Raw genomic sequence first — 49,061 nt, forward strand, 5'->3', positions numbered from 1 at the left:
ACCCCGGTCAGCTACCTCGCCGGACTTCACTTACGCGGCGCGGTCATCTGGCTCCGCAGCCTCACATGAAGATCTCAACTCGGCACAGACCCTAGTGCTGTGACCGCATAGGTTCGCCGGGCTGGTGGTCGTGGCGGCTGGACGGGGATTGAGGTCCGACCCGACCGCTGGAGATGTGGTGGCCGAGCCTGTCCGCGTGCGCGGACTGACCGACCAGGAGGGGCAGAAGCTGCAGCAGATCGTGCGCCGGGGCAGTACGAGTTCGGTGCGCTACCGGCGCGCGATGAGGCTGCCGGCCTCGGCGGGTGGGAATCCGATGCGAAAGCCGCCGCCGGCCGGACCACCAAGGGAGACGGCTCCCCACCTCGCCCTCTTGGAGGATGCTCAGTCGAGACAGAACTCGTTGCCCTCGATGTCCTGCATCACGATGCACGACTCATTGTCGTCATCGGCAGGCAGCAGTCGCACGCGTACCGCGCCGAGCGCGACCAGCCGTGCGCACTCGGCCTCGAGCGTGGCGAGGCGCTCTTCACCCACGAGCCCGGTGCCGACCCGCACGTCAAGATGCAGCCGATTCTTGACGACCTTGCCTTCGGGAACGCGCTGGAAGTACAGCCGCGGGCCCACGCCTGAGGGATCACTGCAGGCGAACGCAGAACCCTGCCGCTCAGGCGGCAGAGAGCGATCGAAATCTTCCCACGTGGCAAACCCCTCCGGTGGCGGCGGTACGACGTACCCCAACACCTCGCACCAAAAGCGAGCGACGCGCTCAGGTTCCGCGCAGTCGAAGGTGACTTGGAACTTCTTGATCGGTGACATCGGCGCACCATAGCAGGGGGACTCTGTTGGCTTATTTCCCGGTGTGGATCCGCATGTTGCCCGCCCTCCCGGACCAGACCGCGGCCCTCGCCGCGTTTCCCGATGGCAGCCTGAACAGCCGATATCACGAGTTCGAATTCAGCAGCGTGGACGTAGTTTCCACGCGCACGGGCAGAGGAGAGCAGGTGCAACCAAATTGAACCGGCCCCCGGCACGCCTTCGAAGGGACGCGCCGGGGGCCGGCCGGATCGCCGGCACCTCTATCGGCGGGCGCCGGCGGAGCTTGCGGGGTCAGCGGCGGCAGTCCCGGTGGGCGGGGTGCCCGACGCGGGTCCAGGTGGCGTGCGAGTGGTGGTGCCGGTCCCGGTATCCCGGGTGCCGCAGGCGTGTCCAGTGGCCCGCCGCCTCCATGCCGTGGCGCGACACCGTCGTCGCCTGGTGGTGTTGCGGCGTGGCCGATGCGGTGCCGACCGTGCCGACAACCGCGCCCGCGGCCAGGGCCACCGTCGCTGCCCCCAGGGCCGCAGCTCTCTTCAACCCGTTGATCATGTTCAGACCTTTCCCTACGAGTCGGGGCTGACGCCCCGCCATTCCCCGGACCGGTTCGGTCGGGGACCCACTGATCGTCCACCTTGTGACACCCCCAAATACTGAAAAAACGCTGCCTGTCATGAAATGCAAATGGATTTCTCACTCGTTTCAAATATTCATATACATGCGCCAGGTGTAGTGCGTCATGAGCCGACTCCATGGCGATCAGCGTGCGCCCGTGCGCGTGCGGGAGTGGTTGCGCCGGCCGGCCAGGTCTGCGAGGGCGAGGGACCAACTCGGTTGGATGATCAACGAGTTAGGGGCCTGCTGGGCGCTCGCCTCTCGGTCCTGCGGCTGCCGGCCGAATTGCCGCTGCCCTTGCTGCGGGTGCCGCGCGTGCTCGGCGTCGACGCGAACGGGTCGACGTGCTTCGGCGGCGCCGGGGTCACCGTGGCGTGGGGTTGCGCCCGGGAGGCGGCCCGGCTGGTGCTCGGTGGCCGGGCCGCCTCGGTCTATTCGAGCGGGTCCCTGTCCTCGTCGTGCGCCCGCAGGGCAGGCACGACGCGGACCCGGCTGCGGTGGGACGTCAGCACTTGTCCACGGGCGTGCCCGCCACGAGTTCGTACTGCGCACGCGCGTCGAGCAGTAGAGGCACCAGCGCGCGCATCGACTGCCGCAGCGGCACGAACGCGCCGTCGCCCTCGGGCCGCACCGTCACGCCGTGCAGGGCGAGTTCGTCCTTGACGTCGGCGTACTGGGCTGCGGTGAGCCGGTAGCCGCAGGGCGCCTTGTCCAGTACCTCGGACGGCTGTGCGGGCTCGTTGTCCGCGCCGCCGAGGTAGACCGGGCCGCGGTCGCTGTAGCCCGCCGCCCTGGCGGAGTGGGTGGCCGACACGATCTGGCCGTGCCGCTCCCTGGTGTAGTCGAACAGGCCGCCGAGAGCGGAGAGGTGGGATTGCACGCGACGACGGTGGTTCAGCGCCGGGTCGGCCTTCTCGGCGTCACTGAGCGCGTCGACGCGGCTTTCGATGAGCAGGCCGACGGAGTGCTTGACCCCCGACATATTACGCAGGATGCGTTCCTGTCCGTCACCGGCGGTCTGCTTGAGGGGCTCATCGGTGACCGGGTCGGTCCAGATGCCGTACGTGCCGGTCGAGTACCCGGCACCGTTCGCGGCCGGCCGTACATACGAACCCGACAGGGCTTCGGCCGTCTCGTGCACCTTGGGGTCGGTGTTGAGATTGCGCGGCCACAGGTCGAAGAGGTCCTTGTCGTAGTACTTGGGTGTGGCGCCGTACTCGTGCAGGTCGTAGACGACGTCGGGCTTCTGGTCGCGGATCACGGCGGCCATGGCCCGCCCTTCGGCGGTCTGCAGGGCAAGGTGGTCGCGGTTGATGTCGACGCCGTCGGAGTTGCCCCGGGTGTTGGCGGCGCGGCCGTCCGGGTTGGCGGTGGGCACGACGAGGAGGTTGCTGTGGGCGAGCCAGTTGCGGGTCCGTGCGTCCTGCGCGAAGGAGAGGTCGCGGATGGTGGTCAGACAGGCCTCGCGCCCGGAGGGCTCGTTGCCGTGCTGGGAACAGACCAGCAACACCGTTTCGGCGGTGCGGTGTTCGCCGATTCGTACGAGCTGGAGCGGGCGCCCCTGCTTGGTGGTGCCGATTTGGGACATGGACATCCGGTCGCTGGCCTTGTCGACGGCGGCGAGGAAGTCCTGCTCCTCGGGCTGGGTCGTCCAGCGCGCACCGCCGGAGGTTTCGAATCCGGTACGGAGCGGGGAGTCGGCGGCCTGCGCGGGCGCTGTCACCAGAGGTGCGGCAAGTGCGGCCGTCGCGATGGCCAGGGCGAGGGTGCGGCTACGCGGTGTCATCAGAGACTACCTCCCGGGATGCGGCGGGCCGGGCGTGGCGGGGCCACGCCCTCGGAACGGGACGCGTGGGGGGTGACAGACGCGGACGGCACGGAGGTGCCCCCTGCTCGAGCGGAGCCGAGAGCTTGGGGGACCTCGGTGGCGCGTACGAAGGCTTCGGCGCCGCCGACGAACGGCACCCGGGCCGAGGTACGGGCCAGGTCGAGGGTGAGGGTCGGGGTGCTGGACGGCGGGTCGATGAGGTCCTGGTCGGTGCCGGCGACGATCAGGGCGAGGCGGTGTCCGGCCGGGACGACGTGGTCGCTCGCCGCGAGGGACAGGGTGATCGTGTAGGGCTTGCCGGGGGTGAGGGGCCTGCCCTTTCCGGGGTCGGCGTAGCTGCCGAGGTCGGCCCAGCCGCGGCTGAAGACGGTGTGGTTGACGTCGGTGGTCTTCGTCTTGGTCTCCTTGAAGCAGGAGTTGTCGCCGCTGGTGCTCGCGCCCCAGCAGGTCCGGTCGGTGAGGGTGGTGATGCCTTCGCCGGAGCCCGCGTAGTCGCGGATGGTGGCGGGTCCGAGGTCGACGAGGACGGCCGACAGGTGAGCGGTCGTGGTCGTGGGCGTCGCGGTCACGGTCACCGTGGACGAGTCGGACAGGCGCAGGTCGTGGGCGAGCGGCGGCGTCACGAATCCGGCCTTGGCGGCGGTCCGTTGGTCGATCCCGGCGGCCCAGTCGTCCTCGCTCAGCTTCGGGTCGTCGGTGAACGTCTCGGTGGCGCCTGCGGGGGCGCGGTGCAGGCCGAGGGTGCCGACGCCCGGTGTGCTGCCGTTGCCGGGGCGCAGGGTGGTCGCGGCGGTGGAGCGGGGCGGCCAGACACGGTCGGTGGACCAGTGGTCCGGGGTGCGCTCGATGTCGGCCATGGGTTCGCGGTCGACGCCGTTGTCGTAGCCGAGGAGTTCATGGTCGAACCAGCGGTGCAGGGTGCGGACCCACTCGGCGCGCCGGAAGTCGAAGGGGTCGACATGGCCGGTCTGCGACAGCCAGATCTTGCGCTCGACGCCTGCCTTCGCGAGGGCGTCCCACCACTGTCCGAAGTGCTTGGTGCGCACGTTCAGGTCCTGCATGCCGTGGATGACGAAGACGCTGGCCTTCACCTTGTGAGCGTCCTTGACGTAGTCGCGCTCGTTCCACAGCCGGGTCCAGTCGCCGGTGCGAGGCGCCTCGTCGACCAGGCGCTTCTGCACGGCGGCGCAGCGGGCGCGGGCGGCCGGGCTCTCCACGTAGTCGGACAGCCACTCGGGTCCTGAGTCGTAGAGCGGGGCACCCTGCGCGAAGTAGTAGTCGTACCAGGAGGAGATGCCGCCGATCGGGACGATCGTCTTGAGGCCCTTGACGCCGGTGGCGGCGACGCCGTTGGCGATGGTGCCGTCGTAGCTCTTGCCGATCATTCCGGTGGCGCCATTGGTCCAGGAGGCGCGGACGCGGTCGCCGCCGGTGCGGGTGGCGTAGCCGTGGGCGCGGCCGCCGAGCCAGTCGACGACGGCCTTCGCGGACTGGATGTCGGAGCGGCCGCCGACGTCGACGCAGCCGTCGGAACGGTTCGTGCCGGCCAGGTCCACGGCGACGAAGGCGTAGCCGCGGGGCACGAAGTAGTTGTCGTAGAAGAGCGGGAACTGGACCGGGTTGCCGTGCGCGTCGTAGGTCTTCCTCTGGCTTTCGTTGCCGCGCCCGCAGCAGGAGTAGTAGGGGCTCGCGTCCATGATCACGGGAATCTTGCGGCCCTGGGCGGCGGATTCGCGGGGGCGGACGATGTCGACGGCGACGCGGTCGGTGCGGCCGTCGCCGTCACCGTCGAGCCCGGTGTCGACCCAGACGGTTTCGCGGATCGCGTCGGCGTACGAGTAGACGGGCCGGCTCTCGCGCGGAGTCGCGGCAGCGGCCGCTGCGACTCGCTCGGTGCCGGGGGCGCTGTGTGCGGCACCCGGGAACAGGAACACGGTCATTAAGGTGGCGGTGGCCACGGACGCCAGTGAGCTGCCTCTGAGGCGCGTGCGGCGGGCAAATATCGGCATGCGGGGAAGGTACATCGGTCAACTGCTGTGCAAAAGAGGGCAATGTGCGATTGCGAAAGGTTCGTGGGGTGGATTTACACATGTCGGCCGAATGGCGATCGTGTGACATGTGCGGCCATGGACACGCCAGCGACGACCGAGGCTGCATGGAGTCAAGGGACCACGTGTGCCTATGACTTGAAGCGTCCGGGCACCGCCGACTCATGGCGCCGAGCGCGCTCGCGGCCTGCTTCCTGCCGGCGATCCCGGCGTCGGCCGCCGACTGCTCGCCACCCCGCTGACGGCGCCGAGTTCCCTGACGTCTCACGCCCGAGGAGATAGCGAACGCAGCGCCCCGGCTGGATGGCGGGGGCGCTGCGAGGTCAGGTGCACATCTTGCCTGTTCCCCAAACGCAAGGCTCAACGTCGGGTTTGGCGAAACGGATACGCACCCCGGGTACTGCCCGGTTCAGTTGTCGAAGGTGACGACCGCGCGGCCGTGGAGGGTGCCGTCGTGCAGTGCCTTGTACGCTTCCTCGACCTTGGCGAAGGGGAAGATGTCGACGTTGTTCTGGATGCGTCCGGTTTCGGCGAGCGTCATCACCTCTTGGACGTCGGCGATGCTGCTGCCCTGGAAGTTGAAGATTTCGCCGTCGCGGGGCAGTCCGCCGTACCAGGGGGTTTGGAGGCGGCCCATGGCAGCACCGATGAGGCCGTAGGCGCCTGCGGGGCGGACGGCGGCGGTGCCGGTGGCGATGGTGGCGTCCACGCCGACGAAGTCCAGCACGGCGTCCGCTCCGTACCCGTCCGTGAGCGCGCGGATCTGATCGGCAGTCTGCTCGTTGGTGCCAACGAGCGTGTCGTGCGCGCCCAGCTCATGGGCCAGCTTCAGACGGGCCTGGTCGGTGTCGACGGCGATCACGTTGGCGCCGGTGAGTAGGCGAAGATACTGCACCGCGAATGCGCCGAGGCCGCCCGCGCCGATGACGACGGCGGTGCCGCCAGGACGGATGCGCGGCACCGCGCGACGCACCGCGTGGTAGGAGGTGGCGCCGGCGTCGGTGAGCGGGCCCGCGGTGCGCGGGTCGAGGCCGTGCAGCGGCAGCAGTGCGCGCAGGTCGTCGACGAGGACGTATTCGGCGAGGCCGCCGTCACGGCCGAAGCCGCGTCCGGCGGGGGCGTTGGGGCAGTTGTTGTCCTGGCCGCGGACGCAGAAGGAGCAGGTGCCGCAGGAGGCGGGGGAGACCAGTGCCACCGCGTCCCCGGGGGTGAAGCCGGTGACGCCCGGGCCGAGTTCGGCGATGTAGCCAGCGGTCTCGTGGCCGAGGGTGAAGGGCATGTTCCAGCCCATGGCGCGGCCGGTTTCGGCGGGCATGCCCAGCATGGTGAAGTCGGAGTGGCACAGCCCGCATCCGGCCACCTTGACCAGGACCTGGCCCGGCCCCGGTGTCGGTACGGGGACCTCGACGACTTCGGCGGGGTGTTCCCATTCAGGGATGCGGTACGCCAGCATGGTGCGGCTCATGGCGGTAACCGTCCTTATTCGTTGCTATTCGTTGCTGTATGCATCGATTCGGTCGTAGCTGACGTTTCCGCAAGTAGGACCCGGTGTTGGAGGTGAGGAATACGGTGTGGCGGGGCCCCGCCATCGGAGGTATAGCGCCCTTTCGCGGGACGCCCCGGATGCCTTCGGCCCGGTGTCACGGGTTCGTTCAGTGGCGGGGGCTGCCGGCTTTACTGGAAGAGGGTGCCGGTCTTCTCGCCGATGGCCTGTTTGCGGCGGAAGTAGTCGTTGATGACGACGCGGTACAGGTCGGTTTCGGGGCAGGCTCAGTTGTGCATGAGTTCGCAGCCGAACGCGAGGGGGCGTGATGGGCTGCGCGCCCCACTGAACCGCCTTACGGCAGGCGGCGACGCAGCGAACCGCGGGCATCCAGCCGACGGTGTGCGGGGATCATTGGCCGCCGGCCTTGCCGGTGTGCTGCTTCTCCAGCCCGTCAAGGAGGGCGTGGAGGCCGAGTTCGAAGGTCCCGTCGGGGGCGGCGGCGTAGCCGGTCGCCGCGGGGGTCTCCAGGCGGGCGCGCAGGCGCGGGTAGCGCATCGCGATCTCTTGGGCTTGGGTCATGGCGGCCTGCACCTGCTCTTCCGCGGTGGTGCTGCCGTCGCCGAGTTTGCGGGTGAGTGCAGCGGTCGCGGCGGTGCCGGCGGCGTTGCCGAGGACGTAGGTGAAGACGGCGGCCGCGGCCTGGTCGGCCTGGGTGGCGGTGAAGCCCGCGGTCTCGTAGACGGCGAGATGGTGGTCGTCGTGGCGGGCTTTGCCCTCGCCGTAGACGACGTGGGCAGCGAGGACCTGCACCAGCCAGGGGTGCCTGGTGAACATCGCGTACAGGTCGGTGGCCATGGTGGTGGCTGCGGTGCGCCAGTCGACCGTTGCCAGGTCGGGTAGTTCGAGCTCGCTCCAGACCTGGTCGGTGGCGAGCAGTACGAGGTTGTCCTTGTTCTTGACGTGCCAGTACACGGCGGTAGCAGCGGAGTTGAGCCGTTTGCCCAGGGCGCGCATGTTCAGGCCTTCGAGGCCGTCCGTGTCCAGATGCTCGATTGCGGCATGGACGATCTGGTCGCGGGTGAGGGTGTTGCGTGCCATGTCCTCAACGGTACGCACCGTCTTGCACTAAGTTCAACTTGTCGGCTGCGTCCTCGGCGGACTCCATGGCTCGGAGCATGTGGAGTGCGAAGCCTGTGAGGCCGGGCAGTTGGCCGGCACCGACAGCGTCAATCCATGGCAGGGCGCCTGGGGGCGCGAGGCGGTCGGTGGGGATCTCGCCGAAGTCGCGCACGTGCTGGGCGGCGGCATCCACACGCCTCCGGCCCCACCCCGCGTTTCCGGCAGCTGTCACCCGCAGTCGGGAGCCTCCTCCAGGGCCGCCGCGTCGAGCGCCATGGTGAGCCGGTCGAGGCGGGTGCGCAGCTCGCGGATCTCGTCGACGGTGAAGCCGGTCGCCGTGCCGATCCGGTGCGGCACCCGGAGCGCCCGCTCGCGCAGTGCCGCGCCCTCCTCGGTGAGCCGCACCTCGACCGACCGCTCGTCGCGCGCGCTGCGCTCCCGATGCACCAGGCCGGCCGCCTCGAGCCGCTTGAGCAGCGGGGACAGGGTGCCGGAGTCCAGCCGCAGATGTTCCCCGAGCCGCTTCACGGGCGTGTCGCCGTGCTCCCAGAGCACCAGCATCACCAGATATTGCGGGTAGGTCAGCCCGAGCTCCTTGAGGACCACGCGGTAGACGCCGTTGAAGGCACGCGAGGCGGCGTGCAGCGAGAAGCAGATCTGGCGGTCCAGACGCAGCCACTCCTCGTTCGGCGGGGCGCTGGGCGGAACCTCGGTAGTCATACGGCCAGGATAACCGGACACCGCGCCATTTGATTGTGCACAACTCAATTGTGTGCTCTACTTACGTCGGCAACCGATACTCGTATCGCTTCGAGAGGACTTGGTCCCCATGGACACGCTCTACACCGCCGTCGCCACCGCCACTCACGGCCGGGACGGCCGCGCCGTCAGCTCCGACGGCAAGCTCGACCTGCAGCTGGCCATCCCGGTGGAGATGGGCGGCAACGGGCAGGGCACCAACCCCGAGCAGCTGTTCGCCGCGGGGTACGCCGCCTGCTTCGCCAGCGCCCTCGGCGTGGTCGGCCGGCAGGCGAAGGTGGATGTCAGTGATGCCGCGGTCACCGGTGAGGTCGGCATCGGCAAGCAGGGCGAGGGTTTCGCGCTCGCCGTCACCCTCCGCGTCGAACTGCCCGACAGCATCGACAAGGCCACCGGCCGCAAGCTGGTCGAGCAGGCCCACCAGGTCTGCCCGTACTCCAACGCCACCCGCGGCAACATCCCGGTGGACCTCGTCGTCGAGTAAGAGGCCCTGACAAAGGCGTTGGACGTGTCGGTGGGTGATCAGTCACGTGACGAGGTCGAGGAAGGCCTTGCCTCTCTCCCTCGGCATCTCCGCCGCGAACACCCACGACAGCCAGGGGCTGGAGCCGCTTGTGCGGGGGTATCCCGCCCATTCGCTCCCGGCGCGGACCCCGGCGGCGACGACCGACCAAACTCCACGGAGGCGGAGCATTTCCTGGCTTTCGCCGGCGTCGCCGCCGCCCTGATCTGTCCCATGCATTCCGCGGTCCGCTGTGTGACGTAGTCCTGGCCGCGCTGGTCATACCTCATGCGGACGTCGTCGATGCCGATGGCAGGAACAGCCGAAACGGCCCGCCGGACAAACGGACGGACCGTCACGAAACATCGAATTTAAAGAAAGGTTAAAGACCAGAATCGCCCTGCTAGCCTTCCCCACGCGAAACGTCAATCCCGCTTTCGACAAGGAACGTGCCTCCATGATGCCCACCGGTTCGGTCTCGGGAAAGGAACACGGGGCCATCGCGGCGGACATCGAGCGGCGCATAGCCGACGGGGTCTACCTCGCCGGGCAGAGGCTGCCCAGCGAGCAGGCCCTTGCGGAGGAGTACGCCACAACCCGGGCCCGGGTCCGCACCGCTCTGGCGTCCCTGGCCCGTCGAGGTGTGCTGGTGTCGCGGCCCAACTCGGGTTGGCTCGTTCAAGTCGGGCATCAGACGCAGACAGTGGGGGAGATGCGCTCGTTCTCGCAGTGGGCCGCGGAGCACGGGCGTGAATTCGGCGGGCGGATTGTGCGCCGCGAGCGCGGTGGCGCGACTGCGCGGGAGGCCCGTCTGCTCGGCATCGGGCTGGGCGAGGAGATCCTGCGTTTCGCCCGGGTGCGCACGCTCGACGGTCGTGCAGTCATGGTCGAACGGTCGACGTGGGCGCCGTGGGTGCTACCGCTGATCGACGCGCTTCCCGACGACGTGCCTTCCCTCTTCGGCGCGCTGGACTTCGCCGGCGTTCGAGCCGTGCTCGGAGACCACCGGATCGAGGCGGTCGCGGCCTCCAGTGAGGATGCCCGGCTGTTGAACCTTCGGCGATCCAGCCCGTTGTTGCAGGTCAGCCGCACTACCGCGACCTGCGACGGGCAGATGGTCGAAGTCGCGGTCGATCGCTACGTGTCTGATTTGATGGCTGTCGACGTTCGGGCCGGGGACGTCGCGCGGACGTTGCTGTCTCCGCGCGAGTGAGCGCACAAGGCGCCGGACGCGGCCCACTGCGCGCAGTCGGCGATCGAATCCGCCCGCTTGAGCACCGAATCCACTGGTCGTGACATGTTCATTGGGCATTAATCCACGGCGCTTCCGATCAGAACTGCATTCACCAGTCAGTTCATGCGTATCAGGAGCGTCCGATGGCCACCGACCCCGAGCTTTCTCAGTCTGATAACTCGCAGCAGGAAGTCATTGTCCCCGACTCGATCCTGCGATTGGGACTCTCGCGGCGAGGCATGCTCAAGGCCATGGGCCTTTTCGGCGGCGCGACCGCGCTCGTCGGTGGCGGCGCTCTCGGCCTGACGGCCACCGGCGGACGCGGGAAGCCGGCAGCCTACGTCCTGCCCGAGGGCTTCACCGGCACGATGGCCGACCTCAAGCACGTGGTGATCCTGATGCAGGAGAACCGTTCCTTCGATCACTACTACGGGGCGATGCCCGGGCTCCGCGGCTTCAACGACAAGCAGGCACTGCGGTTCCAGAACGGCACCACCGTCTTCTCACAGCCCAGCGGCTCGAGCACGGTCAAGCCGAAACACGTCACGACCGTTGCCCAATCGACGACCGGCCTCGCCCACGACTACGGCACGGGCGCCTCGGCATGGAACGGCGGCCGGTACGACAACTGGGTGCCGGCCAAGGGCAGCGCGACCATGAACTACCTCACCGGCGACGAGATCCCGTGGCAGTGGTCGCTGGCCAGCAACTACACCGTGTGCGACAACTACCACTGCTCGCTCATGGGGCCGACCACGCCCAACCGGCTCTACCTGTGGACCGGCACGTCCAACGGCGTCACCGGCAACGGCGGCGAGACCTCCGGCAACCGAGCCTGGCAGACCTACCCCGAGGCGCTCCAGGCGGCCGGTGTCTCGTGGCGCGTCTACGTCGACAACAACAACGGCGACGGATGGCGGGGCGATTACCAGGACAACCCGATCCGCGGCTTCGCCACCTTCACCCCGAGTGCGGCGAACCTCGCCGACACCACCAAGACCGCTCCCGGCACCGGCCTGGTGTGGCGCGCCAACTCCTTCCCGTACGCTCCCGACGGCCTGCCCGACAACGACAGCGACACCAACCTCAATGGCGTCCTGCGTGACTTCATCGCTGCCTGCGCCCCCGACGCCGAGTTCCCGCTGCCGCAGGTCTCCTGGATCGTCTCGCCGTACAGGTGGTCCGAGCACCCCTCCGCCAACCCGGAGCACGGCGCTCACTACACGAGCCGTGTGATCCAGGCCCTGCAGAGCAACCCGGACATCTGGAACCACACCCTGCTCATCCTGAACTTCGACGAGAACGACGGCTACTTCGACCACGTCCTGCCGCCGTTCCCGGAGCCGGGAACAGCCAACGAGTACTCCGGCGGCACCCCGCTCGGCTACGGCGCCCGCGTCCCGATGATTCTGATCTCGCCGTGGACCCGTGGCGGCTGGGTCAACTCCGAGGTCATGGACCACACCTCGATCATCCGCTTCCTCGAAGTGTGGACCACCTCGATGGGCACCCCGGCGCTGAGCACCATGATCTCGCCGTGGCGGCGCACCATCAGTGGCGACCTGACCAGCGCAATCGACTTCTCCCGTCCGGTCCTTGACGCCCCGTCGCTGCCGGACACCGCCGCCCTGGTCGCGATCGCCCGAGCCGGCGGCACGATCGCGACGCAGGTGCCTGCCGAGGACCAGTGGAGCGACTACCCGCCGCTGCGCCCGCGTCCGCTGACTTCACCAACGCGGGCAAGCACTTCATGGGCTGGAGCCTCACCCCGAACGGTGCACTGGCCTACACCGACCAGGACAGCGTCAAGAACCTCACCTCCACTGACAACGGCAACGTCACCCTTTACGCCCAGTGGGCGCCGGCAGGCACTTTTCAGGTGACCGAGACCGGCGACAGCCACGTCAAGGTGAGCTCATCCTCCGACTCGACCGGGGGCTGGGTGGCCCCCGGCTCGAAGGTCACACTGACCGCCACCCCTGCGACGGGCTACTCCTCCACCTGGCAGGCCGACTCCCCGGCCGACCTGACGATCGCGGATGACGGCACCTTCACGATGCCCTCGCAGAACGTCGTCATCAAGGCGGTCTCATCGGCCAACAAGTACACGGTCGTCTTCGATGGCAACGGCGCCACCGGCGGGGCCACCGCCACACAGCCGTTCACCTATGACCGGTCCGCCGCGCTGACCGCGAACGGCTTCAAGCACGACGGTCACGGTTTCCTCGGCTGGGCGACCAGCCCGACCGGTAAGCCGGCCTACACCGACGGCCAGAACGTCACCAACCTGACCGCGACCGCCGACGAAAAGGTCACCCTGTACGCAGTCTGGGGTCGCTACCGCGCGGCCGGCGACACCGTCGCGCCGGTGGCCTCCTACGACTTCGACGCCGACAAGAACGGTGCGGTCAGCGACGGCTCCGGCCAGGGCAACAACGCCGTATGGAAGGGCACCCCCGCCTACGCGAAGGGCCTCTCGGGCCGCGCTGCCCACGTCAGCGCCGGAACCAACTTCCTCCAACTGCCGAAGGTGGCCGGCCAGACGGACGGCTCGGGCAGCTTCTCGTTCTCCACGTGGTGGGGCGAGTACGGCGCGACCTCCGACTCCCCGCTGGTGAGCAATCAGAACTTCGGCTCGTGCTCCAACGCCGGCGTCTCGCTGCACCACCTCTCCGGCACGTCGACGACCCGGGCCTGCTGGGGCCAGCCGACCGGCAGCACGCGCCAGTACTCGGAGACGAACCCGACCGCGTTGAAGGGCAAGTGGCACTACCTCACCGTGGTGGTCGACCGTAGCGCGCAGAAGATGAGCTACTACGTCGACGGTGCGCTGTTCACCACCTCCTCCGCCTCCCAGATCACCTCGGCGACCAACTTCAACTCGGGCCTTCCGTTCACGATCGGCCAGGACGGCACGGGCACCTACACCGCCTCCGTCGACGCCCTGGTCGACCACTTCGACTTCTACAACCAGCCGCTCACGGCGGCCCAGGTCGCCAACGACTACAACGCCACCAAGCCCGCCGACGCCGCGCTGCCGGACGAGTCGACGGTCGACGTGCCGACCACCCCCGTCGCCACCGTGCCCGAGGGCTTCGTCACCGACACCTTCCACGCCCCGCAGGCCCGAGTGAACGCCGCGGTCTCGCAGTCGGTGGCCGGCCTGTGGAACGGCAACGCCGTCACCTCGTACAAGAAGACCAGCGGTGACTCCTGGCTCAGCGTCGATGCTCACGGGGTCGTGAGCGGTACCGCGCCGAGCACAGCGCCCCAGCACCCGGGCACGATCACCGTGCAGGCCACCGACGGGACCACGACCTCCCAGGTCACCGTCGAGGTTCCGGTCATCGCCGCCGATGACGCCCCACAGGTCGCTGCCGCGACCTGGAACCTCTGGGACGCCGGCAAGCATGTGGACGACTCGCTGCTGAAGAACCTCACCGTCATCGCCAACAACGGCCTCGACGTCATCGGCGTCCAGGAGGACGGCGGAACCGGCGCGCACCAGCTCGCGAAGGCACTCGGCTGGTACGACTACGAGGGCGCAGGCGGTCTCGGCATCGTTTCGGCCTGGCCCATCTCTTCGACCGGGGTTGTCGCCGCGACCGACTCGGCCCCCGCCGTCGGTGTGACCGTCAACGTGGGCGGCCGGAACGTCCGGGTGTGGAATGCTGCTCTCGACGAGACTGCCTACGGGCCGGAGCAGGCTTGCGCCAAGGCCGGAACCGACGGGTCGGCCGTTGTCGCCGCGGAGAAGGCGAGCACCCGCTACGCCCAGGCTCAGACCATCGCCGCCGCGATCAAGCCCGAGGTCGACTCGGCCGAGACCACGCCCGTGGTGTTCCTCGGCGACCTCGCCTCCCCGTCGGCCGCCGACTGGACCGAGGCCACCGCTGCCAAGCACTGCAACGTCGGCGCCGTCCATTGGCCGGTGCCCGACGCCATCACGGGCACGGGCCTGACGGACGCCTTCCGCAAGGCCCACCCCGATCCGGCGGCCGATCCCGGGAACACCTGGTCGCCCATCGTGACGACCAACCCGACGACCGGCGCCGCCGAGCCGCACGACCGGATCGACTACGTCGACTACGCCGGCAGCGACCTCCATATGCTCGGCTCCAACACCCTCGTCGCCGGCTGGCCGTCGGACACCGATGGCAACGCCAACGCCTGGACCAGCGACCACACCGCGGTCGTGACCACCTTCACGCTCGGCACCCCGCTTCCGTCTGCCCCGGCCCCGACCGTCACCGTGGGCAAGGACGCGCTGGTCTACCAGGCCGGCCACGGGCCGGCCGACGACGCGGCCCTGCGCAGCGCCATCGGCGTCATGTCCGACTCCGCCGGCGCGACCATCACCGTCGACTCCAGTGACGTCGACTACGGCACGGCGGGCTACTACACCGTGCTGGTCACCGCGAAGAAGGACGGCTACGTCTCCGACCCGGTCGCGGTGACCGTGCACGTGGTGCCAGTCGTCAAGATCACGCTGATCAAGGACTCCGTCTCCCTCGCCGGCCCCGGCATGACCCGAGCGGAGGTGCTCGACGGTCTCGGCGGGAGGCTCAACGCCCCTGGCTCGATCGACGTCGACCTCTCCCATGTCAACACGTCCATGCCCGGCAGCTACCCGGTGACGGTGACCGGGACCGACGACTACGGGTTCACCGCGACGAAGCAGGCAACGGTCGTGATCATGCCGGTCGTCCCGAAGATGGCCACGACCGCCCCGGCGGCGCAGTACGGGACGGCGGCCACGGTGACGGTAACGGTCAGTGCCCCCGGCCTGCCCGTCACCGGCACCGTCACCCTCAACGAGGGGGCTACCCCGCGCGGCAAGGCCACCCTGACCAACGGCAGGGCGACGTTCACCCTGCCGATCGGGCTGGCCGTCGGAAGCCACGTGATGCTCGCGTCCTACTCGGGCAGCGATCTGCTCACACCGGAAGCCCAGACCCTGACCGTCACGGTGGGCCTGCCCCAGGCATGGAGCGCCTCGACGTCGTACAAGACCGGCGACAAGGTCGGCTACCAGGGCAAGATGTACATGGCCTCTTGGAGCACGCAGAACCAGAACCCAGGGGACCCGCAAGGCCCGTGGCAGGAGATCGCCATGACGGAGGACGGGACCGCCATCTGGACGGCCTCGCGGATCTTCAACGCGGGCGACGTGGCCGTCTACCAAGGCAAGTCCTTCAAGGCGGACTGGCGCACCCGGAATGAGGCCCCCGGTGACCCGACCGGTTCGTGGGAGGAGCAGGCGCCCCCCGGACCGAACGGAATCGCGGCCTGGACCCCGACCACGATCTACAACTCCGGCGACCGGGTCACCTATCAGGGCAGCATCTACCAGGCCCAGTGGTACACCCGCAACCAAACCCCGGGTACCCCGAACGGGCCCTGGAAGAAGATGGGCTAGCACCGCGGCAGGCCATGTTTTGAGTGCGGGCCGGAAGTCCTCGTACTGGACGTACTTGGGCTTTCGGTCGGTGCGGCGATGGGGGGGACGCCGCCCGCGCGAGCGAAGCCGAGCGTGGGAGGCGTAGTTGTAGACGGTGCGCGCGTACTTGTCGTACAGCTCTGCGGAGACTGCGTCCGCGGCATCAGACGCTACGAAACCGTCGCCCGTCAACTGGACACCCCCGCTGGCTACATCGCCACCCCCGTAGGCTTTTCTCCCGTTGGCTGAGGGGAGTTGCAGAGTGGCTCGGTTGCATGGACCTGTTGTGCGCACCCAGCGGCTGGTGATGGAGCCGATCCGCCGCGAGGACAGCAACGATCTGTTCGAAGCTGTGGTCAGTCAGGACAGTGTGATGCGGTGGCTGGCGACCGGCCGGGCGGACAGCCGGTCCGCAGCCGAGGCCATGTGTGACGATCACGTCGCGCATTGGGCCAGGAACGGCTACGGCGACTTCGCGGTCAGGGACGCGACAAGCAATGCCTTCCTCGGACGGGTGGGACTGCGCAATCGGGCCGGGTACGGGGTCGACCTCGGCTTCGCCATCCATCCGCGGGCACAGGGCCGCGGTATCGCGGCGGAGGCAGGCCGTGCCTGCCTGGACCTGGCATTTCGCCGGCTCAAGCTCCCGGCCGTCTTCGCGTTCGTCCTGCCTGGCAACATGGCCTCGATCGCGGTGCTGCGCCGCCTGGGTGCCCAGGAGGCCGGGACCGTCCGGTCCAGTGGCCTGCACTGTGTGCGGTACCGGTTCGATCCCACCGTGTACCCGGCCGCGGAAGCGCCCGCGGTGCAGGGCAGTGATTCTGACCTCCGACTGCACTACGCGCCCGGCCCCGGCGACCGGGAGGACACCGCCGCACTCTGCGATGGTCGGCCCGACCCCTTCGGGATCAACGGGCTCGGTCTGGTCTGGTCGGACAAGGAACACACGCTCACGGCTTTCCGTGACAGCCGACTGGTGGCTTCCACGGGGTTGCTGGTACGGGAGATGGCATTCGACGGGGCACCGCGTCGCGTCGCTGGGCTGGGCAGTGTGCTGGTGCACCCTGCTCATCGGAGCCGGGGCATCGCCAGGACCATGATCAGCGTCGCGATCGAACACGCACGGGAGGCCGGGGCCGAAACGGTGATGCTGCTCTGCCGCCCGGAGCTGGTTCCGCTCTGCACGCAACTCGGATGGCGCCACGTGTTTGTGCCGGTCACCTTCCGACAGCCTGCCGGCCCCCGACCCTGCCCGCTGAGCACCATGACGTACGACCTGGCCGACCTGCCCCAGCCCACCGTCAGCGTGGACCTCCAGGGCCTGCCCTTCTGACGCACCGGGCTCCAGGTCTTGGTGCGTTGGAAGGTGACGCCGCGTCGGGTGAGCAGACAGCGCAGGGCCTCGCGGCCGATGCGGATGACGCGGGTGTGGACGCGGCGCAGGTCGGCGGCGAGCTTGCGCAGGGACCAGCGGGTGAAGGGCTCGCCGAGCTTGGTCGGTCGGGTGATGGCCGTCTTGACGACGAAGTCCTCGTCGTCAGGGCTGAGTCGGCGGGGACGGCCTCCCGCCCAGCAAGGTTCCAGACAGGCCAGGCCGAACTCGTTGAACCGGTGGATCACATCGCACACCGTGTCCTCGTCGGCGATAACGTCGGCTGGGCAACGGCGTTCCTCTCGCCTTCAGCGGACTTTGGCTTGTTTGAGCAGAAGTTCAGTTCTTTTGCGAAAAACTTTCGCGCATCAGACTCTATCTTTGGCGGATTCGCGCCTATACGATCCGCGCAAGAACTTGGACCGCGTCGGTCGTTCACCAGTGATCCCGGTGAGCGACTGACGCGCAAGTCGGCGTAGTGGACGCACTTGCCGTCACTTCATCCCCAATCACACTGCAGCGACCGACCATCCGTTTGCCTTTTCCTCTGGACATACCGGCGCATACCGCACCCTTCCCGGCCGGACCGTCTCCGCGCGACGGCCCGTTGGTCGGGCGTACCCCCGAGGAGGTTCCATGCGCATAGCCCTCCGCCGCCGCCTCACCGCGTTCGGCGTGCTGCTCGCGCTCGTGGCCAGCGCGCTCATCGGCCTGGCATCGACGTCCGCCCCGGAGGCGGCCGCGGCCGCGCCGGACAGCCGCGGCATGCAATACAGAGTCTTGGTCTTCACGAAATCCACGGGCGGAGACCCGGCGGCGACCGCCGCAGGTGTCGGCGCCATCAGACAGCTCGGCGATCAACTCCGGTTCGCGGTCCAGGTGACCGACGACGCCCGCAAGTTCGACGAGGAGCACCTCAAGCAGTACCGCGCCGTCGTCTTCCTCAACACCAGCGGCGACTTGCTCACCACTGCCCAGCAGGACGCCTTCGAGGCGTACTACCGCGCGGGCGGCGGCTTCGTCGGCATCGGCTCGGCGATCGAGGCCCAGCCCGGCTGGGACTTCCTGTCCGACGCCCTCGGCACCCGCGCGTCCGGCCGGACCGGCGTGCAGCCCGGCACCATCAAGGTCGCCGACCGCGTCCACGAGGCGTCGAAGAACCTGCCGGAGTACTGGACCCGCACCGACGCCTGGTACAACTTCAAGTCCAACGTGCGTGGCAAGAGCCATGTCATCGCCACCGTCGTCGAGGACGCGTTCAAGCAGCAGTCGTGGGGTGGGACGCTCACCGGCATCAGCGGCGGCACGATGGGGCACGACCACCCGGTCACCTGGTGCAAGGACTGGCAGGGCGGCCGCTCGTTCTACACCGCGCTCGGCAACACCGCCGCCAGCTTCGGCGAGACCGACCTGCGCTCGCACCTCGGTGGCGCGATCAAGTGGGCGGCCGGGCAGGCCGACCCGGTGTACTCCGACTGCGGCGCGACGGTGCTGGCCAACTACCAGCAGACGACCGTCGCGGCACCGCCGAACCTGGGCGAGCCGATCGGCTTCGACGTCTTTCCCGACGGCCGGGTCATCCAGACCGACCGCCGCGGCAGCGTCCGGCTGCACGACCCCAAGTCGAACAAGACCACCGTGCTGGCCCAGATCCCGGTCTACCAGGCCAGCGAGGACGGCATGTACGGGCCGGGGATCGACAACGACTTCAAGACCAACCACTGGGTCTACCTCTACTACGCGCCACCCACGGTGAAGGACGTGAAGCTGTCGACCGGCAAGATCGTCACGCAGACGACTCCGGAGGCGAACGCGCCGAACACCGGGGACTCACCGGCGGCATGGGATCCCTGGGTCGGGTACTTCCAGCTCTCCCGCTTCAAGTTCGTCGATGCCACCGCGGACAAGCCGGCGCACCTCGACGTCGCGTCCGAGCAGGAGATCATGCGCGTTCCGGTCAACCGCGGCGCCTGCTGCCATGTCGCGGGCGACATCGACTTCGACAAGCACAACAACCTGTGGATGGTCACCGGCGATGACACCCCGGCCGGCGGCGGCAACTCCGGGGGCTTCAGTCCCTTCAACGACATGCTGACCACGAACGGACAGTTCAACGCCCCGCACGTCGACGCTCGCCGCTCGTCGCTGAACACCAACGACCTGCGCGGCAAGATCCTGCGCATCACGGTCAAGGACGGCGCCATCGCCGCCGGCGATCAGAACAAGTTCGGCGGCGCCTACACGGTCCCCACGGGCAACCTCTTCCCCGTCGGCAAGGACAAGACCCGTCCGGAGATCTACGCGATGGGCTTCCGGAACCCGTTCCGGATCCAGGTCGACGAGAACGACGTCGCCTACGTCACCGACTACTCGCCCGACTCGCAGACCCCGCAGAACTTCCGCGGGCCGGCTGGGACCGGCCGGGTCGAGATCGTTCGCAAGCCGGCGAACTACGGCTGGCCGCTGTGCTACCGGACGGACCTGCCGTACTACCGCTGGGACTTCAACACCTCCACGCCGCAGGACAGTCCGCCGCAGCCGTTCGAGTGCGACAACCCCAACCGCGGTCCACAGAACGACTCCCGGTGGAACCTCTCCGGTGGGCCCACCGTCGAGCCCGGCCTGGAATACGGCCCGCCGATCACCAACCCGGACATCTGGTACTCGTTCACACCCGAGAACCGGGCGGACAACCCGATCGGTACGCCGTGCTTCGCCTACTACAACGGCTCCGGTGCCACCACCTGCCCGCGGCTGTTCCCCGAGCTCGGCACCGGTGGTGTCGGCCCGCACGGCGCGGCCAAGTACCACTTCGACCCGGGCAACTCGGATCCGACGAAGCTGCCGCCGTACTACGACAACGCGGTCTTCTTCGGCGAGTTCACCCGGGACACCCTGCGGGAGATCCGACTGGACTCGAAGGGCCGGGTGTTCAAGATCAACAACTTGCTCGACTGCGGCGGCCTCTCTGCAAAGCGGGTCCCGGATACGAACAACCCGTTCGAGTGCGACAACCCGATGGACATGCAGTTCGACGGGAACGGTCACTTCTACCTGCTCGCCTACGGCGACGGCTTCTTCACCAGCAACAACGACGCCGGCATGTACCGGTGGGACTACGTCAAGGGCCAGCGCGCACCGATCCCGAAGCTCGCGGCGACGCCGACGAACGGCTCCGCACCGCTGACCGTGCAGTTCTCCAGCGAGGGCTCGCGGGATCCCGACCCGGGCGACTCGATCCGGTTCGAGTGGGACTTCAACGGTGACGGAGTCGTCGACTCGATCGACCCCGACCCGAAGTACACCTATACGACGCCGGGGCAGTACACCGCGCGACTGACGGTGTTCGACTCGAGCGGCAAGTCCGCCTCGGCGAACACGACCATCACGGTCGGCAACACCGCGCCCACCGTGACCGTCAGTACGCCGGTCGAGGGCGGCCTGTTCTCCTTCGGCGAGAGCATCCCGTTCTCGGTGACGGTCACCGACCCCGAGGACAAGACGATCGACTGCAGCCGGGTCGAGGTGACGTTCGTCCTCGGCCACGACAGTCACGGCCACGCCGAGCAGACCGTCCACGGCTGCACGGGTGTGCTGCCGACCGACCCTGACGACGTGTCCCACGGGGGCAACGTGTTCGGCGTCATCAGCGCCTCATACACCGATCGCGGTGGTGCCGGCGGTGTTCCGGCGCTGACGACGGTCGCTCAGAACGAGATCCGGCAAAAGCGCCAGGAGGTCGAGTTCGCCCTCGAGGAGTCCGGTACCAACGTCGCCACGACGAACGACCCGGACGGCGGAAGCCAGCACCGCGGCAGCCTCGGCAGCGGCGACTGGATCGCCTTGAACGGACCGTTCAACCTGCTGAACAGCGACTCGATGACGTTCCGGGTGGCGAGCACGTCGACGCAGGTGCCGGCGGGTGGCCCGATGGCCGCCGTCGAGGTCCACCTCGACTCGGTCGGCGGGCCGATTCTCACCACGGCGAAGCTCACGTCGACCGGTGACACGGCGAAGTGGCAGAGCCAGACGTTCCCGATCACCAACCCGGGCGGCAAGCACAAGATCTACCTCGTGTTCCGGTCGGTCACGGGCGGCCAGACCGGCGCCAACCTGTTCAACCTCAACTGGGTCGAGTTCGGCGGACGAGGGGTGAGCGCGCCGTAGCACGACCCCGCGGCCGGGCGCCGTGCGATCGGCACGGCGCCCCGGCCCTGGTTTGGTTCAGCCACTTCGAAAGAGGGACCACAATGGCCTTCAACAGCAAGTTCAACCGGCGCCGGTTCATGGTCGGCACGGGCGCGGCGGTGGCCGCGACGTTCAGCCCACTCGGCCCCGCATCCGTGTTCACGCCGGCCCAGGCGAGCGCGGCCAACGGGCGGCTCATCCCTGGCGGCAAGCTGGGCACGATCACCTACAGCCAGCGCGACGTGCCCACGCGGGTCGGCATCGCGGCGAGCGCGGCGCGCGGCGTCTCACCCACCATGGGTCGCCTGGGTGGCCCGAACTTCCCGCAGGACCCCACCGACCTCGGCCCGCTCGTGCCGCTGCCCGGCGGCTGGCTGGAGCTGTTCGAGTTCCTGGCGAACTGCGGCTTCAAGCAGATCGAGTTCGCCGGCTACGGCCAGAACGCCGCGAACCCCGGCGGTGACGTGCCCAACCCGGCCCCCGGCGGCGTCACCACACCGCAGTCGCGAGCGGCGTACCTGGCATACGCGCGTACGCTGCGCGGCTTCCTCGACGCGTACGGTCTGGAGGCGATCGGCAACCACGGGTTCGTACCGAACACGTGGAACGGCCCGAACAGCCCCGGCGGCGCGATGTCCGCACAGGACTACGAGCGGCTGCAGACCGAGCTCGAATTCGCGGCAATCCTGGGGATGCCGTACATGGGCACCGGCAACGACCCGACGAACGCGGGCAACCGCAACATCGAGCCGTGGACCGTCGCCGGTGAGAAATGGGAGGCGCTGAACACGATCAGCCTGCAGTCGGGCATCCACATGTACACCCACAACCACTCGCCGGCGTACAACTTCCTGCAGGACGGTCCCATGGTCACCGTGACCGAGGACCGCGTGACAGGTAGGCCGATTCCGCCCACGCAGGTGCGGGGAGAGTCGGGTAAGCGCCTCATGCAGCACTATCTCGACGTCACCGACCCGGCCCTGTGCGTCATAGAGCTGGACGTGTACTGGGCGCACGTCGCCCAGCACCAGTGGCGGTGGCGCTACGACTGGGAGGGCAACCGCGTCGAGGACATCTTCGACCCGGCCGCCCAGGTCGCGAAGCAGCGACAGCGGTACCAGCTGTTCCACGCCAAGGACGGCGACGCCACCGGCGAGGCACCCGGTGTCGGCAACGGCTACAACTTCATCCCGTTCGGCGACCCCCGCAGCGACATCGACTACAAGACCTTCTACAAGTCCATCGGCGCCAAGGGTCACTACAACTCGAACTACGAGCAGGACAACGCCCCGGGCGGCAGCTCGGATCCGGGCCAGTCCCTGCGGTTCGCCAGGATCAGTGCGACCAACATGGCGGCACTCCGCGGCTGACACCTGGCAGCTCTCCGTCCTGCTTGCGCCGCGGTGGCCACGCGACACGGTGGCGACCGCGGCGCGAGCGGGGTGCGTGCCGGCGAATCCTGTCTGAGGCTTTTACGTAGAAGAACAAAAGTTCTAGAGGTAAGGCCCGAAGATATAGAACACTCCTGGCAAAAGTCACTATCGTGGTTCAACGCAGCATGTTGTGCTGATATGAACGCGTCAGAGGTGAATCCGGTGCGAAGCCCAGAACTGCTGCATGTTGAGCTGCTGCGGCTGCTGCGGCTGCTGCGCGATGAAGGCGCGTTGTCGCGTGCTGAGCTGGCCGACCGCCTTGAGGTACCCCGGCGGCGGCTGCTCGCCGAGCTGGAGCGTCTGATCGCGGCGGGCTACGCCGTCGAGGCCGGGCCCGCCACGTCCCGAGGCGGCCGCCGGTCGACGCTCGTCGAGCTGAACCCGGATCTGCGTTTCGCCGCCATCGACCTGGACGCCACCTCCATCGACGTCGAGGTGACCAATGGTCGTCTGGAGCAGATCGCGACGTACCAGGAGTCCGCCGACCTCCGGTCGGGGCCGAAAGCGGTCCTCCACCGCGTCGACGAGTTGCTCGCAAAAGCCCGTGCGGAGGGGGCGTACGAGCGGCTGACCGCGGTCGGCATCGGGGTGCCTGGCCCGGTGAGCTTCCGCGACGGTATGCCGGTGTCGCCGCCGATCATGCCGGGCTGGGACCGGTTCCCTGTGCGGGAGTACCTCACCCGTGAGCACAGCTGCCCCGCGATCGTCGACAACGACGTGAACATCATGGCGATAGGCGAGCGGCATGGCGGCGCTGCGCACTCGGTCAACGATTTCCTGTTCGTCAAGATCGGAACCGGGGTCGGGTGCGGCATCTATCAGGACGGGCACGTCTACCGCGGGACTGACGGCTGCGCTGGCGACATCGGGCACATCCAGGTCGACGCGCACGGGCCGGTCTGTTCCTGCGGCAACGTCGGCTGCCTCGAGGCGCTGTTCAGCGGCGCCGTACTCGCCCGCGAGGCGACCGCGGCGGCGCGCTCGAATGGGTCCCCGGCACTGGCCGAGCGGCTTGCCGCCTCCGGCGCGGTCGGCGCGAAGGATGTGGCCGAGGGCGCGTCCGAGGGCGACGTGACGTGCATCCGACTCATCCGCGACGGCGGGCGCCACGTCGGCGGCGTGCTCGCCGGCTTGGTCAGCTTCGCCAACCCCTCGATGATCGTGATCGGTGGCGGGCTCGCCCAGCTCGGCAACATCCTGCTCGCCGAGATCCGCAGCGTTGTGTACCACCGGTCGCTGCCGCTTGCGACCAGGAACCTGCCCGTTGTGCTGTCCGACCTGGGGCCGCGAGCCGGTGTGACCGGCGCCGCGGTGCTGGCCAGCGACCTTGCCTTCGAGCAGGCGTCATGACGGACAACCCCAGCACTAGCTCGTCCAGAGGCCGCGGCCGCCGTCTCCCGTGGCCAGTTCCGCCCAGATGGCGTCGTAGCGGTGTCGCGTTCCCCAGCGGCGGGCCAGCTGAGCGACGATGAACAGGCCGCGGCCGCCTTCGTCGAAGGTCCGTGCCCGCCGCAGGTGCGGGGTGGTGGTGCTGCTGTCCGGTACTTCGCAGGTGAGATGGTCGGCTTCGAGGATGAGGCGGAGCTGGATCGGAGGTTGCGCGTAGCGGATGGCGTTGGAGACCAACTCGCTGACCACGAACTCAGTGGTGAATTGCGCGTCCTGCATGTGCCAGGCAGCCAGTTGGCGGGATGCGTGTTCGCGGGCGTCGGCCACGGCGGCGGGGTCCGGCGGCAGGTCCCAGGTGGCGACGTGGTCGGCGTCCAGGATCCGGGTGCGTGCCATGAGGAGCGCCACGCTGGTGGAGCCCGGCGCGCTCGGGATGACCCGGCCAGGGTGATTGTTGTGAGGTGAAGCCGCTCCAGCTCCGTGAGCGCACTCGTCGGGCACTGCGCTCAAGCAAACGGCTCTGTCCGGTGGATCAGGAGCATGGCGATGTCATCGCTGCGCGGTATGCCGTGAGAAGCGTACTGGAGGAGGGTATCGGTGAGGGTGTCCATGTCGTTGTCCCGGGCCTGGGCAAGCTGGTGGGCGAGTTCGGCGATGGCATGGTCGATGTCGATGCCGGGGGCTTCGACGAGGCCGTCGGTGTACAGGACGAGGATGGTGCCCGGGGGCAGCGGAATCTCCACGCTGGCGTAATCGGCGTCCGGGGTGATCCCGAGCAGGAGGCCGGGAGGCACCTGGAGGATCTCGGTGTGGCCGTCCGGGCGGCGTAGCAGGGGTGGGGGATGTCCGGCGGTGGCCAGGCGGGCGCGGTGCCGGGCCAAGTCGAGGTGGACGTAGAGGCAGCTGGCGAACAGTCCCGGGTTGAGGTCGCACATCAGTCGGTTGGTGCGGGCCAGGAGTTCGCTGGGAGGTGCGCCGGCGGCGGCGTGGGCGTGTACGGCGGTGCGGAGTTGGCCCATGAGGGCGGCGGCCTGCACGTTGTGTCCTTGGACGTCGCCGATGGCCGCGGCGGCGCTGGTGGCGTCGCAGCGGATGAGGTCGTAGAAGTCGCCGCCGATGTCCATGCCGCGGCCTGCGGGCAAGTAGCGGGCGGCGACGTGCAGGCCGGGGATGGCGGGCAGTCTTCGCGGCAGCAGGCCGTTCTGCAGGGTGCGGGCAAGATTGTGCTTGGCGTCGTACAGGCGGGCCCTGTCCAAGGCCTGGGCGATCAGACCGGCCACCGCGATGAGGAGGTTCCGCTCGGTCGGCGGGAAGCGGCGGGCCTCATTATAGGACAGCACCAGGAGCCCGACGGGACGGCCGCGGATGACCAGCGGCAGGAAGGCCCATGCGTTCCTGCCGCCATAGCGGACAACGTTCGGATAGGCGTGCCTGAACTCGTCGAAGCTGGCGAAGAAGAGGGGCCTCTGCATGGTCAGCGCCCGTGCGGGTGGGGTACTGGAGTTCAGGGACTCGCCGTCGAAGTGGGCCATGAAGGCCGGAGGGTACCCGCGGTGACCGACGACCCGCAGCCGTCCGTCGTCCGCCGTCATCAGGGCCAGGCCCGCAACCCCGAAGGCAGGCACGATTTGGTCGGCGACCCTGTCGGCCACGTCGTCCATCCGCACCATCTCGGTGAGGCTCGCCGCCAGGTGCATCAGGTGGTAGAGCGTCGTGGCCCCGGTCTGCTCCGCAGGAGGCGGGTTGGGTCGCTCCGGTTCGGCGGGCGGTGCATGCGGGAGAGGGACGATGTGGATGCTGACACCGGAGGCGTCGGGGTAGAGCTGGAAGGAAAGCCGCCGATCCAGTGGGCGCACAGCAGTGAAGTGAGCGGGCCGGCGGCTGATGACCGCGGCACGGAACCGGTCCTCGAAGGTGGGGTCGCCGAGCCACTGCAGGCGCTCCCACGGGCGGGCGCCCAGCAAGTCGGCGGCGCGAGCCCCGAGCAGGTCGGCCGCCGCTTCGTTGAGAAAAGTGATCCGGCCTTCCAGATCCAGTGACAGCGCCCCCGGCAGGCGGGCGGCGAAGTCATAGGCGGCCAGGGCTTCGCCTCGGCCCAGGGTGTGAGAACGCACCGGTTCCAGCACCCGCGGACGGCCCTCGGGTAAGAGCGGGTGACCGCTTGCCACAGCGCGCTTGAGCACCAGGCCCGCCTGGTGGCAGAAGGTGTCGATCGCCTCACGCTCACCCCGGTCCAGATTCGTGGGATGCCAGGAGGGCCACAGCAGGCAGACCGTACCCCGCACGGCACCACTGGCGATGATCGGGGCGGCTGCCACCGCGTGGTCCGGCACCACGAGAGCGAGCCTTGGGTAGCGCAAGGCCAACTCCTCGGGGCTGCCGACCCAGACCAGGCGCCTCTCCCGTGTCGCTTCAGCCACTGGGACCGCCTCCTCCACTCTGATCCGGGCCCACGGGGCGACGATGTGCCAGGAAGTCCCATACACCACCGACAACTGCAACGCAGACTCCCGCGGCGGCAGGAGGAACAGCATGCCGCCCGAAGCCCCAGCGTCCTGCATCAGGCGGCGGACGAGAGTGGCCAGGTCTTCCCAACCCGAGGCGGGGCCAGGGGCGGAAGACTGCACGCCTTTTCACCGACCTTCTGGAACTGGAGCGGGGCCTCGCATGCGGTGGGCCCGGGACGCCTCGGCCTTCATAGCGGGGACCACCTCGGTGCGCCTTCGCCCCGTCCCCGGCGCCGGCGTCACTTCCGCGAAAGGCTGCACTTGCCGGTGTACTGCGAGCACCTGATGGACCGCAGCGCGCACCTGTGGCACCGGATCTGCACCTGTCGACGCTGTGGTCGTTCTGCCCACCGGCTGCGGCAACGCAACACCGCACCAGCCGCATCGCGCGTGACCCATACAGGCACCATAGCCTTCCGAACAGGCATAGGCATCCAAAGTCACGCTCACCGCCCAACCGCGGCCGCGGCGCCGGCTTGAAGGCCCACTCCGGGGGCTACCGTCGGTGGTCGCCGCCTCGCCCCGGCTCGGACGTGCGGCGATACCCTTCGGACAGTCTGGGACGGACCAGGCAGGTGAAGCGGTCCGTCAGGGATTGGTCGCAATCGAACATGAGATCTAATGACGTGCATGGGACGCTGCCCCTCGCTCAAGATCATCGGTGACATCCTGTCCGTAGCCGTACACGCACCGCCTGCGGCGATCGCCGGTTCGGCGACAGTTCATGGCTGTGGCCGGAGCGTGGTCCCCTGACTTCGCTGCTGGAGTGCCTTCGCACACCGGGCCAAGAAGTTGCACACTGTGGAAGTCATGCGCGTGAGGAATCAACGTGTCGCGGGCCTGGGGCAGCCGTGGTCGAGCCACCTGTTGCTGCTGATACCGGTTGCGCTCATCGTGCTGATCACTGTCCTGGACATCGTGACCCCGGCCGACATTGTCCTCGGCCCCCTGCTGGTGATCGCGCCCGCGCTTACCGCGTGGTTCGCGGGCCCCTGGGTGACCAGCGGGATCGGGGCCCTGGTTGTCATGGCCCAGGGCTTTGCCGGCTGGCGTGATGGCCTGCTGTTGTCTCGGAACGTGCTGGTTGAGATGGCCGCTCTGGCGGTGCTGTCGATGGTGGTGGTCTCCTTCTGCGTGGTGCGTGACCGGCACAGGCGTCAGCTGGCCCGGGTGAGGACGGTGGCGGAGGCCGCCCAGCACGTCCTGCTGTGGCCGCTTCCCACCCGGCTGGGACCGCTGCAGCTTGCCTGCCTCTACCTGGCCGCTGAGGAGGAGGCCGAGATCGGCGGCGACCTCTATGCCGCCGCCCGCACCGACAGCGCGGCCCGCGTGATGATCGGTGACGTGCGCGGCAAGGGCCTGCCCGCCGTCGGTGAGGCCGCCCTCCTGCTCGGCGCCTTCCGCGAGGCCGCCCACCAACACGCCTCCCTACCCCAGCTCGCCGCCGCCCTGGAACGCAGCATCGCCCGCTACCTCATCGACTTCGAGCCGGAGGACGAGGCGGGCGAGCGCTTCGTCACCGCTCTTCTGCTGGAGATCCCCGACGACGAGCCCGTCGTCCGGATCACCAACTGCGGCCACCCGGCACCCCTGCTCCTCGGCCCGGACAACAGGGTGACCGTGCCCGGCCTCGACCCCGCACCGCCGCTCGGTATCGGCTTGACGGACCCCGACGACCACACCCTGGGCGTCCTGCCCTTCGGCCCGGGCGACACGCTGCTCCTGTGTACACCGACGGTGTCATCGAGGCCCGCGACCAGCACGGCACCTTCTACCCCTTCGCGGAACGCGCCGCCCAGTGGGCCGACCACGATCCAGAAGACCTGCTGCACCAGATCCGTCGTGACCTGATCGCCCACACCGGCGGGCGCCTCGGCGACGATGTCGCCCTCATCGCCATCCGCCGTACCCTCATTCCCCGTCCTGGCCACGAACTGGGATACGCCATCCAGTCCCATCGTGGTCCGCTACCCCTCCGAACCACCGAACCGATTCGCCCTCCGGCGGCCGACTGACCCCCTGCAGGTCGGCTGTGATGCCGCGCCTCTCGGGTACGGGAATGGCCTCCAGCACCAGCACGGCCAGGTCGTCGTCCATCGGCTCGGTGCTGAAGTCGTGCACGGCCCGCCGGACCCGCTCCGCCACGGCCTTCGCGCCCAGTCCGACGCATCCGCGCAGTACCTCCGTCAGGCCGTCGTCGTCGTCCAACTGCCGTGTGCCTCTGCGGCGTTCGGTGACGCCGTCGGTCACGCACAGCAGTGTCTCACCCGGCGCGAGGGTGAAGGTGTTGGCGTGAAACTCCTCAAGCTTGTCGATTCCGAGGAGCATCTGCGGGGCTGCGGCGGGAGTCACCGAGCCGTCGGTCGACAGCCGCAACGGAAGCGGATGGCCCGCGCTGGCTATCGTGCATCGCGCGCCACCGGCGACCACATCCGGCTCCAACTCCCCGTACAGCAGGCTCAGGAAGCGGGAGTTCTCGTGCTCGCCACGGAATGCCATGGCCTCGGCGGCCTCCTCCGCCATCGCGAGGTTCAGCCGGTTGAGCAGGGACTCGACGCCGTGGCCCTCCCGTGCCAGCAGCCGTACGAGGTGCCGGGCCAGGCCAGTGACGGACATGGCCTCCAGGTCGTGGCCGCACACGTCGCCGAGCAGGAAGCACCAGCGGTGGTCTCCCATCGGGAACAGGTCGTAGAAGTCTCCGCCGACGGTCTGGCCCTCACCGCAGGGCTCGTAGACGATCGCCGTGTCGACGCCCGGAATGGTGGCGAGGGACGTGGGGAGCTGGCTGCGCTGGAGTGTGCGGCTGATGCTCGCCTGCCGGGTGTAGCGGCGGACGGTGACCACCGCCTGGGCCACCCGCCGGGCCACGTCCTCCGCGAGCCGTACGACGGCGTCGGTCATGTGAGGGAGTCCTGCTCGGCCGATCAGGAGCGTGCCGTGGTACTGCCCGCCCGCGATGAGCGGGAACGCCAGCGCGGAGCCGCCCTGCTCGGCTCCTCCAAGCGCGGGCCAGGGCCACGGGGCACCGGTCATCCCCGGCGCGGCAGGCGGACGGTCCTTCTCCAGCGCCAGGCGGAGTGTGCGGATCCGCCGCTCGTCCATGTGCCAGACATGGGAAAGCCGCAACTCGGTGCTGCCGGTGGTCAGCCATACGCCGCACCAGTCGGCGAGCCTGGGGACCAGGAGCTGTCCGGCGAGCGCTGCGACCATGTCCTCGTCCAGCTGTCCGACGAGCAGCTCGCCTGCCTCGGCGAGGAACGACCGTCCTTCACGCTCGGCCCACTCGACGCTGCGGCCCCGGCCGTCGCGCGGCGGCGCGGCCGTATCGGGCTCGGGGGTCGCCGGCTCGCGGGGAATGGGTTCGGTGAGGCCCTGCTGTCCGGTCTCGAGCGGGGTCTCCATGGCGCACTCCACGCGGAACCAGTCGGCCTTCTCGGTATGCCGGTAGGTCACACCCCACGACTGGGCCAGTGCGCGCATCAGCTGCCGACCGTAGCCGCGTACGTCGCTGGGCATGCCATTTTCGTCACGGAGGGTGCCGGATGGGCTGTGGTCCAGCACTTCGACCACGACCCCCAGCCGTGCGGCCGCACCCCGCATGGCATCGGCCGGCGAGCCTCGACCGACGTCGAGGCGGCAGACCACTTCGATCTCGAACGCGGCCTGTGCGGCGACGCTGGTGACCAGTTCGCTGACGAGGAGTGCCGCGTCGTCGAGGAGCCGCTCGCTGATCGCCGGCGCTCCCGGGAACTGCAGAGCGGACCGTTCGACGAGCGCGACACGCAGGAACTTGCGCGCCGTCGAGGCAGCGAGTTCGTTTGCGGGTACGCGCATCCGCGACACGGATTCACGCGGATCAAGGGATGAGCCCATTGGCGACTCCCGGCCGGTCCGACACACATGGTGAATGTAGCCTAAAAAGGAAGTAATCGGATCTTTTTGCTTGTCGGGAATGGGTTGCCATGGAATCTGTCACCCAGCCTGATCGCGCTTCCCGTGAGCCAGAACTCCGGGACCGGGGGCCCGCTGACACCGGCCCCGAGGCCGCAGGCCGACCCGGCCCCGCGCCGGACGGTGAGTGGATACGCGTCGCCGATCTGCGTCCGCTGCTCGCGGCCATGAATGCGTTCTGCGACGGCGACTTCACCGTACGCACAGAGGGACTGTCCGCAGGGGTCCTCGCCGAGATGGCGGGGGTGCTCAACCAGATCATCGTGCGGAACGCGCATCTGGCCTCGGAGCTCGACCGAGTACGCCGGGAAGTGGTGCGACGAGGACGGCTGGACGAGCGGCTCGCAGCGAGTCCCGGGCAGGGCGCGTGGACCACGAGCGTGGAAGCGGCCAACACCTTGCTGGAGGCGTTGGCCGTCCCGGCCGTGAACGCCACCCGCGTCCTGACCGCCGTAGCGGACGGTGACCTGACTCAGCGCGTCGAGTTGCACGACGGCAAGCGCCAACTCCGCGGCGATCTGCGGCGCCTGGGGCATGGGGTGAACCGGATGGTGGAGCAGTTGTCGCTGTTCACCGGCGAGCTGACCCGCGTCGCCCGGGAGGTCGGTACCGAGGGCCGTCTCGGCGGGCAGGCCACGGTGCAGGGGCTGGTCGGCGACTGGCGTAACGCGACCGAGGCCGTCAACACGATGGCCTCACGGCTGACCGCACAGGTGCGCGACATCGCGGTGGTGACCACATCGGTCGCGCGCGGCGATCTGACACGCCAGGTCACGGTCGAGGCGAACGGCGAACTGCTGGAGCTGAAGCTCACCGTGAACACGATGGTCGACCAGCTGCGCGCGTTCGCCGACGAGGTGACGCGGGTGTCCCGTGAGGTGGGTACGGAGGGCCAACTGGGCGGCCGGGCTCATGTACCGGGCGTCTCGGGCGTGTGGAAGGACCTCACGGACAACGTCAACTTCATGGCGTCGAATCTGACCTCGCAGGTGCGCAACATCGCCCAGGTGACCACGGCGGTCGCCAACGGCGATCTGAGCCAGAAGATCACGGTGGACGCGCGGGGCGAGATCCTGCAGCTGAAGAGCACCGTGAACACGATGGTCGACCAGCTGTCCGCGTTCGCGGACGAGGTCACGCGCGTCGCCCGCGAGGTCGGCACCGAGGGCCGGCTCGGTGGCCGGGCGCAGGTGCGCGGCGTCTCGGGGGTGTGGAAGGACCTCACGGACAACGTCAACTTCATGGCGGAGAACCTCACCTCGCAGGTGCGCAACATCGCCCAGGTCGCCACCGCTGTCGCCCAGGGCGACCTCGGCAAGACGATCACCGTGGAGGCGAAAGGGGAGATCCTGGAGCTGAAGTCGACGATCAACACGATGGTCGACCAGTTGTCGGCGTTCGCGGACGAGGTCACGCGCGTCGCCCGCGAGGTCGGCACCGAGGGCAACCTGGGTGGCCAGGCACAGGTCCGCGGCGTCTCGGGCGTGTGGAAAGAGCTGACCGACAATGTCAACTTCATGGCGCTGAACCTGACCTCGCAGGTCCGCAACATCGCCCAGGTGACCACGTCCGTTGCCAACGGCGACCTGTCGAAGAAGATCACGGTGGACGCGCGGGGCGAGATCCTGCAGCTGAAGAGCACCGTGAACACGATGGTCGACCAGTTGCGCGCGTTCGCGGACGAGGTCACGCGCGTCGCCCGCGAGGTCGGCACCGAGGGCCGGCTCGGTGGCCGGGCGCAGGTGCGCGGCGTCTCGGGGGTGTGGAAGGACCTCACGGACAACGTCAACTTCATGGCGGAGAACCTCACCTCGCAGGTGCGCAACATCGCCCAGGTCGCGACCGCCGTCGCCCAGGGCGACCTGTCGAAGAAGATCGATGTGGACGCGCGCGGCGAGATCCTGGAACTGAAGACGACCATCAACACGATGGTCAACACGCTCTCCTCGTTCTCGTCCGAGGTCACCCGCGTCGCCCGCGAGGTCGGCAGTGAGGGGCAACTGGGCGGTCAGGCGCGGGTGGAGGGTGTCTACGGAACGTGGAAGCGGCTTACCACCAACGTCAACGAGCTCGCCCTGAACCTCACCACCCAGGTGCGGGCGATCGCGGAGGTGGCCAGCGCCGTCACCCAGGGCGACATGTCCCGCGCCATCACGGTCGAAGCCCAGGGCGAGGTCGCCGAACTGAAGAACAACATCAACCTCATGGTCTCCAACCTCCGCGAGACCACCCGCGCCAAGGACTGGCTGGAGTCCAACCTCACCCGTATGGCCGCCCTCATGCAGGGCCACCGCGACCTCGTGGAGGTCGCCGACCTGATCCTGCGCGAGCTGACCCCGCTGGTGAATGCGCAGTTCGGTGCATTCTTCCTGGCCGAGGCAGGAGCGCCGCACGCCGAGGGCCTGCAGTTCATCGCCGGGTACGGTACCGACCGGGCCGGTGAGAGCAGCCCGCTCCCCGGCGCCGGCACTCTGGGCCGCGGCCTGATCGCACAGGCCGCGCAGGAGAAACACCGCATCCTCATCACCGACGTCCCGCCGGACTACATCACCATCAGCTCCGGGCTCGGCATGGCGTACCCCGCCAGCATCGTCATCCTGCCGATCCTCTTCGAGGATCAGGTGCTCGGCGTGATCGAGTTGGCCTCGCTCAGCAAGTTCAGCGATGTGCACCTGGCCTTCATGGACCAGTTCGCCAACACGATCGGCGTCTCGATCAACACGATCATCGCCAACTCCCGAACGGAGTCCCTGCTCTCGCAGTCCCAGCGCCTCACCTCCGAATTGCGCGAGCGGTCGGACGAACTACAGCGCTCCAACGCCGAGTTGGAGGAGAAGGCCGCCCTCCTCGCGACCGCCTCGCGGTACAAGTCGGAGTTCCTGGCGAACATGTCGCACGAGCTGCGCACCCCGCTCAACTCGCTGCTGATCCTGGCCAGGCTGCTCGCCGACAACCCCGACGGGAACCTGTCCGAACAGGAGGTGCAGTTCGCGACCACCATCCACCGATCGGGCTCGGACCTGCTCCAGCTGATCAGCGACATCCTCGATCTGTCGAAGATCGAAGCCGGCCGGATGGACGTGCGCCCGAACATACTGCCGCTGGTCAAGCTGCTTGACTACGTCCACGCCACGTTCCGGCCGCTCACCATCGACCGAGGCCTGGGCTTCGATATCGCTGTCGGGGAGAACGTACCGGCCGAGCTGTACTCCGACGAGCAGCGCCTCCAGCAGGTGCTGCGCAACCTGTTGTCCAACGCCCTGAAATTCACCCACGCCGGCAGCGTGGAGCTGCGCGTCGAGCGGGTGCCGGGGGAGCAGTTCGAGGAGGCGACACTCAAAAACGCCGAAGCCATCATCGCTTTCTCGGTCAAGGACACCGGGATCGGCATCGCCCCCGAACAGCTTCCGATGATCTTCGAGGCGTTCCAGCAGGCCGAGGGCACCACCAACCGCAAGTACGGCGGCACCGGCCTCGGCCTGTCCATCAGCCGGGAGATCGCCGGGATGCTCGGCGGCAAAATCCTCGCGGAGAGTGAGCCGGGTGTGGGCTCCCGCTTCACCCTCTACATTCCCTCGCACTACCCAGGCTCCACCACCGGGCAGGGCCCGCCGGAGCTGCGCACCGTCGGCGCCCCGCCGGCGGAGAACCGGGCGCGGGCAACCGCCGCCGAGGACGCATCACCTGGGCACGTGTTGGACCGCGGGGTGAGCGCCGACATCCTGGATCCGGGCCTCCTGAGCCCGGACGATCTGATGGGAAGGCGAGCCACGGGGACGGCTGACGGCCGCGAGGACGCCTGGCCGGAGACGACTCGGCTCAAGGAATGGCTTATCGGGCGCCCTGGTCGCGTACTGGCAGGCCGTCACATCCTCATCATCGACGACGACATCCGCAATGTCTTCGCCCTCACGCACGTACTGGGCCGCGTCGGCATCACCGTGAAGTACGCGGAGAACGGCCGAGAGGGCCTTGAGGTCCTGGAACGGTCCCCTGACGTGTCCCTGGTCCTGATGGACATCATGATGCCGGAGATCGATGGATATGAGACCACCCGCATCATCCGGGACACCCCCCGCCTCGCGCACCTTCCGATCATCGCGCTCACTGCCAAAGCGATGCCCGGAGACCGCGAGAAAGCGATAGACAGCGGCGCCTCCGACTATGTGCCCAAGCCGGTGAACGTCGACCACCTGCTGTCGGTCATCTGCGATCTGCTCGACCCGCAGAACGGCTCTCCTGAGCCGGCGCAGGATGGGGGGACCGCCGATGAACCGTCCGACGCAGAGGACGGCGCCGACGATCCGCCCAGGGAAGCGCCATGAACACCAGCCCGGCCGACCCATGCAGCATCCTGATCGTGGACGACATGGAGGAGAACCTCATCGCGTTCGAGGCCGTACTCGGTCCGCTCCACCAGCACTTGGTCCACGCGCGTTCGGGGGAGCAAGCGCTGAAGGCGATGCTGCGACAGGAGTTCGCCGTCGTCCTCCTGGACGTCCGGATGCCCGGCATGGACGGCTTCGAGACCGCCGCCAACATCAAGCGCCTCGACCAGACCAAGGACGTGCCCGTCATTCTGGTGACGGGGACCGAGCCGGGCGCTGACTACACCTACCGGGGATACGCGCTCGGCGCCGCCGACTTCATCACCAAGCCCATCGACCCGTGGGTGCTGCGCACCAAAGTCAACGTCTTTCTCGATCTGTACCGCAAGAACCGCCAGTTGGCGACACGCGCACAGCCCTCGGACGCAGACCGGCTTGCGGAGATAACCGAGCAACTCGCCCAGATCGAGCTACTGCTGCGCAACAAGCCGGAAGCCGAGACGGCCCATCTCGCCGACCGCGTCGCGGAGGTTGAACGGTCCGTGGGTACCCTCCTCCCAGGCCGCACCGACCACTATTCAGCTTGATCGGCTGACCATGTGCCGAACCCCGGGCGCACGATGACCTCGCAGCCTTCGCCGTGCCCGTCGTCCAGAGCGGCCGGCGTCCGACGAGGAACGTGGCGCACCCGCTCTATGAGACCTGGGGGTACGAGTGGTTCGGGGAGGTTGCGCCATTCCCCCCGGCGTGCGCGAGAACGGCAACGACTGCTGGCGCTGGCAGTTGCCGGGACCCCGTGGCGGTAAGGGCGCGGTGGGCACGGCGTGGGTCAGAGGCCACTGCCCTCCGTGGGAGGGGCCCCGATGATCTGCTGGTCAGGACTGGGCGGGCAGATCCGGGCGATGAGTAGGGCAACGTCGTCGTGGTCGCCGGGGTCCCGCAGGGCGTGCAGGAGCAGGTCACAGGTTTCTCCCACGGGGCGGCCCTCGGAGCCGTCCAGCAGGCCGAGGAGAGTGTCGAGGCGGTCGTCGATGGGATGGTGGCGCGTTTCGACCAGGCCGTCGGTGTAGAGGACCAGATCGTCGCCCGGACCGATGTCGAGCGTGCTGCTGTGGAAGGTGACGCCGCCGACACCCAGCGGCGCGCCGGGGCACAGGTTTAGCAGCTCGGGGGGTCGGCCGGGGTGGACCAGGACGGGGGGCAGGTGTCCGGCGTTGGCGATGTGGCACTCACCGTGGTGGGGGTCGTAGACGGCGTAGAGGCAGGTGGCGATGTAATGCTCCAGACCGCTGGTGATCCTGTCCAGGTGCTGGAGCACCTGGGCGGGGTCGAAGTCGAGTTCGGCCAGGGTGCAGGTGGCGGTGCGCAGGCGGCCCATGGTGGCGGCGGCGTCGATGCCGCTGCCCATCACGTCCCCCACGACCAGGGCGGTCTTGTCGTCGGTCAAGGGGATGATGTCGAACCAGTCTCCGCCGACTTCGCTGGTGGCCTGGGCGGGCTGGTAGCGGGAGGCGATCTCCAGGCCTACCAGGTGCGGTGGGTGCTCCGGCAGCAGGCTGCGCTGGAGGGTGACGGCGGCGTTGCGCACGCTCTGGTACCAGCGGGCGTTGTCGATGCTCACCGCGGCACGGTTGGCCAGCTCGCCTGCCAGTACGGCGTCGTCATGGTTGAAGGGCAGGGGGTTGCGTGCGCGTTTGAGGTCCAGGGCGCCGAGCACTATGCCGCGGGCGCTCAGCGGCACCGCCAGGTAGGAGTGGATGCCGGCGCGGGCCAGGAGCGTGGCCGCCTCGGGATTGCGCGCTATACGGGACAGATCGCGGTCGTTCACGTGCGGTACCAGAACCGGTTTGCCAGTGCGGACGCACTGGGTGACCAGGCGGTCGGCGGCGTAGGCGGCCAAGTCGCCTACCTGGTCGGCGGCGCGGGTGGCCTCGGTCGGGTAGGCGGCGGCCAGGGCAAGGGCGCGGAAGAGTTCTGGGCCGCTGCCCGGCGCGGCGGTGCGGTGGCAGGCCAGGACCGTGTCGAGTACGTCCACCGCCGCGATGTCGGCGAGCTCGGGCACGGTGACCCCAGCCAGCTCGCGGGCGGTCTGGTCCACGTCCAGCACGGTGCCGATGAGAGCCGAGGCATCAGCGATCAGGGTCAGGCGCCGTCGGGCCCGGGCGGCTTCGGTCGCCAGGCGGTGCCGCTCGGTGACGTCCGCGATCGAGGCGGCCACTCCCCGCGCCCGGCCGACGGCGTCCTGCAGCCGGTAGAGGGAAACCGACCATGCATGGTCGTGATCCGCATCGGCCCAGGTGCGGCCGACGACGTTCTGGTCGAGCAGCGGGACTCCCGTCTCCAGAACCCGCCACTGCGCGGACTCGATGGCCGCGGTGTCCACATGCGGCAGGACCTCTGAGACATGGCGGCCGACATGCTCCTCGATCGACAGGCCATTGATGCGCTCCAGCGCCGGATTCACGGCCACGTACCGCAGATCTGTGTCCATGACGGCCAGTCCGACCGGGGACTGCGAGACCAGCCTCCCTGACAGCTCATTCAGCAGCCTGCGGGGCTGGGACGTCCTGGGGACATCGTCTTCGGCCCGAAAGGATTCGGATGTGTTCATCCCGGCCATCCCCTCTTGCAGCCGTCACCCCAGTTGCCTCCGGGCGCCGTCCTGGGCCCGAGACGCTGGTCCTTCGCAACCTCCATGATGTCCACGAAGCAGCCCGTCATGCATCCCCCCTCGGCCCCAGAAGATCCTGCCTTCCGCGGCCTTGATCGTGCGCCAGCACGGCCGGCAGGGAGGCCAGGAGCGCCACAGCATCGCGGAGGAAAACCGTCAGGCCACCGAGGAGCGCGCCGACTGACGGAACCGCGCGGCGGACGTCTAGGGCCCCCAAGGTCGAGTAGGGGGTGATACCGGTAGGCATGCTGTTCGACCGCCACCGTGCCTGGGCGGGCGGAAGGAAGTGGCTGTCTCGGGGGCTGCTGCATCGACTGCTGAGTCGAAGCGCGACGCGTCTTGCACTTAGTTCAACTTGTCGGCTACGGTCCTACTTCATCAACCAATTGAACTAAGTGCAAGTCGAGGAGGGTCCCCATGAACATGCTCGCCGCTGTCATGCAGTTGCTCGTCGCCGCCGCTTTTGTCAGCATTCCGGTGGTTCGCCACCGCTTCGGTCCCGCCGCGAAGGCCGCCGCCGTGGCCGAGCTCCGCCGCCAGGACGTCCGCCCAGAGGTGCTGGAGGAGAACAGGCTCCGCTTCGACGCCGGCGGCCACGAAACCGCGGCACCGGTGGCCGTTGCCGCGGTGATGACCGCCACCGCCGCCTTCAACTTCGCCGGCGCCGACCTGGCACAGCTACTGACCTGGATCTTCTCCTCCCTGGTCCTGCTGATGAACGCAGGCATCGTCTACAGCAACCTCACCGCGGTGAAGTCAGTGGAGGCCGCTTTCCGCCGCAAGAGCGACCCGGAGCTGGCCCGGATCAAGGTTGCGCCCTTCCTCCAGGCCGCCGAGAACGCCTTCCCTCACTGGGTGCGCGCCCAGACCTACCTCCGCAACACCACGGTCTTCGCCGGCTCCGCCGTCGCCCTGATAGCCGTTTCCCTCGGCTGACAGCGACGGTGTCTCCCAAAAGTGCAGTCGGGTGACACCCGCGCATCCTGCGGCGAATCGCCGCTCCAGATAGGGCTTGTAGGGGCCCAGTCTGGTGGGTCGCGGCCAGTGCTTGCGCAGGGTGTCCTGCCAGTGCGCGGCGCGCGCGTATCGCAGCACGGTGTTGAGGCCCCAGCCCAGGTGGCGGGCGATCGCCCGACGCGAGTGGCCCTGCGCGAGCAGCTCGTGGACTGGGGCGTGCGCGGCCCTTCTCGCGCTGGGCACGCCGACCATCAGGAACCGAACCGACGCGCACCGAGTTGGCGGTCGACGAGCGCTACGGTCGTGCCATGACACAGACGCAGAGGATTCTCGTCTCCGGTGCCACCGGAACCGTCGGTCGCCAGGTCGTCGCCGAGCTGCTCGCCCGCGGCCATGCGGTCCGCGCCCTCACTCGGGATGCGGCGAGGGCCGACCTCCCGGCCGGTGTCGAGGTCATCCAGGGGGATCTGACCGAACCGGCCAGCCTGGCTCCGGCGTTGGAGGGCGTCACCGGCCTCCATCTGATCACCTTCGGCGGGGCCTGCTTCGCCCCGCTGGAGACCGGCCCGCGGATCCTGGAGCTGGCCCGCACGGCCGGCGTACGCCGGGTCACCGTGCTGCATGGCGGCGGGCCGTCGTTGCTGGAGGACGCCGTGCGTGCCAATGACGATGTGGACTGGACCGGGCTCATGCCGGTCGAGTTCATGGCCAACTGCCTGGAGTGGGCGGACGGGATCGTGGCCTCGGACGAAGTCCGGGAGCCGTTCGTCTCTCGGCTGAGTGCCATGGTCCACGAGGGCGACATCGGAGCCGTCGCCGCGGTCGCGCTCACCGAAGAGGGCCGCGGGGGCCAGGAGTACGTGATCACCGGCCCCGAGTTGCTGACCGTCGGAGACAAGGTGGCGACAATCGCTGCCGCCCGCGGCCGGGAGATTGCCCTCGTCGAGCTCAGCGAGGAGCAGGCCGTCGCGCAATGGCGGGTGGCAGGCCACCCGGAGGACGTGATCGGCTTCCTGATCGAGGCGTACGGGATGGGGGCCAGTCGAAATCCGAGGCCGGCCCGGTGCCGTTGCGCACCAGGTAGAAGGCGCGGACATCGGCCGGGACCGCCAAGTCGAGATCCTGCTCCAGCGAGCGGAGCTCGCCCTCCGTCGCGGGCGCGGGCAACCGCTGGAAGGTGCGGGGCGCATGCTCCTTCAACCACGTCTCGATCCGCGCCCAGGCGACGAGGGTCTGTTCAGCCAGTATCTGATCATCGGTCATAGCCCGGACCATAGCCGTGAGCGATGACACCGGCCTTGGCCGTTGACGAGGTCCCACCTGGACCACCTATTGAGCACGACCTCATAGACGCCTGAGACGCGTAGCCATCGAGGCTGCCGACGGTTGAGTCGAACTGTGCACTCCACGGGCGCAGTGCTGGAGGCGAGCGCGTCGAATCACCTCAGTTACCTCGAATGCGGCGACGCAGTCGGTGCTGGCTTGTTCGGGCCTCCGGTCGAGGCTGGGTGCCGTCGGCCCAGCCGGGGTGGTGTGGGGCAGCGGGATCCCGTACCGGGCCGGCCGCAGCGGCATCTGGGGCCGCGACCGGTTCGCGGTCCTCGCCGCGGCGTGCGGCTTGAGCGTGCGCGCGTACCTGGCCGAGCTGACCATCGAGGAGGAGATGGTTTGCGCGCGTGGTACGAGGAACTCGATGGCCGCTGATCGCACGTCATCAGTTGCCTGAGGTCGTACGGAGCTTCCGGGAGGCCTGCGGCTGGGCAAGACTGTGTTGACGGCGGCGCTTCCATGCGCACCCGCCGGAGGCAGGAGGTACGCCTACCGGCGAAGGGCGAACCCGGAGTCCCAGTCCACCGCATGGCACGGTCACGTCTGGGCGATGAACTCCCTCAGGACGGCGGCCAGCCGCTCCGGCCGGTCCTCCGCGATCAGGGTCCTCGAATCCTCGATCTCCACCAGCCGTCCCTGCGGGAGGAGTTCGGCCAGGCGCCGACCGTGCGCGCGGGGCATCATCAGGTCCTCGGTGGCCCAGACGACGAGCGCAGGCTTGTCGAACTTCCGCAGCCCTTCGGCCGCTTCGAGCAGTTCGCTCCTGCGGATGTTCGTGTTGTAGTGGCGGAAGTCGCGCCGGATCGCCGGGTCGGTGCGCAGGGGACGCAGCCAGCGGCCGACGATCTCGTCCGGTACGGGGCGCTTGGTGAGGGCGCCGATTCCGACGGGCAACCGGCGCAGTGGTTTGAAACCCAGGACGCGGACCATGAGCGGCAGGGCGCCGGGCACCCGGCAGGCCGCGCCGATCATCTTGCCGGGCAGGCCGGGCGGATAGTTGTCGAAGGCCTCGCAAGAGATCAGCACCAGCCGGGCCAGCCGCTCGGGGTGTTGGGCGGCGACCGTCTGGGCCCGGCCGCAGTCGCTCTCCACCAGGGTGACGTCCCTCAGGTCGAGCCGGTCGAGGAACTCCACGATCAGGTCGATGACGAGGTCGGGGGTGGGCGGCCGGTCCATGGGGGTGCGGTGGGAGCCGTAGGGCAGCGTGGGCGCGATCACCCGGTTGCCGGCCCGGAGTCCGGCGGTGACGTCGCGCCAGACGGTGGCGTCGTGGACGAGGCCGTGCAGGAGGACTACGACCGGGCCCTCACCACCGGTGTCGTCGTAGGAGATGGTTCCCGCAGTGAGCTCTATCTCCGGCATGGGCAGATCCTAGTGCCGCATCAGGCAACGTTCGCCCTGCGGCTGGCCGCCCTCAGTCATGCCTTGCCGCAGCCCGCCTGGGCTGCGTGGTGGCGTCGACAGCCCTGTCGACGCCGGGCTCGCTGACCTACCTCATCGACCGTGAGCAACTCCTGATGACGGGCACCCGCGGCTACGGCGCCGCCGCGGCCGATGAGCTCGCCCCGGTCCTGGACGGAACGTCATGACGGCATCCGGCGGTGGCTGTGACCTGTCGTCGACACCCGCTTGGGCGCAGTAGACCCAAGTAGGCGTGTACGCCCCTGTGTTGCCGGTCCCGGTCGGCACAGGGGCGCACACGCCCGCGACGTCGCCCGCCGTACCGTGGTCAGGACCCCTTGCGCTGCCGTCTGATGGGTTCCCCCGCCCGGTGCAGGTGGGTGAGTGCCTCGCGGTAGGACTGGATCAGTCCGGTCTCGTGATACGGCACGCCGAGGTCCGCGCAGTACGCGCGTACGACGACTTGGGCCCGACGTAGATGAGGAGTGGGCATGCTCGGGAACAGGTGATGCTCGATCTGGTAGTTGAGCCCGCCGAGCATCAGGTCGGTGAGCCGGCCGCCGCGCACGTTGCGGGAGGTGAGCACCTGGCGGCGCAGGAAGTCGGGGCGGTCGTCGCCGGTGAAGGTGGGCATGCCCTTGTGGTTCGGGGCGAAGATGCTGCCGAGATACACACCGAAAAGGCACTGGTGCACGGCGAGGAACGCCACGGTCTTGCCGGGGGAGAGCACCAGGAACAGCGCGGACAAGTAGGCCACCATGTGCAGGAACAGCAGGCCGCCCTCCAGCAGGCGGCTCTTCATGGACGGCGAGCGCAGCGCCCGTACGCTCGCCACGTGCAGGTTGAAGCCCTCCAGTGTCAGCAGCGGGAAGAACAAGAACGCCTGGTGGCCGCCGATGAAGCGGGCCAGACCGCTGCTGTTGCGGGCCTGCTCGGTGGACCACACCAGGATGTCCGGGGCGACATCGGGGTCGAGTTCCTCGTGATTGGGGTTGGCGTGGTGGCGCGTGTGCTTGTTCATCCACCAGCCGTAGCTCATGCCGATGCCGAGGTTGCCGAAGAGCCGGCCCGAGATCTCGCTCGCACGGCGTTTCCGAAACACCTGTCGGTGCGCCAGGTCGTGTGCCACGAGTGCGACTTGACCGAACATCAGGGCCATGAAGGCGGCGACCGCCAACTGCCACCAGGTGTCGCCCAGCGCGACGAAGGCCGCCCAGCCCGCCGCCAGCAGTCCGGTCACCAGTCCGAGCCGCACCGTGTAGTACCCGGGGCGTCGCCGCAGCAGACCCGCCTCGGTGATGCGGTGGGACAGCCGGGCGAAGTCGCTGGCGCCGTCGGGGCGGGGTCTGCGGGGATGCACGGCGGCCGGTGCGGTCGTGACCGAGGCGTCGGAGGAAGTCGTCATGCAGGCGAGTCTGGCTACGGCCGCCCCACCGCCACCAGCCTGTCAGCCGTAGGCCTCCTGGGGGGCCGAGCCCCCACCACCCCATGGGGTTGTCCCCACCCCTATACCCCCTGAACTGGGTCTTCTCAGTCACACCCGAACGACGCAGACGATGTCGAGCGCCACCCATGCCCGCGATGCGCGGCCCAGCCCGGATCACCGTGCCGCTCACGCTCCGGCGCCGTCACCGGCGTTGGGGACCAACGGCTGTACCGCTGGTCCCCAACGCCGGAACGGCTGCTTCGAGCGCGGGACATCCGGCAGTATGACCCCGTGCCCTCCCTGCCTGGAACCCAGGATCGCGCCGCAGGCGCCGCCGCCCCGGTGCGGATCCGCCTGGCGGCGGCCGCGGCCGCGGTGCTGACCGTCGCCGCGGGGCTGGGACTCAGGGCGGTGACGGCGGGGAGCGCGGGCAAGTACGGCGGAGACGCGCTGTACACCGTCCTGCTTGTGACCCTCGTCGTTCTGGTGGCGCCCAGGGTGACGCCCCTGACGGCCGCCGCAAGCGCGTTGGCCGTCAGTTGGGGGATCGAGTTCCTGCAGCTCAGCGAGGTGCCGGCGGAGCTCTCCCGGCGCAGTGCCGTCGCCCGCCTCGTACTCGGTTCCACCTTCAACCCGCCCGACCTGCTCTGGTATGCGGTCGGCGCGGCAGCGGGCTGGGTCGTCCTCACCGCGGTGAGGAGGGAGGCGTAGGGCCTGCTGGTGGCCTACGGAGGCTCCGCCGATCGGCCAGGGCCCAGCAGGCGAACGCGACCGCCCCCGCGACCGTGCACACGGACGGCCAGGCGCCCATGCTGCCGCGATGCGGCTGAGTCCGTCGTGCCTGGGAGACTCGGGCCGTGATCACCGCCGCCCCTTGGGCACCGGTCCCCGATCCGCTGCCGTAGGCGGCGGCGTCACGGTAGGCGAGTGTGGCGAGCATCGCGCCGGCTGCCGCAAGAAGCCCACGGGAGAACAGGGGCAGTCCAGATCCCCGTCGCCGAGCCGGCTCAGACCGTGGTGACGACCTGGTCGAACTCCAGACGAGGGGAGCGCGGGTACCAGGCGTCCTGGCCCGGCTTGCCGATGTTGACGACCATCAGAGGGGTGTGGTCGTCGTCCAGGAACTCCTTGCGGACGCCCTCGAAGTCCAGGCCGGTCATCGGACCGGCGGCGAGGCCCGCGGCCCGGATGCCGATGATGAAGTACGCGGCCTGGAGTGCGGAGTTGAGGGCGGCCTGGCTCTCCCGCACCCCGCGGTCACCGAAGACGGCGTCCTTGGCCTGGGGGAAGTGCGGGAAGAGGTGGGGCAGTTCCTCGTGGAACTCGTTGTCCGCGGAGAGGATGGCGACCAGGGGGGCGGTGGCGGTCTTCGCCTGGTTTCCCTCCGCCATGTGCTGGACGAGACGCTCGCGGGCCTCGGCGGAGCGGACAAGGGTGATGCGCAGCGGCGACTGGTTCATTGAGGTCGGGCCGTACTTGACCAGGTCGTAGATCGCCTGGACCTGCTCCTCGGACACCGGTTCGTCGGTGAAGGTGTTCGCGGTGCGGGCCTCACGGAAGAGGAGGTCCTGGGCGGCGGGGTCAAGAGCGAGCGACATGGGGGAACTTCCTCACAATGGGTGGTTGATCCCAGGGGATCGACTTGCGGCACCGACACTATGCCTTAGAAGTTCAAACTTCAACCAAAACCGGGCTGACGGTGATCAGCTTCACAGAGTGACGGCGCGCCGCGGCCGCCTTGGCCGTCCCGTGCATTGACAGTGCGCGGCCCTGGTCGCTGACATAAATGGGAGCGCTCCCATATTCCGCATCCTTCCCTCGGAGGCATACGTGCGCACTCCCCGCTTGCGATTACTGAGCCGGTCCTGGACGGCGGCCCTCGCGGCTGCCGGGTCCGTCGCCCTGCTGGTGTCCGGATTCATCGCGACACCCACCAGTGCCGCGGAGGCCGGCTGCCGGGTCGACTACACCGTGAACCAGTGGGCCGGCGGCTACACGGCCCAGGTCAAGGTCACCAATCTCGGCCCGGCGGTCAACAGCTGGCGTCTGACCTGGTCCCACGCCGACGGTCAGCGGGTGACATCGTCGTGGAACGCGACCGTCACCCAGACCGGCGCCTCCGTCGTCGCCGTCAACACGAGCTGGAACGGATCGCTGGCCACCGGCGGCTCCGCCGAGTTCGGTGTCCAGGGCACCTGGAGCTCGGCCAACCCCGCCCCGACCGACTTCGCCCTCAACGGTGTGGTCTGCGGCGGAACCGGCACCACCCCGCCGCCCACGACCCCGCCGACCAGCCCGCCGCCCACCACCCCGCCGCCCTCCGCCGACTGCGGCAGCGCCGTGGTCTGCTCGGGCTTCGAGGACCAGACCGGAACCACCCCCTCCGGTGCCTGGCAGTTCGCCACGCCCGACTGCCAGGGCACCGGAACCGCAGCAGTCGACACCTCCGTCGCGCACAGCGGCGGCAGGTCGCTGCGGATCGACGGCAGGGCCGGTTACTGCAACCACGCCTTCGTCGCCTCCACCGCGAACCTGTCATCGGTGGGGCCGGTGATGCATGTGCGCATGTGGGTGCGGCACACCACCGCGCTCCCCGCGGCCCATGTCACCTTCATCTCCCTGCCCGACAGCTCCCAGGGCGGCCGGGCGCTGCGCGTCGGCGGCCGGAACGGCGCCCTCCAGTGGAACCGGGAGACCGACGACGCCACCCTGCCCGCGCAGAGCCCGGCGGGCGTGGCGCAGAGCAGGCCGCTGCCGACCGGGAGCTGGCAGTGCCTGCGCTTCGCGATCGACACGACGGCGCCCAAGCTCGACACCTGGCTCGGCGACGAACAGATCCCGGGCCTGCACGCGGACGGCGTCCCCACCCAGGACAACGACCAGCAGTGGCTTGCCCGCACCACCCCGCCCCGGCCCACCACCCTGCGCCTGGGCTGGGAGAGCTACGGGACGGGCGACGACACACTCTGGTTCGACGATGTGGCCGTCGGCTCGTCCCCCATCGGCTGCCGACGGCCTGCGCGAGACCACCAGCGTGGACGGTGCGCCGGACGGAACCCCCTTCCGCCCCGACGCGCCGTCAGCGCCTTGCGCGGGGAGACCCGATCACCGCGGGGACGACTGTGGTGCGGTGATGGCCTCTGGCGTCTGCCTTTGATCTTGCGCAGTGCGCCGCCGCCCACTCCGGGGCAGGGTGATCCGGTCGACCAGCCCCTCGGCGCACATCCCGTGCGGGGGCGGGGTGCGCTGCCCGGCTGCTCCCGCCCCGGGGAGTTCAGGCCAAAGATGTGGGGGAGTGAGTGCCAGTCTCACTGTGCGGGGCCGGATGGGGCACGACGATCCGCAGTGCGCGATGGTCCGTGTGGGCTCGGGCCGGGGGCCGGCCGTCACAACCATCCGTTGCGCTGGGCCTGCAGAGCCAGTTGGAAGCGGTTCGCGGCGCCCAGCCGGGCCATCAGGACCTGCAGGCGGCGGAACAGCGTGCGGCGGCTGATTCCCAGCTCGCGGGCGATGACGTCGTCGCTCGTGCCGCTGGCCAGGAGCCACAGGAGACGGCGGTCGGTGGGAGTCAGACCGCCTGGGCGGGTCGTGCCACCGTGGAAGGGCAGAGCGTGCTGCCACGACTGCTCGAACAGCGCGATGAGGGCGGAGAGCAGACCGCACGGCTGCACGACCAGCATGGTGTTGTGCACGTCGACCTCTTTGATCGACAGTGACACCAGAGCGTACGCCTCGTCGATGATCAGGAGTTTGACGGGGACGGACGGCAGCACTCTGGCCTGCTCACCGGCATTGATGCAGGGTTCGATGACTTGTTCGAGGTGGTCCGGGCGTTCCAGCGACTCGCGGGAGTACACGACGCGTTGTGAGACCCCGCGGGCCAGCGTGGCCAGTGCGTCGTCGGCGGCACTGGCCACAGGGAAGTAGGGGGGCGACTCGAACTGCCGGATCTGGTGGCGGGCGCTGGCCCAGGCTTGCCGCATCCTGGGGCCGATGGCGTCGCCTGTGACGATCTCGACGAGGTGGTCGTTGTGGGCCGCGAGCCGCTGGCGCCGGAACGAATCGAAGGCGCCCGCGACCGCGATGCGGGATTTCTCGACCTCGGCCGCACGGCGCCGGGCGAGGACCTCGAGACCGGCCGCCGGAGCCACCGGCGCCACCACGTCCTCGTCCCTCTCGGCGGCACCGGTCAGGCCGGCGTCGACGAGCTCGCCGTACGCCGTGGCCAGGCCCGGGCCGTCCAGACCGGTCGCGACGGCGATGTCGCTCAGCGGCGCGGGGGCCAGCTCCAGCAGGGTGAGACAGACCCGGGCCGCCGTCTGACCGATGCCCAGGAGCCCCAGTGCATCGCCGAGATTCGCGTTCGTCATGAGCCGCATTATCGACGGCCGTGGCCGGCCAGGCGTGGCCGATCTGTGCCAGTGGCACCACTGGGCACCATACGTGGGCGCCGCGGGATAACGTCGCCGAGCCGTCGGCATGTGGCGGCGCTCGACTCCCAGGAAGGCGGACGCAGTGGCGAAAGGCCGCAAGAACGGTTTGTACTCAGGGATCTCCGAGGAACTGTCCGCGTTGATGCGGACGGGGTGGGCGGAGACCGAGAGGCGCGAGCTGACGCTCGAGGAGCAGGCCCCGTACGCGGCTGCGCGCCGGGCCGCGCTCTCCGCGCGCTTCCCGGGTGAACGGCTCGTGATCCCTTCGGGGAACCTCAAGGTCCGGTCGAACGACGACACCTACCCGTTCCGGCCGTACTCGGGCTACGTGCACATGACCGGCGACCAGGCCCGGGACGGTGCCCTTGTCCTCGAACCCCGTGCGGACGGCGGCCACGACGCCTACTGCTACCAACTCCCGCGGGACAGCAGGGACGACAACGAGTTCTGGACCGGTGCCACAGCAGAGCTGTGGATGGGCCGGCGCCGCTCCCTCGCCGAGGCGGAGCGCGTGCTCGGCCTGCCGTGCCGGGACGTCCGCACGGCGGCCGGCGAGCTGGCAGCCGCCTCCGGCACACCGACCCGCATCGTCCGCGGTATCGACCCGTCCCTGGAGGTCGCCGTCGCCACCGAGGCGGAGCGCGACGCGGAGCTGGAAGAAGCCCTCAGCGATCTACGCGTCGTGAAGGACGAGTGGGAGATCAAGGAGATCCGCTCGGCCGTGGACTCCACGGTGCGCGGATTCACGGACGTCGTCAGTGAGCTGTCGCGGGCGATCGCGACGTCCGAGCGGTGGATCGAGGGCACCTTCTTCCGTCGCGCCCGCCTTGAGGGCAACGCCGTCGGCTATGGCACGATCTGCGCCGCGGGCGAGCACGCCACGATCATGCACTGGACCGATAACGACGGACCGGTGCGCCCCGGGGAGCTGCTCCTGCTCGACGCGGGCGTGGAGTCGCGCACCCTGTACACCGCCGACGTCACGCGCACTCTGCCGATCGGCGGCACCTTCACCCCCGTCCAGCGCAGGGTCTACGACGCGGTGTACGAGGCCCAGGAGGCGGGCATGGCGGCCGTCAAGCCGGGCGCCGCGTATCGGGACTTTCATGAGGCGGCCCAGCGTTCCCTGGCGGCGCGGCTGGTCGAGTGGGGTTTCATCGAAGGGCCTGCCGACCGCGCGTACGAGTTGGGCCTCCAGCGCCGTTTCACGATGGCCGGTACCGGTCATATGCTCGGCCTGGACGTCCACGACTGCGCGCAGGCCCGGATTGAGGAGTACGTCGACGGCGTATTGGAGCCAGGCATGGTGCTCACCGTCGAGCCCGGCCTGTACTTCCAGCCGGACGACCTGACTGTGCCTCAGGAGTGGCGCGGCATCGGCGTACGCATCGAGGACGACCTGCTCGTCACCGCCGATGGTCACGAGAATCTGTCGGCGGGCCTGCCGCGGTCTGCGGATGAGGTCGAGGCGTGGATGGCCCGGTTCGCGGGCTGACCACATCGAGAACCGAGGCCCGGCCGCTCGCGCAGCTGCGCGCGTGGTGGAAGACGGGTGCGATCCTCATCTCCGGGGCGGCCGTCGACGTAATCAACTCGGTCCTCGAACGCGCCCGTGCCGCGGCCGTGGCAATCCAGCCGGACGTGCCGACGCGGCGCTGCCGATCGGCTGAAGGCCTGTTCGGCGGGCGCCCGTCGGCACGGACTCGGCAGGCTCCGCGTCGGGGGGGGGGGCGGGGTGGGGGGGCGCCCCCCGAGGTGAGTGGCCGGGGCGTGTTGCCCGCCCCGTCAGGTGTAGCACGCGGGCCCCCGGGTGGGAGGTGCGGGAACCC

At 69.0% G+C, this 49,061-nt stretch carries 27 protein-coding genes and 8 pseudogenes; 19 read left to right on the forward strand and 16 right to left on the reverse strand.

Annotated features, from left to right (window positions below; translation table 11 throughout):
• Positions 1 to 178 precede the first annotated feature (178 nt).
• Positions 179 to 313, forward strand: a pseudogene (locus tag ABZ818_RS31140) (IS630 family transposase); the annotation flags it as partial.
• Between the two features lie 71 nt (positions 314 to 384).
• Here ABZ818_RS31140 and ABZ818_RS31145 read toward each other — a convergent pair.
• From ABZ818_RS31145 to ABZ818_RS31175, 7 genes are all read right to left on the reverse strand, one after another.
• Positions 385 to 819, reverse strand: a complete 435-nt coding sequence (locus ABZ818_RS31145) for a VOC family protein (protein WP_361421935.1) — start codon at positions 817 to 819, stop codon at positions 385 to 387.
• 291 nt (positions 820 to 1,110) lie between these two features.
• Positions 1,111 to 1,368: a hypothetical protein gene (locus ABZ818_RS31150; protein ID WP_361421938.1), complete on the reverse strand. Its 258-nt coding sequence runs from the start codon at positions 1,366 to 1,368 to the stop codon at positions 1,111 to 1,113.
• A 568-nt stretch (positions 1,369 to 1,936) separates the two neighbouring features.
• Positions 1,937 to 3,217, reverse strand: a complete 1,281-nt coding sequence (locus ABZ818_RS31155; protein ID WP_361421941.1) for a M14 family metallocarboxypeptidase — start codon at positions 3,215 to 3,217, stop codon at positions 1,937 to 1,939.
• Complete coding sequence (locus ABZ818_RS31160; protein ID WP_361421944.1) at positions 3,217 to 5,283, reverse strand: Xaa-Pro dipeptidyl-peptidase; 2,067 nt, start codon at positions 5,281 to 5,283, stop codon at positions 3,217 to 3,219. The genes ABZ818_RS31155 and ABZ818_RS31160 overlap by 1 nt, the downstream gene beginning before the upstream one ends.
• A 433-nt stretch (positions 5,284 to 5,716) precedes the next feature.
• Positions 5,717 to 6,772, reverse strand: a complete 1,056-nt coding sequence (locus ABZ818_RS31165) for an NAD(P)-dependent alcohol dehydrogenase (protein WP_361421947.1) — start codon at positions 6,770 to 6,772, stop codon at positions 5,717 to 5,719.
• A gap of 429 nt (positions 6,773 to 7,201) precedes the next feature.
• A complete protein-coding gene (locus ABZ818_RS31170) occupies positions 7,202 to 7,891 on the reverse strand; it encodes a TetR/AcrR family transcriptional regulator C-terminal domain-containing protein (protein WP_361421949.1) in 690 nt (229 codons plus the stop codon).
• Between the two features lie 249 nt (positions 7,892 to 8,140).
• Complete coding sequence (locus tag ABZ818_RS31175; protein ID WP_361421952.1) at positions 8,141 to 8,632, reverse strand: MarR family transcriptional regulator; 492 nt, start codon at positions 8,630 to 8,632, stop codon at positions 8,141 to 8,143.
• 109 nt (positions 8,633 to 8,741) lie between these two features.
• Here ABZ818_RS31175 and ABZ818_RS31180 point away from each other — a divergent pair, with 109 nt between their 5' ends.
• The 6 genes and pseudogenes from ABZ818_RS31180 to ABZ818_RS31205 all read left to right on the forward strand — a co-directional run bounded on the left by ABZ818_RS31180 (position 8,742) and on the right by ABZ818_RS31205 (position 17,180).
• Positions 8,742 to 9,155: an organic hydroperoxide resistance protein gene (locus ABZ818_RS31180; protein WP_361421955.1), complete on the forward strand. Its 414-nt coding sequence runs from the start codon at positions 8,742 to 8,744 to the stop codon at positions 9,153 to 9,155.
• 58 nt (positions 9,156 to 9,213) lie between these two features.
• Positions 9,214 to 9,355, forward strand: a pseudogene (locus tag ABZ818_RS31185) (IS5/IS1182 family transposase); the annotation flags it as partial.
• A 275-nt stretch (positions 9,356 to 9,630) separates the two neighbouring features.
• Positions 9,631 to 10,386: a GntR family transcriptional regulator gene (locus ABZ818_RS31190; protein ID WP_361421958.1), complete on the forward strand. Its 756-nt coding sequence runs from the start codon at positions 9,631 to 9,633 to the stop codon at positions 10,384 to 10,386.
• A gap of 389 nt (positions 10,387 to 10,775) precedes the next feature.
• Positions 10,776 to 11,882 (forward strand): annotated as a pseudogene (locus ABZ818_RS31195) (alkaline phosphatase family protein); the annotation flags it as partial.
• 212 nt (positions 11,883 to 12,094) lie between these two features.
• A complete protein-coding gene (locus tag ABZ818_RS31200) occupies positions 12,095 to 15,826 on the forward strand; it encodes a carbohydrate-binding protein (RefSeq protein WP_361421961.1) in 3,732 nt (1,243 codons plus the stop codon).
• A 292-nt stretch (positions 15,827 to 16,118) separates the two neighbouring features.
• A complete protein-coding gene (locus tag ABZ818_RS31205; protein ID WP_361421964.1) occupies positions 16,119 to 17,180 on the forward strand; it encodes a GNAT family N-acetyltransferase in 1,062 nt (353 codons plus the stop codon).
• An 11-nt stretch (positions 17,181 to 17,191) separates the two neighbouring features.
• Here ABZ818_RS31205 and ABZ818_RS31210 read toward each other — a convergent pair.
• Positions 17,192 to 17,494, reverse strand: a pseudogene (locus tag ABZ818_RS31210) (helix-turn-helix domain-containing protein); the annotation flags it as partial.
• 361 nt (positions 17,495 to 17,855) lie between these two features.
• On the opposite strand from ABZ818_RS31210, the gene ABZ818_RS31215 reads away from it, so the two are divergent.
• From ABZ818_RS31215 to ABZ818_RS31225, 3 genes are all read left to right on the forward strand, one after another.
• Positions 17,856 to 21,386 (forward strand): ThuA domain-containing protein, encoded by a 3,531-nt coding sequence (locus tag ABZ818_RS31215; RefSeq protein ID WP_361421967.1) that lies wholly within the window; start codon positions 17,856 to 17,858, stop codon positions 21,384 to 21,386.
• Between the two features lie 83 nt (positions 21,387 to 21,469).
• A complete protein-coding gene (locus tag ABZ818_RS31220; protein WP_361421970.1) occupies positions 21,470 to 22,777 on the forward strand; it encodes a hypothetical protein in 1,308 nt (435 codons plus the stop codon).
• A gap of 201 nt (positions 22,778 to 22,978) precedes the next feature.
• Positions 22,979 to 24,190, forward strand: a complete 1,212-nt coding sequence (locus ABZ818_RS31225) for an ROK family protein (protein WP_361421973.1) — start codon at positions 22,979 to 22,981, stop codon at positions 24,188 to 24,190.
• A gap of 15 nt (positions 24,191 to 24,205) precedes the next feature.
• Here the strand turns inward: ABZ818_RS31225 and ABZ818_RS31230 are convergent.
• Both ABZ818_RS31230 and ABZ818_RS31235 read right to left on the reverse strand, forming a co-directional pair.
• Positions 24,206 to 24,667 (reverse strand): annotated as a pseudogene (locus ABZ818_RS31230) (ATP-binding protein); the annotation flags it as partial.
• 68 nt (positions 24,668 to 24,735) lie between these two features.
• The gene (locus ABZ818_RS31235; RefSeq protein ID WP_361421976.1) at positions 24,736 to 26,856 is read right to left on the reverse strand and encodes a SpoIIE family protein phosphatase; all 2,121 of its coding nucleotides are present in this window, start codon (positions 26,854 to 26,856) and stop codon (positions 24,736 to 24,738) included.
• Positions 26,857 to 27,546: 690 nt separating this feature from the next.
• On the opposite strand from ABZ818_RS31235, the pseudogene ABZ818_RS31240 reads away from it, so the two are divergent.
• Positions 27,547 to 28,751, forward strand: a pseudogene (locus ABZ818_RS31240) (PP2C family protein-serine/threonine phosphatase).
• Here the strand turns inward: ABZ818_RS31240 and ABZ818_RS31245 are convergent.
• Positions 28,648 to 30,570: a SpoIIE family protein phosphatase gene (locus ABZ818_RS31245; RefSeq protein WP_361421979.1), complete on the reverse strand. Its 1,923-nt coding sequence runs from the start codon at positions 30,568 to 30,570 to the stop codon at positions 28,648 to 28,650. The pseudogene ABZ818_RS31240 and the gene ABZ818_RS31245 sit on opposite strands and share 104 nt — an antisense overlap.
• Before the next feature lie 284 nt (positions 30,571 to 30,854).
• On the opposite strand from ABZ818_RS31245, the gene ABZ818_RS31250 reads away from it, so the two are divergent.
• Together ABZ818_RS31250 and ABZ818_RS31255 are read left to right on the forward strand one after the other, a co-directional pair.
• Complete coding sequence (locus tag ABZ818_RS31250) at positions 30,855 to 35,012, forward strand: HAMP domain-containing protein (RefSeq protein ID WP_361421982.1); 4,158 nt, start codon at positions 30,855 to 30,857, stop codon at positions 35,010 to 35,012.
• Positions 35,009 to 35,602, forward strand: coding sequence for a response regulator (locus ABZ818_RS31255; protein WP_361421985.1), 594 nt, complete (start codon positions 35,009 to 35,011; stop codon positions 35,600 to 35,602). Before ABZ818_RS31250 ends, ABZ818_RS31255 begins: the two co-directional genes overlap by 4 nt.
• 242 nt (positions 35,603 to 35,844) lie before the next feature.
• Here ABZ818_RS31255 and ABZ818_RS31260 read toward each other — a convergent pair.
• A pseudogene (locus ABZ818_RS31260) lies at positions 35,845 to 37,551 on the reverse strand (SpoIIE family protein phosphatase); the annotation flags it as partial.
• 552 nt (positions 37,552 to 38,103) lie between these two features.
• On the opposite strand from ABZ818_RS31260, the gene ABZ818_RS31265 reads away from it, so the two are divergent.
• Positions 38,104 to 38,622 carry a hypothetical protein gene (locus tag ABZ818_RS31265; RefSeq protein WP_361421988.1) on the forward strand — a complete coding sequence of 173 codons (519 nt, stop codon included), beginning with the start codon at positions 38,104 to 38,106 and terminating at the stop codon, positions 38,620 to 38,622.
• A 329-nt stretch (positions 38,623 to 38,951) separates the two neighbouring features.
• Positions 38,952 to 39,908 (forward strand): NAD(P)H-binding protein, encoded by a 957-nt coding sequence (locus ABZ818_RS31270; RefSeq protein ID WP_361421991.1) that lies wholly within the window; start codon positions 38,952 to 38,954, stop codon positions 39,906 to 39,908.
• 601 nt (positions 39,909 to 40,509) lie between these two features.
• Here ABZ818_RS31270 and ABZ818_RS31275 read toward each other — a convergent pair.
• Positions 40,510 to 41,334, reverse strand: a complete 825-nt coding sequence (locus tag ABZ818_RS31275; RefSeq protein WP_361421994.1) for an alpha/beta hydrolase — start codon at positions 41,332 to 41,334, stop codon at positions 40,510 to 40,512.
• Between the two features lie 86 nt (positions 41,335 to 41,420).
• Here ABZ818_RS31275 and ABZ818_RS31280 point away from each other — a divergent pair, with 86 nt between their 5' ends.
• Positions 41,421 to 41,561, forward strand: a complete 141-nt coding sequence (locus ABZ818_RS31280; protein ID WP_361421998.1) for a hypothetical protein — start codon at positions 41,421 to 41,423, stop codon at positions 41,559 to 41,561.
• 140 nt (positions 41,562 to 41,701) lie between these two features.
• Here the strand turns inward: ABZ818_RS31280 and ABZ818_RS31285 are convergent, their stop codons facing one another.
• On the reverse strand, positions 41,702 to 42,778 hold the full coding sequence (locus ABZ818_RS31285) for an acyl-CoA desaturase (RefSeq protein ID WP_361422001.1): 1,077 nt from the start codon (positions 42,776 to 42,778) through the stop codon (positions 41,702 to 41,704).
• Between the two features lie 321 nt (positions 42,779 to 43,099).
• Between ABZ818_RS31285 and ABZ818_RS31290 the strand changes: the two genes are divergently transcribed.
• Entirely contained in the window at positions 43,100 to 43,510 is a 411-nt protein-coding gene (locus ABZ818_RS31290) for a DUF2809 domain-containing protein (RefSeq protein WP_361422013.1), read from the forward strand.
• A gap of 296 nt (positions 43,511 to 43,806) precedes the next feature.
• Here ABZ818_RS31290 and ABZ818_RS31295 read toward each other — a convergent pair whose 3' ends face one another.
• The gene (locus ABZ818_RS31295) at positions 43,807 to 44,397 is read right to left on the reverse strand and encodes a malonic semialdehyde reductase (protein ID WP_361422004.1); all 591 of its coding nucleotides are present in this window, start codon (positions 44,395 to 44,397) and stop codon (positions 43,807 to 43,809) included.
• A 247-nt stretch (positions 44,398 to 44,644) separates the two neighbouring features.
• Here ABZ818_RS31295 and ABZ818_RS31300 point away from each other — a divergent pair.
• Positions 44,645 to 45,808 (forward strand): annotated as a pseudogene (locus ABZ818_RS31300) (cellulose-binding domain-containing protein); the annotation flags it as partial.
• 377 nt (positions 45,809 to 46,185) lie between these two features.
• Here ABZ818_RS31300 and ABZ818_RS31305 read toward each other — a convergent pair.
• Positions 46,186 to 47,169 (reverse strand): helix-turn-helix transcriptional regulator, encoded by a 984-nt coding sequence (locus tag ABZ818_RS31305; protein WP_361422007.1) that lies wholly within the window; start codon positions 47,167 to 47,169, stop codon positions 46,186 to 46,188.
• Positions 47,170 to 47,314: 145 nt separating this feature from the next.
• Here ABZ818_RS31305 and ABZ818_RS31310 point away from each other — a divergent pair, with 145 nt between their 5' ends.
• Positions 47,315 to 48,727, forward strand: coding sequence for an aminopeptidase P family protein (locus ABZ818_RS31310; RefSeq protein ID WP_361422010.1), 1,413 nt, complete (start codon positions 47,315 to 47,317; stop codon positions 48,725 to 48,727).
• Positions 48,728 to 49,061 lie beyond the last annotated feature (334 nt).

Source organism: Streptomyces sp. NPDC047453, assembly GCF_040643155.1.
Classification (GTDB): domain Bacteria; phylum Actinomycetota; class Actinomycetes; order Streptomycetales; family Streptomycetaceae; genus Streptomyces.

Excerpts from the sequence above, each read along its gene's own strand:
- ABZ818_RS31225 (WP_361421973.1), top strand. The coding sequence starts at position 22,979 with ATGAACGCGTCAGAGGTGAATCCGGTGCGAAGCCCAGAACTGCTGCAT.
- ABZ818_RS31270 (WP_361421991.1), top strand. The coding sequence starts at position 38,952 with ATGACACAGACGCAGAGGATTCTCGTCTCCGGTGCCACCGGAACCGTC.
- ABZ818_RS31285 (WP_361422001.1), bottom strand. The coding sequence starts at position 42,778 with ATGACGACTTCCTCCGACGCCTCGGTCACGACCGCACCGGCCGCCGTG.
- ABZ818_RS31305 (WP_361422007.1), bottom strand. The coding sequence starts at position 47,169 with ATGACGAACGCGAATCTCGGCGATGCACTGGGGCTCCTGGGCATCGGT.
- ABZ818_RS31160 (WP_361421944.1), bottom strand. The coding sequence starts at position 5,283 with ATGTACCTTCCCCGCATGCCGATATTTGCCCGCCGCACGCGCCTCAGA.
- ABZ818_RS31255 (WP_361421985.1), top strand. The coding sequence starts at position 35,009 with ATGAACACCAGCCCGGCCGACCCATGCAGCATCCTGATCGTGGACGAC.
- ABZ818_RS31275 (WP_361421994.1), bottom strand. The coding sequence starts at position 41,334 with ATGCCGGAGATAGAGCTCACTGCGGGAACCATCTCCTACGACGACACC.
- ABZ818_RS31295 (WP_361422004.1), bottom strand. The coding sequence starts at position 44,397 with ATGTCGCTCGCTCTTGACCCCGCCGCCCAGGACCTCCTCTTCCGTGAG.
- ABZ818_RS31215 (WP_361421967.1), top strand. The coding sequence starts at position 17,856 with ATGCGCATAGCCCTCCGCCGCCGCCTCACCGCGTTCGGCGTGCTGCTC.
- ABZ818_RS31165 (WP_361421947.1), bottom strand. The coding sequence starts at position 6,772 with ATGAGCCGCACCATGCTGGCGTACCGCATCCCTGAATGGGAACACCCC.
- ABZ818_RS31175 (WP_361421952.1), bottom strand. The coding sequence starts at position 8,632 with ATGACTACCGAGGTTCCGCCCAGCGCCCCGCCGAACGAGGAGTGGCTG.
- ABZ818_RS31180 (WP_361421955.1), top strand. The coding sequence starts at position 8,742 with ATGGACACGCTCTACACCGCCGTCGCCACCGCCACTCACGGCCGGGAC.
- ABZ818_RS31190 (WP_361421958.1), top strand. The coding sequence starts at position 9,631 with ATGATGCCCACCGGTTCGGTCTCGGGAAAGGAACACGGGGCCATCGCG.
- ABZ818_RS31220 (WP_361421970.1), top strand. The coding sequence starts at position 21,470 with ATGGCCTTCAACAGCAAGTTCAACCGGCGCCGGTTCATGGTCGGCACG.
- ABZ818_RS31145 (WP_361421935.1), bottom strand. The coding sequence starts at position 819 with ATGTCACCGATCAAGAAGTTCCAAGTCACCTTCGACTGCGCGGAACCT.
- ABZ818_RS31150 (WP_361421938.1), bottom strand. The coding sequence starts at position 1,368 with ATGATCAACGGGTTGAAGAGAGCTGCGGCCCTGGGGGCAGCGACGGTG.
- ABZ818_RS31155 (WP_361421941.1), bottom strand. The coding sequence starts at position 3,217 with ATGACACCGCGTAGCCGCACCCTCGCCCTGGCCATCGCGACGGCCGCA.
- ABZ818_RS31245 (WP_361421979.1), bottom strand. The coding sequence starts at position 30,570 with ATGCGCGTACCCGCAAACGAACTCGCTGCCTCGACGGCGCGCAAGTTC.
- ABZ818_RS31170 (WP_361421949.1), bottom strand. The coding sequence starts at position 7,891 with ATGGCACGCAACACCCTCACCCGCGACCAGATCGTCCATGCCGCAATC.
- ABZ818_RS31265 (WP_361421988.1), top strand. The coding sequence starts at position 38,104 with ATGAACATGCTCGCCGCTGTCATGCAGTTGCTCGTCGCCGCCGCTTTT.
- ABZ818_RS31250 (WP_361421982.1), top strand. The coding sequence starts at position 30,855 with ATGAATGCGTTCTGCGACGGCGACTTCACCGTACGCACAGAGGGACTG.